The 55,183-nt window shown below is 69.4% G+C and carries 50 protein-coding genes (1 of these 50 running past the window's edge); 23 read left to right on the top strand and 27 right to left on the bottom strand.

Annotation, left to right across the window (positions count from 1 at the left end; genetic code table 11):
* Positions 1-57: 57 nt before the first annotated feature.
* The 4 genes from ACWDTI_RS22485 to ACWDTI_RS22470 all read right to left on the bottom strand — a co-directional run bounded on the left by ACWDTI_RS22485 (position 58) and on the right by ACWDTI_RS22470 (position 4,271).
* Complete coding sequence (locus tag ACWDTI_RS22485; RefSeq protein ID WP_449740341.1) at positions 58-318, bottom strand: HPr family phosphocarrier protein; 261 nt, start codon at positions 316-318, stop codon at positions 58-60.
* Positions 319-374: 56 nt separating this feature from the next.
* Positions 375-2,447: a PTS fructose transporter subunit IIABC gene (locus ACWDTI_RS22480; RefSeq protein WP_449740340.1), complete on the bottom strand. Its 2,073-nt coding sequence runs from the start codon at positions 2,445-2,447 to the stop codon at positions 375-377.
* Between the two features lie 64 nt (positions 2,448-2,511).
* Complete coding sequence (locus tag ACWDTI_RS22475; RefSeq protein ID WP_449740339.1) at positions 2,512-3,504, bottom strand: 1-phosphofructokinase family hexose kinase; 993 nt, start codon at positions 3,502-3,504, stop codon at positions 2,512-2,514.
* Entirely contained in the window at positions 3,501-4,271 is a 771-nt protein-coding gene (locus ACWDTI_RS22470; RefSeq protein ID WP_449740338.1) for a DeoR/GlpR family DNA-binding transcription regulator, read from the bottom strand. The genes ACWDTI_RS22475 and ACWDTI_RS22470 overlap by 4 nt, the downstream gene beginning before the upstream one ends.
* 264 nt (positions 4,272-4,535) lie before the next feature.
* Between ACWDTI_RS22470 and ACWDTI_RS22465 the strand changes: the two genes are divergently transcribed.
* Positions 4,536-6,209, top strand: coding sequence for a phosphoenolpyruvate--protein phosphotransferase (locus ACWDTI_RS22465; protein ID WP_449740337.1), 1,674 nt, complete (start codon positions 4,536-4,538; stop codon positions 6,207-6,209).
* Between the two features lie 10 nt (positions 6,210-6,219).
* Here ACWDTI_RS22465 and lexA read toward each other — a convergent pair whose 3' ends face one another.
* On the bottom strand, positions 6,220-6,933 hold the full coding sequence (gene lexA / locus ACWDTI_RS22460; protein ID WP_449740336.1) for a transcriptional repressor LexA: 714 nt from the start codon (positions 6,931-6,933) through the stop codon (positions 6,220-6,222).
* A 235-nt stretch (positions 6,934-7,168) separates the two neighbouring features.
* Between lexA and ACWDTI_RS22455 the strand changes: the two genes are divergently transcribed.
* Entirely contained in the window at positions 7,169-7,726 is a 558-nt protein-coding gene (locus ACWDTI_RS22455; protein WP_449740335.1) for a LysM peptidoglycan-binding domain-containing protein, read from the top strand.
* Positions 7,727-7,751: 25 nt separating this feature from the next.
* The gene (gene nrdR, locus ACWDTI_RS22450; protein ID WP_449740348.1) at positions 7,752-8,237 is read left to right on the top strand and encodes a transcriptional regulator NrdR; all 486 of its coding nucleotides are present in this window, start codon (positions 7,752-7,754) and stop codon (positions 8,235-8,237) included.
* Here nrdR and hrpA read toward each other — a convergent pair.
* On the bottom strand, positions 8,211-12,242 hold the full coding sequence (hrpA, locus tag ACWDTI_RS22445) for an ATP-dependent RNA helicase HrpA (protein WP_449740334.1): 4,032 nt from the start codon (positions 12,240-12,242) through the stop codon (positions 8,211-8,213). The two genes, nrdR and hrpA, sit on opposite strands and share 27 nt — an antisense overlap.
* A gap of 61 nt (positions 12,243-12,303) precedes the next feature.
* Here hrpA and ACWDTI_RS22440 point away from each other — a divergent pair, with 61 nt between their 5' ends.
* Positions 12,304-13,533, top strand: coding sequence for an aminotransferase family protein (locus tag ACWDTI_RS22440; RefSeq protein ID WP_449740333.1), 1,230 nt, complete (start codon positions 12,304-12,306; stop codon positions 13,531-13,533).
* Positions 13,534-13,641: 108 nt separating this feature from the next.
* Here ACWDTI_RS22440 and ACWDTI_RS22435 read toward each other — a convergent pair whose 3' ends face one another.
* The 3 genes from ACWDTI_RS22435 to ACWDTI_RS22425 are packed head-to-tail and all read right to left on the bottom strand — an operon-like array spanning position 13,642 to position 17,193.
* The gene (locus ACWDTI_RS22435) at positions 13,642-14,079 is read right to left on the bottom strand and encodes a nitroreductase family deazaflavin-dependent oxidoreductase (RefSeq protein ID WP_449740332.1); all 438 of its coding nucleotides are present in this window, start codon (positions 14,077-14,079) and stop codon (positions 13,642-13,644) included.
* A 28-nt stretch (positions 14,080-14,107) separates the two neighbouring features.
* Complete coding sequence (locus ACWDTI_RS22430; protein ID WP_449740331.1) at positions 14,108-16,213, bottom strand: DEAD/DEAH box helicase; 2,106 nt, start codon at positions 16,211-16,213, stop codon at positions 14,108-14,110.
* Positions 16,210-17,193, bottom strand: coding sequence for a PAC2 family protein (locus tag ACWDTI_RS22425; RefSeq protein WP_449740330.1), 984 nt, complete (start codon positions 17,191-17,193; stop codon positions 16,210-16,212). Before ACWDTI_RS22425 ends, ACWDTI_RS22430 begins: the two co-directional genes overlap by 4 nt.
* A gap of 204 nt (positions 17,194-17,397) precedes the next feature.
* On the opposite strand from ACWDTI_RS22425, the gene ACWDTI_RS22420 reads away from it, so the two are divergent.
* Positions 17,398-18,093 carry a hypothetical protein gene (locus tag ACWDTI_RS22420; protein WP_449740329.1) on the top strand — a complete coding sequence of 232 codons (696 nt, stop codon included), beginning with the start codon at positions 17,398-17,400 and terminating at the stop codon, positions 18,091-18,093.
* Positions 18,094-18,201: 108 nt separating this feature from the next.
* The gene (locus tag ACWDTI_RS22415) at positions 18,202-19,308 is read left to right on the top strand and encodes a DUF4192 domain-containing protein (RefSeq protein WP_449740328.1); all 1,107 of its coding nucleotides are present in this window, start codon (positions 18,202-18,204) and stop codon (positions 19,306-19,308) included.
* 9 nt (positions 19,309-19,317) lie between these two features.
* Here ACWDTI_RS22415 and ACWDTI_RS22410 read toward each other — a convergent pair whose 3' ends face one another.
* Positions 19,318-20,001 (bottom strand): iron dependent repressor, metal binding and dimerization domain protein, encoded by a 684-nt coding sequence (locus ACWDTI_RS22410; RefSeq protein WP_449740327.1) that lies wholly within the window; start codon positions 19,999-20,001, stop codon positions 19,318-19,320.
* A gap of 112 nt (positions 20,002-20,113) precedes the next feature.
* Here ACWDTI_RS22410 and ACWDTI_RS22405 point away from each other — a divergent pair, with 112 nt between their 5' ends.
* Both ACWDTI_RS22405 and ACWDTI_RS22400 read left to right on the top strand, forming a co-directional pair.
* Entirely contained in the window at positions 20,114-21,379 is a 1,266-nt protein-coding gene (locus ACWDTI_RS22405; protein ID WP_449740326.1) for an acetoin utilization protein AcuC, read from the top strand.
* 211 nt (positions 21,380-21,590) lie between these two features.
* Positions 21,591-24,416, top strand: coding sequence for a bifunctional acetate--CoA ligase family protein/GNAT family N-acetyltransferase (locus ACWDTI_RS22400; RefSeq protein ID WP_449740347.1), 2,826 nt, complete (start codon positions 21,591-21,593; stop codon positions 24,414-24,416).
* Between the two features lie 17 nt (positions 24,417-24,433).
* On the opposite strand, the gene ACWDTI_RS22395 is transcribed toward ACWDTI_RS22400, so the two are convergent.
* On the bottom strand, positions 24,434-25,453 hold the full coding sequence (locus tag ACWDTI_RS22395; RefSeq protein WP_449740325.1) for a sigma-70 family RNA polymerase sigma factor: 1,020 nt from the start codon (positions 25,451-25,453) through the stop codon (positions 24,434-24,436).
* A 119-nt stretch (positions 25,454-25,572) separates the two neighbouring features.
* Positions 25,573-25,995: a DUF3099 domain-containing protein gene (locus tag ACWDTI_RS22390; protein WP_449740324.1), complete on the bottom strand. Its 423-nt coding sequence runs from the start codon at positions 25,993-25,995 to the stop codon at positions 25,573-25,575.
* A gap of 78 nt (positions 25,996-26,073) precedes the next feature.
* Between ACWDTI_RS22390 and ACWDTI_RS22385 the strand changes: the two genes are divergently transcribed.
* On the top strand, positions 26,074-26,343 hold the full coding sequence (locus ACWDTI_RS22385) for a DUF3039 domain-containing protein (RefSeq protein WP_449740323.1): 270 nt from the start codon (positions 26,074-26,076) through the stop codon (positions 26,341-26,343).
* 18 nt (positions 26,344-26,361) lie between these two features.
* Here ACWDTI_RS22385 and ACWDTI_RS22380 read toward each other — a convergent pair whose 3' ends face one another.
* Positions 26,362-27,540 carry a YihY/virulence factor BrkB family protein gene (locus ACWDTI_RS22380; protein ID WP_449740322.1) on the bottom strand — a complete coding sequence of 393 codons (1,179 nt, stop codon included), beginning with the start codon at positions 27,538-27,540 and terminating at the stop codon, positions 26,362-26,364.
* A 230-nt stretch (positions 27,541-27,770) separates the two neighbouring features.
* On the opposite strand from ACWDTI_RS22380, the gene ACWDTI_RS22375 reads away from it, so the two are divergent.
* Complete coding sequence (locus ACWDTI_RS22375) at positions 27,771-29,510, top strand: DEAD/DEAH box helicase (protein WP_449740321.1); 1,740 nt, start codon at positions 27,771-27,773, stop codon at positions 29,508-29,510.
* Between the two features lie 65 nt (positions 29,511-29,575).
* Here the strand turns inward: ACWDTI_RS22375 and ACWDTI_RS22370 are convergent, their stop codons facing one another.
* The 3 genes from ACWDTI_RS22370 to ppgK all read right to left on the bottom strand — a co-directional run bounded on the left by ACWDTI_RS22370 (position 29,576) and on the right by ppgK (position 32,455).
* Positions 29,576-29,782 (bottom strand): DUF7455 domain-containing protein, encoded by a 207-nt coding sequence (locus ACWDTI_RS22370; RefSeq protein WP_449740320.1) that lies wholly within the window; start codon positions 29,780-29,782, stop codon positions 29,576-29,578.
* Between the two features lie 267 nt (positions 29,783-30,049).
* Complete coding sequence (locus ACWDTI_RS22365) at positions 30,050-31,495, bottom strand: RNA polymerase sigma factor (RefSeq protein WP_449740319.1); 1,446 nt, start codon at positions 31,493-31,495, stop codon at positions 30,050-30,052.
* 165 nt (positions 31,496-31,660) lie between these two features.
* Positions 31,661-32,455: a polyphosphate--glucose phosphotransferase gene (ppgK, locus tag ACWDTI_RS22360; protein WP_449740318.1), complete on the bottom strand. Its 795-nt coding sequence runs from the start codon at positions 32,453-32,455 to the stop codon at positions 31,661-31,663.
* A gap of 266 nt (positions 32,456-32,721) precedes the next feature.
* On the opposite strand from ppgK, the gene ACWDTI_RS22355 reads away from it, so the two are divergent.
* A complete protein-coding gene (locus tag ACWDTI_RS22355) occupies positions 32,722-33,585 on the top strand; it encodes an inositol monophosphatase family protein (RefSeq protein WP_449740317.1) in 864 nt (287 codons plus the stop codon).
* A 22-nt stretch (positions 33,586-33,607) separates the two neighbouring features.
* On the opposite strand, the gene cei is transcribed toward ACWDTI_RS22355, so the two are convergent.
* Positions 33,608-34,321: an envelope integrity protein Cei gene (cei, locus tag ACWDTI_RS22350; RefSeq protein WP_449740316.1), complete on the bottom strand. Its 714-nt coding sequence runs from the start codon at positions 34,319-34,321 to the stop codon at positions 33,608-33,610.
* 365 nt (positions 34,322-34,686) lie between these two features.
* On the opposite strand from cei, the gene ACWDTI_RS22345 reads away from it, so the two are divergent.
* Positions 34,687-34,986, top strand: coding sequence for a DUF4193 domain-containing protein (locus ACWDTI_RS22345; protein WP_419233046.1), 300 nt, complete (start codon positions 34,687-34,689; stop codon positions 34,984-34,986).
* Between the two features lie 11 nt (positions 34,987-34,997).
* On the opposite strand, the gene ACWDTI_RS22340 is transcribed toward ACWDTI_RS22345, so the two are convergent.
* On the bottom strand, positions 34,998-35,570 hold the full coding sequence (locus ACWDTI_RS22340) for a DUF3093 domain-containing protein (protein ID WP_449740315.1): 573 nt from the start codon (positions 35,568-35,570) through the stop codon (positions 34,998-35,000).
* On the opposite strand from ACWDTI_RS22340, the gene dut reads away from it, so the two are divergent.
* Together dut and ACWDTI_RS22330 are read left to right on the top strand one after the other, a co-directional pair.
* Positions 35,551-36,039, top strand: coding sequence for a dUTP diphosphatase (gene dut / locus ACWDTI_RS22335; RefSeq protein WP_449740314.1), 489 nt, complete (start codon positions 35,551-35,553; stop codon positions 36,037-36,039). The two genes, ACWDTI_RS22340 and dut, sit on opposite strands and share 20 nt — an antisense overlap.
* Before the next feature lie 20 nt (positions 36,040-36,059).
* Positions 36,060-36,854, top strand: coding sequence for a DUF3710 domain-containing protein (locus tag ACWDTI_RS22330; RefSeq protein ID WP_449740313.1), 795 nt, complete (start codon positions 36,060-36,062; stop codon positions 36,852-36,854).
* Positions 36,855-36,870: 16 nt separating this feature from the next.
* Here ACWDTI_RS22330 and ACWDTI_RS22325 read toward each other — a convergent pair whose 3' ends face one another.
* Positions 36,871-37,560, bottom strand: a complete 690-nt coding sequence (locus ACWDTI_RS22325; RefSeq protein WP_449740312.1) for an alpha/beta fold hydrolase — start codon at positions 37,558-37,560, stop codon at positions 36,871-36,873.
* Positions 37,561-37,700: 140 nt separating this feature from the next.
* On the opposite strand from ACWDTI_RS22325, the gene ACWDTI_RS22320 reads away from it, so the two are divergent.
* Positions 37,701-38,075, top strand: coding sequence for an OB-fold nucleic acid binding domain-containing protein (locus tag ACWDTI_RS22320; protein ID WP_449740311.1), 375 nt, complete (start codon positions 37,701-37,703; stop codon positions 38,073-38,075).
* 241 nt (positions 38,076-38,316) lie between these two features.
* Complete coding sequence (locus ACWDTI_RS22315) at positions 38,317-38,958, top strand: DUF3159 domain-containing protein (RefSeq protein WP_449740346.1); 642 nt, start codon at positions 38,317-38,319, stop codon at positions 38,956-38,958.
* On the opposite strand, the gene ACWDTI_RS22310 is transcribed toward ACWDTI_RS22315, so the two are convergent.
* Positions 38,951-39,610: a potassium channel family protein gene (locus ACWDTI_RS22310; protein WP_449740310.1), complete on the bottom strand. Its 660-nt coding sequence runs from the start codon at positions 39,608-39,610 to the stop codon at positions 38,951-38,953. The genes ACWDTI_RS22315 and ACWDTI_RS22310 overlap by 8 nt on opposite strands.
* Positions 39,611-39,639: 29 nt before the next feature.
* Complete coding sequence (locus ACWDTI_RS22305) at positions 39,640-40,305, bottom strand: potassium channel family protein (RefSeq protein ID WP_449740309.1); 666 nt, start codon at positions 40,303-40,305, stop codon at positions 39,640-39,642.
* Between the two features lie 116 nt (positions 40,306-40,421).
* On the opposite strand from ACWDTI_RS22305, the gene ACWDTI_RS22300 reads away from it, so the two are divergent.
* The 3 genes from ACWDTI_RS22300 (at position 40,422) to dxs (ending at position 45,741) form a co-directional block, all read left to right on the top strand.
* Positions 40,422-42,431 carry an APC family permease gene (locus tag ACWDTI_RS22300; RefSeq protein WP_449740308.1) on the top strand — a complete coding sequence of 670 codons (2,010 nt, stop codon included), beginning with the start codon at positions 40,422-40,424 and terminating at the stop codon, positions 42,429-42,431.
* A complete protein-coding gene (locus ACWDTI_RS22295) occupies positions 42,428-43,711 on the top strand; it encodes a class I SAM-dependent RNA methyltransferase (protein ID WP_449740307.1) in 1,284 nt (427 codons plus the stop codon). The genes ACWDTI_RS22300 and ACWDTI_RS22295 overlap by 4 nt, the downstream gene beginning before the upstream one ends.
* Positions 43,712-43,806: 95 nt before the next feature.
* Positions 43,807-45,741 carry a 1-deoxy-D-xylulose-5-phosphate synthase gene (gene dxs, locus ACWDTI_RS22290; RefSeq protein ID WP_449740345.1) on the top strand — a complete coding sequence of 645 codons (1,935 nt, stop codon included), beginning with the start codon at positions 43,807-43,809 and terminating at the stop codon, positions 45,739-45,741.
* Here dxs and ACWDTI_RS22285 read toward each other — a convergent pair.
* A complete protein-coding gene (locus ACWDTI_RS22285; RefSeq protein ID WP_449740306.1) occupies positions 45,671-46,942 on the bottom strand; it encodes an HRDC domain-containing protein in 1,272 nt (423 codons plus the stop codon). The genes dxs and ACWDTI_RS22285 overlap by 71 nt on opposite strands.
* Positions 46,943-46,958: 16 nt before the next feature.
* On the bottom strand, positions 46,959-47,594 hold the full coding sequence (locus ACWDTI_RS22280) for a DUF3000 domain-containing protein (RefSeq protein ID WP_449740305.1): 636 nt from the start codon (positions 47,592-47,594) through the stop codon (positions 46,959-46,961).
* A gap of 83 nt (positions 47,595-47,677) precedes the next feature.
* Between ACWDTI_RS22280 and hemE the strand changes: the two genes are divergently transcribed.
* The 3 genes from hemE to hemQ are packed head-to-tail and all read left to right on the top strand — an operon-like array spanning position 47,678 to position 50,875.
* On the top strand, positions 47,678-48,742 hold the full coding sequence (hemE, locus tag ACWDTI_RS22275; protein ID WP_449740304.1) for a uroporphyrinogen decarboxylase: 1,065 nt from the start codon (positions 47,678-47,680) through the stop codon (positions 48,740-48,742).
* A gap of 13 nt (positions 48,743-48,755) precedes the next feature.
* Positions 48,756-50,174: an FAD-dependent oxidoreductase gene (locus ACWDTI_RS22270; RefSeq protein ID WP_449740303.1), complete on the top strand. Its 1,419-nt coding sequence runs from the start codon at positions 48,756-48,758 to the stop codon at positions 50,172-50,174.
* Positions 50,175-50,179: 5 nt separating this feature from the next.
* Complete coding sequence (hemQ, locus tag ACWDTI_RS22265; protein ID WP_449740302.1) at positions 50,180-50,875, top strand: hydrogen peroxide-dependent heme synthase; 696 nt, start codon at positions 50,180-50,182, stop codon at positions 50,873-50,875.
* 128 nt (positions 50,876-51,003) lie between these two features.
* Here hemQ and msrB read toward each other — a convergent pair whose 3' ends face one another.
* From msrB to ACWDTI_RS22245, 4 genes are read right to left on the bottom strand one after another with little or no spacing between them, the layout of a single operon-like run.
* Positions 51,004-51,432: a peptide-methionine (R)-S-oxide reductase MsrB gene (msrB, locus tag ACWDTI_RS22260; RefSeq protein WP_449740301.1), complete on the bottom strand. Its 429-nt coding sequence runs from the start codon at positions 51,430-51,432 to the stop codon at positions 51,004-51,006.
* On the bottom strand, positions 51,429-52,679 hold the full coding sequence (locus ACWDTI_RS22255) for a glycosyltransferase family 87 protein (protein ID WP_449740300.1): 1,251 nt from the start codon (positions 52,677-52,679) through the stop codon (positions 51,429-51,431). The genes msrB and ACWDTI_RS22255 overlap by 4 nt, the downstream gene beginning before the upstream one ends.
* Before the next feature lie 12 nt (positions 52,680-52,691).
* Positions 52,692-54,266, bottom strand: coding sequence for an alpha/beta hydrolase (locus ACWDTI_RS22250; RefSeq protein ID WP_449740299.1), 1,575 nt, complete (start codon positions 54,264-54,266; stop codon positions 52,692-52,694).
* Positions 54,267-54,318: 52 nt separating this feature from the next.
* Positions 54,319-55,071, bottom strand: coding sequence for a pyrimidine reductase family protein (locus tag ACWDTI_RS22245; protein ID WP_449740298.1), 753 nt, complete (start codon positions 55,069-55,071; stop codon positions 54,319-54,321).
* 35 nt (positions 55,072-55,106) lie between these two features.
* Between ACWDTI_RS22245 and zapE the strand changes: the two genes are divergently transcribed.
* Positions 55,107-55,183, top strand: the beginning of a protein-coding gene (gene zapE, locus ACWDTI_RS22240; RefSeq protein ID WP_449740297.1) for a cell division protein ZapE. Its footprint extends 937 nt past the window's final position; only the first 77 of its 1,014 coding nucleotides appear in the window; the start codon lies at positions 55,107-55,109; its stop codon lies off the right edge, out of view.

Genomic DNA, 55,183 nt, shown 5'->3' with positions numbered 1-55,183 from the left:
CGCGGACCCACCAGCAGCAGGGCTGGTGGGTCCGCGGTGTCTGTGGAGATCCGGTGCCTAGTCGGCGTCGAGATCCTTTTCGACGAGTCCGGCGATCTTGTCGAGCGTCGCCTGGTCCTCGGCGGTGACGACGACCTTGGAGCCCTTCTCGGCACCGAGGGTCATGATCATGAGCGCCGACCCGGCGTCCACCGGATCTCCGCCTTCGAGGCCGATGGTCACCTCGGTGCCGGCCTCGGCGGCCGCCTCGGCGATGATCGTCGCGGGACGGGCGTGCAGTCCGACGGCGGATCCGACGGTCACGGTGGTACTGGGCATGGTCACTCCTCTTCGTTGTGGATTGCGGCGGTGGTAGCCAACTTATCGAATCCGGCTCAGGCGGGCACGGTTTCGAGTTCCTCCGCGAGGGCTGCCTCCGGGCTGGTGCCCACCCCCTTGGCGGCGATCACCAGGACGGCGGACAGAACGACGCCGGCGGCGAGCGCGACCAGGAACAGCAGCCAGTGGTTCATCGTGAAGAACACGAAGATGCCGCCGTGGGGAGCGCGCTGGGTGACACCGAAGGTCATGATGAGCGCGCCGGACAGTGCGCCACCGGCCATCATCGACGGGATCACGCGGAACGGATCGGTCGCGGCGAACGGGATGGCGCCCTCCGAGATGAAGGATGCACCGAGCAGCCATGCGGCCTTGCCGTTCTCGCGTTCCGGTTCGGTGAACATCCCCGGCCGCAGCACGGTGGCCAGGGCCATCGCCAGCGGCGGGACCATACCGGCACACATGACCGCGGCCATGATCTCCAGCTGTGCCGTGCCGCCGATCGCGAGGCCCGCGGTGGCGAACAGGTAGGCCGCCTTGTTGACGGGGCCACCCAGGTCGAAGCACATCATCAGGCCGAGCACGACGCCCAGGACGATCTTCGAACCGCCGGACATGCTGTTGAGTCCGTTGGTCATCTCGGTGGTGACCCACGCCAGCGGCTTGCCGAGCAGCATGTACAGCAGCGCACCGACCACCAGGCTGCCCAGCAGCGGGATGATCACCACCGGCATCAGACCTCGAGCCCACTGGGGCAGTTGCAGTCGCGAGATCCACAGGCAGACGAAACCGGCGATCAGACCGCCGACCAGGCCGCCGATGAAGCTGGCGCCGACGGCCACCGAGACGAGACCGGCGACGAAACCGGGTGCGATACCGGGTCGATCGGCGATGGCGAACGATATGTAGCCGGCCAGGACGGGCACGAGCATGCCCATCGCGAGTCCGCCGATCGCGAACAGTACGGCGCCTATGTACTGACCGAGACCGCCCGGCGGCAGATCCCAGAGGCTGAAGTGCAGGGCGATGAACTGGCCGTCGCTCAACGACTTCGTCGTGTCGAGGGTCTTGTTGGCGATCTCGTACCCGCCGAGGAACGGCAGGAACGCGAGTGCGATGAGCAGGCCGCCGGCCGCGACGAACGGGATCATGTAGCTGACACCGGTCATCAGCGCCTGCTGGAGCTGTTTGCCGGCACCCACGCCGCCGGAATCCGCCGACGCATCGGCCGCTCCGTCGCCGTCGCCGGCGATGACCACCGCGGCGTTCGGATTATTCGCCGCCGCAACGGCTTCGGCGATCATCTTGTCGGGCTCGTTGATCGCGCGCTTGACCCCGGAAGCGATGACCGGCTTGCCGTGGAAGCGTTCCTTGCCCTTCACGCCCACGTCGGTCGCGAAGATCACCGCGTCCGCGTTGGCGATCACGTCGGACGCGAACGGCGTGGTGGCCGAGGAACCCTGTGTCTCGACGTGGAAGTCGACGTCGGCACGCTCGGCGGCGTACTTGAGCGCGTCGGCGGCCATGTAGGTGTGGGCGATGCCGGTCGGGCAGGCGGTGATGGCGACGACCGAGGGCCGCTTGGCCCCGGAGTCCGACGTCGCCGCGGCGGCACCCGCCGCACCGGCACCCGCCGCGATGGCGCCCGCAGCCGCCGCCGGTGCGGTCTCGGCCGGTGGGTTGATCGCCTCGTCGACCAGTTCGACGACGCGTTCGTCGCTGTCGGCGGCCCGCAGTGCCGCCACGAAGTCGGGGCGGACGAGCGCACGGGCCAGGGCGCTGAGCAGCTTCATGTGTTCGGTTGCACCGCCGGCCGGGGCCGCGATGAGGAACACGATGTCCGCCGGGCCGTCGGGTGCGCCGAAGTCGACCTTGTTCGACAGCCGCGCCATCGCGAGGCTCGCGTCGCCGACCGATTCGGCGCGCGCGTGCGGGATGGCGATGCCGCCGGGCAGTCCGGTGGCGGACTTGGCCTCACGATCGAGGGCGGCACGGGTGAGTTCGGCGGGGTCGCTGGTGCGGCCGGCCGCCGCGAGGGTGTCGGCGAGATGGCCGATCACCGCGGCGGGGTCATTGCCGGCGTCGACGTCCAGACTCACCGTCTGCGTCGTGATGATCTGTGGTGTCATCGGTTTTCCGTTTCCTTTGGGGGAGAGGGATTCTGCTGTGTGAGTGTCATGTGCTGGCGGTGCGTCATCGGACCGGGGCGGCTCCTGAAAGGTCGGTGATCCGGACTCCGTCGAGATCGAGCTGATCGGGGGAAGGAGGTTGGGTGCCGGCCAGCGCGGTCGCCGCCGACCCGTAGGCGACGGCGTTTCGCAGCCGGTCGGGTTCGGCGTCACCGCGGCACTCGGCGATCAGATACCCGGCAAGCGACGAGTCCCCGGCACCGACGGTGCTGCGCGGCACGATCGGGGGCGGCGTCGCGAACCACGACCCGGTGTCGGTGATGAGCATGGCGCCGGTCGCGCCGAGGGTGGCCAGGACCGCCGCGCCGGTCCGGTCGACGAGGGTGCGTGCGGCGTCGACGAGTGGTCCGTAGTCGCCCCGGCGGGTCGCGGCGACCAGCGTCGCCGGATCGGCGCCGGTGGCCGCGGCGAGTTCCTCGTCGTTGGGCTTGATCAGGTCGACACGGCCGGTGACGGTGGCCGACAGCGGGCCGCCCGAGGTGTCGACGGCGATCCGGCAGCCGAGTCCGGTGAGGTGGTCGATGACCGTGCGGTACCAGCTGTCCGGCAGGCCGGGCGGCAGCGACCCGCACAGCGCCACCCAGCGGGTTCCCCGGGCGTTCTCGACGACGAGGTCGGCGAGGCGTCGCGCCGAGAGCTCGTCGAGGGGGATTCCGGGGGCGTTGATCTTGGTCGTCGTGCCGTCCGGATCGGCGATGGTGAGGTTGGACCGCACCTCGCCGTCGACCGGCATCGCCAGGTAGGGGAGCCCGACGTCGTCGAGCGCCGCCAGCAGCGGGTCGCCGCCTCGGGCCGGCAGGATCGCCAGGGTGTCCAGGCCGGCCTCGGCGATCACCCGAGCGACGTTCACGCCCTTGCCGCCCGGTTCGGCTCGTGCCGCCCTGGCCCGTTGCACCTCGCCGTGAACCAGCGGCGCGGCGAGCTCGAGGGCGCGGTCCAGACTCGGGTTGGCGGTGACGGTGAGGATCGTGGGTGTCATTGGTGGTCTCTCGGTCATGCGATCACCATTTCGATGCCGCGGGCGGACAGGGCTGCAGACATCGCCGGGTCGATCCCGGAGTCGGTGATGAGTACGTCGACGTCGGCGAGGGTGGCGAACGAGGACAGGTCCTCGCGGTCGAGCTTGGATGAATCAGCCAGCACCACAACGCGATTCGCCACCCGAACGATGGCCGCCTTGATCGCCGCCTCGTCCGGGTCGGGAGTGGACAGGCCGTGCGACTCGCTGATGCCGTTGGCGCCGACGAAGGCGGTCGACACGCGGAGTCGTTCGAGTGCGCTCACCGTCTCGGACCCGACGGTCGCCTGGGTCAGGCCGCGGACGCGGCCGCCGAGGATGTGCAGATCGTTCGCACCCTGGCCGGCGAGGACTGCGGCGATCGGGATGCTGTGGGTGATCAGGGTCAGTCGTCGGTCCCGGGGAAGGTCCAGCGCGGCCTGCAAGGTGGTGGTGCCGGCATCGAAGAACACCGACCCGCCGTCGGGCGGCAGGAACCGGACCGCCGCCCGGCCGATGGCCGCCTTCTCCTCGGTGTGGCTGCTCTGCCGTTCGTCGATGCCCTGCTCGCCGAGGATCGCGGTGGCGCCGGGCCGCACCGCCCCGCCGTGCACCCGCTGCAGATGACCCGCGCGCTCGAGGGTGGCCAGGTCGCGGCGCACGGTCTCGCTGGTGACGTCGAATCGGGTGGCCAGCGCGGCGACCGAGGCGCGACCGTGAGCGCGTACCTGGTCGGCGATCGCCTGCTGGCGTTCTTCGGCGTACATAGGTGTTCCTGTCGAAGGTTTCACGGTGTTCGAACTGCGTGTGTGTTGATTTATGTGGGTTCTCGTGTTGATGTCTATTTGTTTACGCCTGTTTGTGTGGGTAAGTCAAGGGTTTCTTGTAACTTGGTTCACACAGGTTCCGTTATGGCAACTCGAGGCACATCGACGTGCGACGGGGGTTCACCGGCGCGAACCGATCGAGATGTGGTCGTATAAACAGGTGGCCGTTACTCGGGCCGATCAACCGACGAGAAAGGTGCTGCGGTGGGCCAGCAACAGGTACTGAACGGAACCCCGGTCGTCAGCGGTAAGGCCTATGGCCCCGTCGTATGGCCGGGCGAGCGCCCCGTCTACGACCCGGGCGCGATGGGTGCGACGGTCGCCGAAGACGAGCGTGAGGTCGAGAAGAAACGCTTCACCGACGCGGCCGCCACGGTCGCCGGACGGTTGCGCGCACGCGCGTCGCATTCCTCGGGAGCCGCTGCCGAGGTCCTCACCGCCACTGCGGGACTCGCCGAGGATCGTGGCTGGGTCGGCGCCGCGTCCGGCCTGATCAAGAAGGGCAGTCCCGCACCCGCCGCGGCCATCGCCGCGACCGAGCAGTTCGTCGAGATGTTCACCAAGGTCGGCGGACTGATGGCCGAGCGGGTGACCGACCTCAAGGATGTCCGTGACCGCGTGGTGGCCGAGCTCATCGGTGTGCCGGAACCCGGTGTGCCCGAACCGCATGAGGCGTCGGTGCTCCTCGCCGACGACCTTGCACCGGCCGACACCGCAGGGCTCGATCCGGCGAAGATCACCGCACTGGTGACCCGTCTGGGCGGTCCGACGAGCCACACCGCCATCATCGCGCGCCAGCTCGGCATCCCGTGCGTCGTCGCGGTGTCCGGGCTGGAGGTCGTCGCGGCGGGCAGCACGGTTCTCGTCGACGGCACCGCCGGCACCATCGAGGTCGAGCCCGACGAGGCCACCGCGGTCGCGGCGGTGGAGGAGAGCCGGCGCGAGGCCGAGGCGGTCAAGTCGTGGAAGGGACCCGGCCGCACCGCCGACGGTTTCGAGGTTCTCGTACTCGCGAATGTCGCCGACGGCGCGTCGGCGCGGAGCGCGACGTCGTTCCCGGTCGAGGGCGTCGGACTGTTCCGCACCGAGTTGGCGTTCCTCGATCGGCCCGACGAACCCACGGTCGAGGAGCAGACCACGCTTTATCGGGAGGTGCTCGACGCCTTCCCGGGCCAGAAGGTGGTGATCCGGACCCTGGACGCCGGGTCGGACAAGCCGCTGAAGTTCGTCACGAACCTCGACGAGGCGAACCCGTCACTCGGCGTGCGCGGCAACCGGATTGCCATCGAACATCCCGAGATCCGTGCCCATCAGCTCGACGCCATCGCCGCCGCCGCCGAAGCGAGCGGGAACGCGGCGTGGGTCATGGCCCCGATGATCGCATCGGCCGCCGAGGCCGCCGAGTTCGCCGGTGAGGTACGCCGACGCGGACTGGTCGCGGGCGTGATGGTGGAGGTTCCCGCCGCGGCCGTCCTGGCGTCGGCGATCCTGGCCGAGGTGGATTTCGTGTCGATCGGCACCAACGACCTCACGCAGTACACGATGGCCGCCGACCGGATGTCCCCGGAACTGGCCGGTTTGACCGACCCCTGGCAACCGGCCGCACTGCACCTGATCCACAGCGTCGGGCAAGCCGGGGAGGCGACCGGCAAGACGGTCGGTGTGTGTGGTGAGGCGGCCGCGGACCCACTGCTCGCGTGCGTGTTGGTGGGCCTGGGCGTCACCTCGCTCTCGTCGGCGCCGGCGGCCGCGGCAGCGGTCGGTGCGCGGTTGGCCGGCGTGACCCTGGCGCAGTGTCGCGCCGCCGCCGAAGCGGTGCTGGCGACCGCGGACCCGGTGGCCGCACGAGCCGCGGCCACTGCCGCGCTCGACGGCTGAGCGGTGCCGGTCAGACGCGCCGCATGACGGTGACGACCTTGCCGAGGATGGCGGCGTCGTCACCGGGGATCGGTTCGAACAGCGCGTTGTGCGGCATCAGCCAGATGTGACCATTGCGCCGCTTGAACGTCTTCACGGTGGCCTCGCCGTCGATCATCGCCGCGACGATGTCGCCGTTGTCGGCGACGTTCTGCTGACGCACCACGACCCAGTCGCCGTCGCAGATCGCGGCGTCGATCATGGATTCACCCACGACCTTCAGCAGGAAGAGGGACCCCTCACCGACGAGTTCGCGGGGTAGCGGGAACACGTCCTCGACGGCCTCTTCGGCGAGGATCGGTCCGCCTGCCGCGATCCGGCCGAGCACCGGCACGAACGCGGGGGTCGGTAGCGAGGTGTCGTCGCCGGCCGCGGAGCCGCCGGGCGGATTGGTGGGATCGCCGTCGGAGATGTTCACCGCCCGGGGCCGGTTGTGGTCGCGCTTGAGGAGGCCCTTGCGCTCCAGCGTGCGCAACTGATGGGCCACCGACGACGTCGAGGTCAGCCCGACGGCGTCCCCGATCTCCCGGATGCTCGGTGGGTATCCGCGTTCGCGGACCGACTGGCGGATGTATTCGAGCACGCCGCGCTGGCGCGCGGTCAGGGATGCCTCGGCGGCGTGCGGGTCGGTGGCGGTGTCGGTGGCGGTGTCGGGGGTGTCCGGCCCGCCGGCCTTCTCGCTCATCGGTGGGTCCTCCTGTCGGTTGGGTGACTCGAGCACCGAAAAATGCTGGTCGTCTGGGTCCTTCAGCGCCGACAGTAGCCCAATCCTCGGACATGTTCAAACATGTGTTCGAGGTGTTTTGCAACTTCGCGCGACTTTGTCGGTGGCCCGTGCTAGAAATCGAACATACGTTTCATCGAACACGTGATCGATGGCAGCGCGACCCGCAAGCACCGACCGCAGAAGGACAGACACCATGGCCACCGCGACTCTCACCCGCACACCCCTCACCCACACACCCCGCTCGGACGTCCCCGAACCCGACACCTCCGTCCGGCCGGGTACGCGGTCCGCGCGCGCCGACCGTGCCGTCACCGACCTCACCCGCCCCGCCGACCGGCGGCAGGCCGATCGCCGACCGCCGGTGGCCCGGCCGTCGGTGGCCCGGCCGTCGCGCGCGCGGGTGCGGGGGACGCGCTGCGCGACACCAGCCGGCGGCCGCACCACCGGCACGAGCAGCGTCTACCTGCGCCGACGGCTGGCCGCCGCGGCGCTCCTGGTGGGCGTGGGTCTCGCCGTCCTCGTCTGGGTCATCGCGATCATCGGCTCCGACTACGCGGCGTCGGTCACACCCGAGCCGATCGGCACCGAGGTCGTGCACGTGCGTCAGGGCGACTCGCTGACCTCCATCGCCGAGCGCGTCGCGCCCGACGTACCGGCGCAGGCGGTGATCGACGCCATCGTCGAGCGCAACGATCTGTCCGGCGCCGGGCTGCATGTGGGTCAGGCGCTGGTCGCACCCGCCTATCGCTGAGGACATGACCGGTATCCTCGGTGGCATGCGCTGCCCGTTTTGCAAGAACGAAGACACCAAGGTCATCGACTCGCGTGTCGCCGACGAGGGGCAGGCCATCCGTCGCCGCCGGGCGTGTGCCCGATGCGGACGCCGATTCTCCACCGTCGAGAGCGCGGTGCTGGCGGTGGTCAAGCGCAACGGTGTCACCGAACCCTTCAGCCGCGAGAAGGTGATGCGCGGCGTGCGTCGCGCATGCCAGGGCCGCCACGTCGACGAGGATGCACTCGCCAAGCTCGCCCAGCAGGTCGAAGACGCGGTCCGCTCGTCCGGTTCCGCCGAAATCCCCAGTAACGAGGTGGGGCTGGCGATTCTCGGTCCGCTGCGCGACCTCGACGAGGTGGCCTATCTGCGCTTCGCATCGGTGTACCGGTCGTTCGAGTCGCTCGAGGACTTCCAGCGCGAGATCGACGATCTGCGCGGGGTGTCGCCGGACCCGAACGCCTCAGCGGAACCCGTCCAGAGCACGTAGCGCCCGCTTCTCCGAGATCGGATACGCGGTGCCGAGCCGCTGGGCGAACAGGCTCACCCGAAGCTCTTCGGTGGTCCAGTGCGCGAACTCGTTGAACGCCTCCCGGCGAGCGGTCGGCAGTTGATTCAGTCGCTGATTCCAGTGCGCGACAACCCGATCCACGGCGTTGACGCCGTCGCGATCGCGGCCGGCCGCGGCCGGCAGATCGCCCAGACGCTGGGTTGCCGCCCGGAGATAGCGGGGTAGATGCTGCAGATGCCGGCGCGGCGTGGCCGCCACGAATCCGTCGAACACCAGGTTCCCCAGCTGATCGGCGACATCGTCGGCCGCGAGGTGCCCGGTGAGCCGCTCGACCTCGCGGCGCACCGCGGGCAGTTCGCGCAATACAGCGGTGGCCATCGCGAAGTACTCCGGCGCCGCGGCACTCACCGTCGGCCGCACCGACTCACGCAACCGGTCGAACTGCGCTGCCGTGCGGATGCCGGTGAGGTCGCGGTCGGCGACCATATCCCGGATGGCCCGGCGGGTGCAGTCGGCGACGAGATCGTCTATCCGCGAATACGGACTCTGGCTCAACGCGAGTCGTGCGGCCGGGTCGAGGCCCGTTGCGACCTTCTTGGACAGGGCGGGGATGGCCCGGTCGAGGAGGACGACGACGGCCTCGGACATCCGCCGGTCGCGGTCGGCCTCGGTGTTGACCTCGGTCACCGACACGCCTGCCGTCCCGCCGTCCGCGCCGGTGACCACCTCGAGCGCCGGATAGCGGGTCAGTGTCTGCCCGGCCACCGTAGAGGTGACCGTCTGGGCGAGGTCACCGATGCCGTCGGCCGTCCACGTCGTGTACACCGGACGCGCAGGTGTGTCGTCGTCCTCGTCGGAGAAGCGCTTCTTCAACTCGGCGAGCGACTTGCCGCCGGCCACGACGATGCCGCGCCGGTTGGCCACGGCGAAGTTCATGGTGAGATGACCCGGCAGTCTCTCGGCGTCGAAGTCGTTGGGGCTCAGGCTCATCCCGGTGATCGTCGACAGTTCCCGGGCCAGCCCGGTGATCAGCGGTTCGGCGCGCGGGGTGAGGCGGGTCAGCGCGAGGTCGGCGAAGGACTGCGCCGGTGCCATCGACTTGCGCAGTGCCTTCGGCAGCGTCTTGATCAGTTCGGTGGCGAGCTCCGACCGCAAACCGGGGACGAGCCAGTCGAATCCGGCGGGCCGCACGTGATCGAGGAGCGGGCGCGGGATGACGACGGTGACGCCGTCCTCCGGGTCACCGGGCTCGAACCGGTATCGCAGTTCGAACCGGGTCTCGCCCTGCTGCCAGGCGCCCGGGAAGTCGGTGTCGGCGACCGCGACGTCGGCGGCCACGTCCTCCGGCCGCAGATCGAGTAGGTCGGGGGTGGCGCGCCGCGCCTTCTTCCACCAGGTGTCGAAATGCCGCGCCGACACCACCTCGGCGGGGATGCGCGCATCGTAGAAGTCGAACAGTTGCTGTTCGCTGATCACCACGTCGCGGCGACGGGCACGGTGCTCGACGTCCGCGGCCGCCTCGAGCAGATCCCGATTGTGTTCGAAGAACGCATGATTCGTGCGCCAGTCACCCTCCACCAGGGCGTGGCGGAGGAACATCTCGCGCGCCGTGACGGGGTCGATCGAACCGAACGGAACCCGGCGCTGCGCGACGAGGGTGACGCCGTAGAGCGTGACCCGTTCGTAGGCCATCGCCGATCCGCGCTTGGACGACCAGTGGGGTTCGCTGTAGTTGCGGCGGGCGAGGTCGCCGGCCAGCTTCTCGGCCCACAGTGGGTCGACCCCGGCGACCGTGTGTGCGAAAAGGCGCGAGGTCTCGACGATCTCGGCCGCCATGATGAATTGCGGAGGTTTGCGGGCCAGTGTCGACCCCGGGAAGATGGCCAGGGTGGTGTTGCGAGCGCCGGTGTACTCGCGCGAATCGCCGTTGCGGATGGCGATGTTGCCGAGGAGCCCGGACAGGATCGACCGGTGGATGGCGTCGGCATCGCGGGTGGACGCGGCCGCCGACCAGTCGAGATCCGAGGTGATCCGCGACAGTTGCCGGTGCAGTTCCTGCCATTCCCGGATGCGCAGGAAATGCAGGAACTCGCGTTCACACATGCGGCGGAACTGATTGCCCGACAGTTCTTTCCGGCGTTCGTCCAGGTGATTCCACAGCTGCAGGTAACCGAGGAACTCCGATCCGGGCACCGCGAACCTGCGGTGTGCGGCGTCGGCGGCCTCGCGGTGATCGGCGGGTCGTTCGCGGACGTCGGGGATCGACAGGGCGGCGGCGATCACCAGCACATGGTCCAGGCAGCCGAGTTCGTGTGCTGCGATGAGCATGCGGGCCAGCCGCGGGTCCACCGGGATGCGGGCCATGTCCCGGCCGACGGGCGTGAGCCGGGGTTCGTGGTCGTCGCGGGCGCTCTCGCGGATCGCGCCGAGTTCGGTCAGCACCGCCATGCCGTCCCGGATCGCCCGGGCGTCCGGCGGTTGCACGAACGGGAACGCGGACACATCGCCGAGCCGCAGCGAGGCCATCTGCAGGATCACCGCCGCGAGGTTGGTGCGCAGGATCTCCGGGTCGGTGAAGCCGGGGCGCGCGTCGAAGTCGTCCTCGCGGTAGAGGCGGATGCACACGCCGGGGGCGACGCGGCCGCAGCGGCCGGCCCGCTGCCGCGCACTGGCCTGCGACACCGGTTCGATGGGCAGCCGGTTCACCTTGGTGCGGGTGGAGTAGCGGGAGATGCGCGCGGTGCCGGTGTCGACGACGTAGCGGATGCCCGGGACCGTCAGCGACGTCTCGGCGACGTTGGTGGCCAACACGATTCGCCGGCCCGACGACGGTGCGAACACCTTGTGCTGATCGGCGATGGACAGTCGTGCGTAGAGCGGCACGATCTCCGCACCTGCCGACGCCCGATGGCGCAGCGCGTCCGCGGTGTCGCGGATGTCGCGCTCGGTGGGCAGGAACACGAGGATGTCACCGCGCTCGTGCGCCCAGAGTTCGCCGATGGCGGCGTCGATGGCTTGGATCTGGTCGAGGTCTCGATGATCGGAGTCCGGGTCGTCGGCGCTCAGCGGCCGGTAGCGGATCTCCACCGGGTAGGCGCGCCCGGACACCTCGAGGATCGGCACCTCGTCATCGGGCGCAGCGGTGTCGGGTGGCGCAGGTGTGTCGGACCCAGGTGTGTCGGGCCCAGCGGGGTCGGGCGGCGCAGATGTGTCGGGCTCAGCGCTGTCGGGCGCAGCGGTGTCGGACCCAGCGGGGTCGGTGCCGTCGACGGCGAAATGCCGGGCGAAGCGTTCCGGTTCGATGGTCGCCGAGGTGATGATGACCTTCAGGTCGGGCCGTCGGGGCAGGATGCGTTTGAGGTAGCCGAGGATGAAGTCGATGTTCAGGCTGCGTTCGTGGGCCTCGTCGATGATCAGGGTGTCGTAGGCGCGCAGCAGCGGATCGGTGCTGATCTCGCGGAGCAGGATGCCGTCGGTCATCACCTTGACCAGCGTGTCGGCGCCCGATCGGTCGGTGAATCGCACCGAGAAGCCGACGGCGTCACCGATCTGGGTGCCCGTCTCGTCGGCGATGCGTTTGGCCACCGAACTCGCCGCGATGCGGCGAGGCTGCGTGTGCCCGATGGCGCCACGCACACCCCGGCCGAGTTCCAGGCAGATCTTGGGCAGCTGGGTGGTCTTGCCGGAACCGGTCTCCCCGGCGACCACCACCACCTGGTGCTCACTGATGGCGGCGGCGATCTCCTCGCGGGCGGCCGACACTGGCAGCTCCGGCGGGTAGCTGATGGTCGGCACCGTGGCGCGGCGCCGGTCGAGGCGCAGCTGAGCACGGTCGATGTCAGCGGTCAGTTTCTCCCACTGGGCGTCCGACGCGGTCGATCCGAGTTTGTCGATGCGTCGGCGCAGTCGGTACTCGTCGGCGACGGTGACGTCGGCGAGCCGGTCGATCAGTGTCCGACGATCGGCTGCGGTTCGGGCGGGCATGATCTCTCCAGGATAGTGGGGTGGCGCGCCCCGGCCACGTCGTGCCCGGCATGATTGAGCCATGGCAGGTTCACTGTGGCACGGTTTTGCCGACATGGGCGCGGTCAGCGCCGGCGCTCCCTTCACCGTCGTGCGGGGCCAGGGCGCCCGCATCTGGGACGCCGACGGTCGTGACTATCTCGATGCGACCGCCGGTCTGTGGTTCACCAACATCGGCCACGGCCGCACCGAGGTCGCCGACGCGGTGGCCGAACAGCTCTCGAAGCTGGCGCACTACTCCGGCTTCGGCGACATCACCTCCGATGTGACCGCCGCGCTCGCCGAACGGCTGGCGACGATCGCCCCGGTGCCCGGCAGCAAGGTGTTCTTCACCTCCGGTGGCAGCGACTCGGTGGACACCGCCGCCAAACTCGCCCGCCGCTACTGGCACGAACAGGGAAAACCCGAGAAGAACATCATCGTGGGCCGCACGAAGGCCTATCACGGCATGCACGTGGCGGGCACCGCCCTGGCCGGAATCCCGGTCAACCGTGAGGGATACGGCGAACTGATGCCCGACGCCGAGTCCGTCGAGTGGGACAACGCGAAGAGCCTGCTCGGTCTGATCGAACGGCACGGTGCCGATCGGATCGCCGCGTTCTTCTGTGAGCCGATCATCGGCGCGGGCGGTATATACCTTCCGCCCGAGGGCTACCTGACCGAGGTGCGGCAGATCTGCCGCGACCACGACGTGCTGTTCGTCGCCGACGAGGTGGTCACCGGCTTCGGGCGGATCGGTGGCGACTCCTGGTTCGCGTCAACACGTTTCGACCTGCAGCCGGACATGATGACGACCGCCAAGGGACTCACGTCCGGATATGTGCCGATGGGGGCGGTGTTCATCGCGCCACGAGTGGCCGAGCCGTTCTTCTCCGGCGGCGTCTGGTGGCGGCACGGCTACACCTACGGCGGTCATGCCGGCGCTGCGGCCGCGGCGATGGCCAACCTGGACATCATCGAGCGCGAGGGTCTGCTCGGCGCGGCGACCCGGCTGGAAACCGATCTCGCGCAGGCACTCTCGCCGCTGGCGGAGCTCGACGCCGTGGCCGAGGTACGCACCGGTCTGGGCGCGGTGAGTGCTGTGCAACTGGCCGACCCGGCGCAGGCGCAGGCGATGGTCGGCCGGATGCGGGCGCACGGCGTCAGCGGCCGCGCCGCCGGACAGGGTGCACTGCAGATCTCCCCGGCCTTCGTGATGACCACCGAGGAGGTCGGCGAACTCGCCGACAAGCTGCGCGCGGCGCTGTCCTGACCTCGGTCCTCGCGTCGGTCGTCGCGTCGGCGAGGCGCTCTTGCGTCGATGCGGCGGATGTATGCGCCGCATCGACGCAGATCCGCCGCATCAACCGTGGCAGACCCCTCAGGCCTGCGGTTCGAGCACGAAGACGGGGATGACGCGGTCGGTCTTCGTCTGGTAGTCGGCGTAATCCGGGTAAGCCGCCACGGCGCGCTCCCACCACTGGGCGCGTTCGTCCCCGGTGAGCTCGCGTGCGGTGTAGTCGCCGACCTGCTCGCCGTCACGGACCTCGACATGCGGGTTCGCGACGATGTTGTGGTACCAGACCGGGTTCTTCGGCGCCCCACCCAGCGACGCCACCGCGACGTAGCTGCCGTCGTGCTCCACCCGCATCAGCGGCGTCTTGCGCAGCTTGCCCGACTTGCGGCCGACCGAGGTGACCAGGATGACCGGCATGCCGCGCAGCGTCGTGCCCGCGGTGCCGCTCGAGTTCTCGATCTTCTCCGCCTGATCGGCCGACCAGTCGGACGCACCGCGTGCGTATTCTCCTTGCAGGGGCATGATTCCTCCATCTACTCCCGGCCGCCGCTCATTCGTCGGCGGCGTGTGTCAGTTCTTCCCATTCGTCGAGCAGACTCGAGTCCACCTCGCGCACCATCCTGCCCACGCGATCGGTGATGTCCTCGATCTCGTCGGTCACCGCCGACATCGGAAGGCCTTGGCGCAGAACGCGATAGCAGTCAGACAGGTACCGCAGCACCACGCCCTCGCTGCGGGCCAGCCCGTAGGCCGAGATGAGTTCGGTGAAGGTCATGGCGCGTTCGAGCATTTCCCGCAGAACCGATTTGGGCGACGGCGGATACGACGACACCCACGGATGCCCACGCCGGTACACCCCGAACGCGTACTCGATCTCCTCGGCCAGCGGCCGCGGCCAGGTGATCTCCTCGAGTCGCGCCATGCGCTCCTCGTATTCGACGCCGTCGGCCTTCATCTCGGCGATCGCGGCGTCGCGGGCGACCTTGCGCTGCGCGAACAGCAGCGGTCGCGGGTCGTCGAGGGTGGATTCCAGGATCGACACCACGTCGAGGGCGTAGGTCGGTGACGCCGGGTCGAGCAGTTCGAAGGCCGCGAGCGCGAACGACGACAGGGGATTGGTCAGCGCGAAGTTCTCCGGCATGTCCACCGACAGGGCGACGTTCTTGCCGTCGGCGTCGGGCGTGTCGAGCTGCACGACGATGCCGGACTCGCGCAGGCCGCGGTAGAGCGCGATGGTGTGTTTGATGTGGCGCAACTGCCGATTGCGCGGTTCGTGGTTGGCCTCCAACAGATGTCGCAGCGCGGCGAAGCAGTCGCCGGGGCGGGCGAGTACCTCCATCAACATCGCGGTGGTCATCTGGAAGTGCGAGCGCAACTGCTCGTCGGGGGCGTCCACGAGCTGGGTGAAGGTCTTCTCACCCCATGACACGAAACCCTCGGGCGGCTTCTTGCGCACCAGCTTTCGCAGCTTCTTGGGGTCGTCGCCGGCCTTCGCGACGGCGCGTGCGTTCTCCACGTCGTGATCGGGTGCCTGGGCCACCACATAGCCGATGCTGTCGAATCCGGCGCGGCCGGCGCGACCGGCGATCTGGTGGAACTCGCGCGCCCGCAATCGTCGCACGCGCACCCCGTCGTACTTGGACAGACCCGCGAACAGCACGGTCCGGATCGGCACGTTGATCCCCACGCCGAGGGTGTCAGTGCCGGCCACTACCTTCAGAAGTCCTTGCTGTGCAAGGCGTTCCACGAGACGCCGGTAGCGCGGCAGCATGCCCGCGTGATGCACGCCGATGCCGGCGCGCAGCAGCTTCGACAGCGTCGAACCGAAGCCGGTGGAGAAGCGGAAGTCGCCGATCGCCTCGGCGATCGCGGCCTTCTCGGACTTGTCGGTGATGCGCGCCGACAACAGCGCCTGCGCGCGTTCCACCGCGGACGCCTGGGTGAAGTGCACCACGTAGATCGGTGCCCGGCCCGCGTCGATCAGCTCCTCGATCGTCTCGTGGATCGGGGTGGTGGCATACGAGTACTGCAGCGGCACCGGACGTTCGGTGCCGGTGATCGCCGAGGTGGGGCGGTCGGTGCGGCGGGTGAGGTCGTCGACGAAGAACGAGACGTCGCCCAGCGTCGCCGACATCAGCAGGAACTGGGTGTGCGGCAGCTCGATGAGCGGCACCTGCCAGGCCCACCCGCGATCGGCCTCGCCGTAGTAGTGGAACTCGTCGGCGACGAGTGTGCCGATGTCGCTGTCCTCCCCGTCGCGCAGCGCCAGGTTGGCCACGATCTCGGCGGTCGCGCAGATGATCGGGGCGTCGGCGTTGACCGCCGCATCGCCGGTGAGCAGCCCCACCGACTCCGCGCCGAAGATGCCGCACAACTCGAAGAACTTCTCGCTGACCAGCGCCTTGATCGGGGCGGTGTAGTACGCGCGCTCGCCGCGGCAGCGGGCGAAGTAGATCGCCCCCGCGGCGACCAGCGACTTTCCCGACCCCGTCGGGGTCGCCAGGATGACATTGCTCCCGGCGATCAGTTCCAGCAGCGCCTCATCCTGGTGGGGATACAGCGTCAGGCCGCGGTCGCTCCACCACCCGGTGAAGGTGTCGAACGCGGTGTCCTCGTCATCGGCGGCAACCAGATGGCTGCCGGCCGGCGAAGTCACATCGACGATGGCCAACCACCCGCGTCGCCGTCGGTCTGCTCGTCGTCGCCGCCGGCGCGCATCTGCTCGGCCAGGAAGCGTTCGAGTTCGGCGCCCAGTTCGTCACCGGACGGCAATTCCTCCTCGGCCGCCAGCAGGGAGGCGCGTTCGGCGGCCGCTGCGGTGAACGAGTCGTACTGGTTCTCCAGCGCGGCGACGACGGACTCGATCTCGGCGTTGCCAGACACCTCGTTGTCCACCTGCGCACGCACCTTCTCGGCCGCACTCTCCAACGCCGCCACCGGCAGTTTCAGGCCGGTGATCTCGCCGATGGCGCCGAGCAACCGTGCCGAGGCCGCCGGATAGTCGGTCTGCGAGAGGTAGTGCGGCACATGCACCGACAACCCCGCGGTGCGGTAGTCGTGGTCGGCCAGCCGCAGCTCGAGCAGCATGGACGCGCTGGCGGGAAGCTTCATCGCCGAACCCCAGCGCGGCAGATCCCCGAGCCGATCGACGTCGCTGCCGTGTGCGGTGATCGACGCCGGCCGGGTGTGCGGCACCGCCATCGGGATGGCGTTGAGGCCGATGACGTCGGTGACCCCGAAGTGCTCGGCCAGCCGGCGTACGGCCTCCACGAACTGCTCCCAGCGCAGGTCCGGCTCGGCACCGGCGAGCAGCAGGAACGGGCGCCCGGCGGTGTCGCGGATCGCGTGCATCGTCAGCGACGGCATGGTGACATCGGTGAAGGTGTCCCCGTCGAAGCTGATCGTCGGGCGGCGCGAGCGGTAGTCGATCAACTCGTCCGTGTAGAAGGTGGCGACGAGTTCCGACTCGAGGGCGTCACGCAGATGCGTCGCCGCCAGGGCGACCGCGTGACCGGCGTCGGCGAACCCGTCGAGTGCGTGAATCAGCACCGGTCCGGTGCCTTCGTCGCCCGCCACACGGGGCGCGGGGAACTCCAGCGAGTACAGCGAGCTGTGCTCGGCCGACCGCTCGTCCATGAGATCGATCCTCCTCAACAGTTTCGTCAATTGTCGCGCATCGAAGGCTGATGAGGCCAATTTCGGGCATCGATGCGGACTCGCAATCAAGAACAACCCGATGCGAGCGTCGATTCCCGGGCGGTCGGGCCGGACGTCCTCCTGCCGATCGTTGGTCGTGTCGATCCACACGATCGGCGCACGCCAATGGCACAGTAGGGCGTTGTGACCGACTCCAGACTCCGCTCGAGCGTACGGCGACGCCCCGTACTCGGTCCGATCGTGGTGCTCGTGGCCTGCCTCGCGGCCATGGCCTGCACGGTCGACGGCCAGGCCGTCGCGGGATCGGCGGATCTGACCGCCCGATCGGTTACCGCGGACGACTTCCCGGCGGGAGCCACCCGCGTGCCGACACCGGCGGTCCCCGACGCCCTCGCCGATCTCACCGGTCACCCGTTGCACGGTGGGGTCACACCGGCCGACTGCACACCGCCCGCGGTGTCGGCCACCGGCGCGGTGCTCTACGTCGGCCCCGACCCGGCGACGTCGACCGCGACCTTCTCCACCGCCGTGGTGCACGTCTCCGCCGCCCTGAGCGGGGTGATCGACCAGGCACGACGCTGCCCGCGGTACATCACCGGGTCGGCGCCGACGGCGGCATCCCTCGTCACCACCGACGTGCCGGCCGCGCCCGCGTCCACCGCGCCCGGGGTGCGGACCGGAGCGTTGCATCGTCAGTCCACGACCGGTGCCACGGGTTCGTCGGCGATGGTCACGACGATGGACACGCTGCTGGCCCAGAAGGACGGGGTGCGTGTCCTGGTCGAGTACCGGCATCAGGGGAACACCCCGATGTCGGCCGCGGCGTCCGGGCAGCTGAGGTCGCTGTTCGACAAGGCCGTCCACGCGGCCTTCGGCTGACCTGCATCACCCCAGCGGAATCTGTGGACAACGAAAAGGTTGTGGACAACTCGCCGATCCGGCGCTCGTGCGGGTTGCGCTGACCGGACGCCATCCGACGATGACCGCATGTCCACCTCACGCCGGGCGCGCGGCGCTCGAACCCTGCCCCCGTCCGCCCTGCTCACCGCCATCCCCGGCCTGCTCGGCTTCATCCCGGAGCGATCGCTGGTGCTCCTCGCCTTCGGCGCCGGCGACCCCCGGGAGGTCCGCACCACGATGCGCCAGGACCTGGTTCTCGACGAGGACGGAGCGCTCGTCGCACCGATGATCGACGTGCTGACCGATCTCGGCGAGATCTCGGTGCGCAACGGTGTGCGGGGGGTCGTCGCGGTGCTCGCCGATGACCGGTATCCCACCTACAGCCCGCTCTACCAGCGCATCTGCGAGATCGTCGATGCCGAACTCGACGAGGCCGGCGGCGTCGTCGCGGGATTCGTGGTGCCGCAGTTCACCGCCGGCGCGCGCTGGCGCACGGTCTTCGACGCCCGGCGTGACAAACGGCTGTTCATCGGGGAACAGACGCTCGACCTGTTCGCCCGGCCGATCGCCGGCACCGGCCGGCTCGGCGACCCGCACTCCAGTCCGACGGCGGTCGCGGCCGCGGTGAAACACGGGCGGCGGGTGCTGGACAAGCGCTCCGACATCGCGACGACGCTCACCCCACTCGACCACTGCACCGACGATCACCACGACGACATCGACACCTCCGGTGCCGACGACGCGACGCTGTTGCGGACGATCGTCGCGCACGTCACCGGCGGGGGAGGCGACGCGGATCTCGACTGCGCCACGGTCACCGCGATGGCTGACGGCATCACCCGGCTGCCGGTCCGGGATGCGGCACTCGTGTTGTCCGTCACCGACTTCCGGCATCAGGCCGAGCATCTGTGGCGGCAACTGGCGCGCCGACTGCGTGGCCGGGAGCAGGCCAGCGCCGCGACCATGCTGGCACACCTGTACTACATCGGGGGAGAAGGCGCCTATGCCGGTGTGGCGCTGGACCACGCGCTGGCCGCCGACCCCGACTGGTCGTTCGCGACCCTGCTCGATCGCGCCCTGCGCGGCGGCGTACCGCCGGGGATGCTGTGGGACACCGTCGACGAGTGCTACGACATCGCCGAGCGGCTCGGGGTCGTCATCCCGCGGCCGGCGGTGGCGCGGCGCGCGGTGTGAGGCTGCGGGTCAGATCTTCTCCACGAAGATGGCGTGCGCCATCTCGTCGGTGAGCTCGAGGCCCTCGTGTCCGGGGGTCGTCACCACGACCTTCTGCGCACTCACCGTGACGGTGACGCGGGCGTTGGGCACCACACCGGCGTCCCGCAGCGACGAGATCAGCCGCTGATCGGACTGGACGTGCTCGGCGAGACGGCGCACGATCACCACCACCGGCTCGCCCTGCGGCAGGTCCGACAGCCGGGTCGCGCCGTCGGTCAGTGCCGCCTTCTGGGCGCCGAGCAGTTCGAGACCCGGGATCGGATTGCCATAGGGGGATGTCGTCGGGTTGTCCAGCACGGCGAGCAACCGCCGTTCGACGTTCTCGCTCATCACGTGCTCCCAGCGGCACGCCTCCTCGTGGACCTCGTCCCACGGCATCCCGATGACGTCGACCAGGAGACGCTCGGCGAGGCGGTGCTTGCGCATCACCGCCACGGCGAGATCCCGTCCCTTGTCGGTCAGTTCGAGATGACGATCGCCGGCGACGCGGAGCAGGCCGTCGCGTTCCATCCGTGCCACGGTCTGCGAGACGGTCGGTCCGCTCTGCTCGAGACGTTCGGCGATCCGTGCGCGAAGCGGCACGATGCCTTCCTCTTCGAGGTCGTAGATCGTCCGCAGATACATCTCGGTGGTGTCGACAAGATCGTTCACGGTGCGCAGTCCCTTCGTCCACACAAGGGTACCCTGACCTGGACCGGACACCGGACACACGCGTGTCGCCGTCGCCACCCCAGGCACTGTCCCGATGTCCTAGATTGAGGACGTGACACAGACCACGCGCGACGAGTCGGCTGCCGTCATCTGGAGCGAGGATTTCCTCTCGTACAAATGGGCACATACCCATCCGATGAACCCGGTACGCCTCGCGCTCACCATGACCCTCGCCCAGAGCCTCGGCCTCCTCGAGGGCGTGGACACCAAGGCGCCGCTGCAGATCGACGACGCCCTGCTCACCAGCGTGCACTCCACGGACTACATCGACGCCGTGCGGGCGGTCGGGGCCGGCACCGCGGCGCTGTCCGGGCCGCTGCTCGAACGGCTCTTCGGTCTCGGCGACGCCGACAACCCGATCTTCGAGGGCATGCACGAGGCGGCCCGCCTGCTCGTCGGCGGCACGGTCGCCGCCGCCCAGGCGGTCGCGTCCGGTTCGGTCCGGCGCGCGGTGAACATTGGTGGCGGGATGCATCACGCGATGCGTTCGCGGGCCGCGGGGTTCTGCATCTACAACGACTGCGCGGTCGCCATCCACTGGCTGCTGGAGAACGGCTTCGACCGGGTCGCCTACATCGACATCGACGCGCATCACGGGGACGGCGTGCAGATGGCCTTCAACGCCGACCCCCGGGTGCTGACGGTGTCGATCCACCAGCATCCGGCGACACTGTGGCCGGGCACCGGGTGGCCCACCGAGGTCGGCGACGACGCCGGGCACGGCACGGCGGTCAATCTGGCGCTCATGCCCGGCGCGCCGGATCGATTGTGGCTGAGGGCCTTTCATGCCGTCATACCATCGGTGCTCGAGCAGTTCCGCCCGCAGATCCTGATCAGTCAATGCGGCGCCGACAGTCACCGGGCCGACCCGCTCACCGACCTCGCGCTCACCGTGGACGGCCAGCGGGCGGCGATGCAGGCCATGCGGGGATTCGCCGACAAGTACTGCGACGGCAAGTGGATCGCCGTCGGCGGTGGCGGATACGGCGTGGTGAACGTAGTCCCGCGCAGTTGGGCGCACCTGATCGGCGTGACGCTGGGCCGCGACGTAGACGTCGACACCACCATTGCCGAATCCTGGTGCGCCACGGCCGAAGACGTCGCCGAACATGTCTACTCCGAGTATTCCCGGCCACCGGTCGGTGTCATGGGCGACGGCGGCGACGTCGACTACGTACCGTGGGACGGGGACACCGGGCAGAGCCCGCCTGAAGGGATCAGCGACTCGGCGCAGCGGCAGACCGATCGTGCGATCCTGGCCACCCGCCGTGCGGTCTACCCGCTCCATGGCCTCGACCCGGAGGACCCCCGTGACTGAGCAGCAGGAAAAGCCCGAGACCGGGCAGTCCGAGACCGAGCAGCCCGAGACAGGGCAGCCCGGGACAGGGCAGTCCGAGACGGGGCAGCCGGAGACGGGGCAGCCGGAGACGGGGCAGCCCGAGACGGGGCAGCCCGAGGCAGGGCAGTCCGACACCGGACAGGCAGAGACAGCGCAGGCCGAGACCGGGCAGCCCGAGACCGGGCAGTCGATCGATCGGCCACGAGCGCGGGAACCGTGGGATTACCCGCGCCACTGGATCGCCGACGTGCTGGCGTCCGACGGCGGGGTGGTACACCTGCGGCCGATCGTCCCGGACGACGCCGACCGCGTCGTCCGGTTCCACGGCGGATTGTCCGAACGCACCCGGTACATGCGCTACTTCGGCCCCACCCCGACGCTGCCGCCACGCGAGGTGGCGCGCATGACCACCGTCGACTACCAGACCCGGGTGGCGATCGTGGCGGTCCTCGGCGGCGACATCATCGCGATCGGCCTGTACGAGGGCCTCGGATTCGACGGGCGTCCCGAATCGGCGGAGGTCGCCTTCGTCGTCGCCGACGAACACCAGGGCCGCGGTCTCGGGCCGATCCTGCTCGAGCATCTCGCCGGGGCGGCCGCGGAGAACGGGTTCACCCGGTTCGAGGCGGAGGTACTGAGCGAGAACCCGAACATGGTCGCGGTGTTCCGCGATGCGGGATATCAGCTGTCACGCAGTTTCGACGGCAGCACCGTGCACGTCGAGTTCCTCATCGACCCGACCGAGGCGCTGCTGTCGGTGCGCAACGGCCGGGAACGCGCATCCGAGGCCCGCAGCGTCGCCAATCTGCTGCGCCCGTCCTCGGTGGCGGTGATCGGCGCGTCCACCGATCCGAAGAAGGTCGGCAATGCGTTGCTGGCCAACATCATCGCCGGCGGATTCACCGGGCCGGTCTTCCCGGTCAACGGTCCCGCCCCCAGCGAGGAGGAATCGGACGCCGCCGGGGACACCCCCACCGGTCAGACCGCGCGTGGACGCGGCCCGGCGCGACCGACCCCGGCCCAGCGGCGCGCACATCCGCGTCCGCCGTCGGTGCGTGGCATCCGTGCCTACCGCACCGTGCGCGACATCCCCGACCCCGTGGACCTCGCGGTGGTCGCGGTGCCCGCATCGATCGTCGGCGAGGTCCTCGACGACTGCCTCGTCAAGGGCGTGCGCACGCTGGTGGTCGTGTCGTCGGGCTTCGCCGAGAGTGGTGAGAAGGGTGTCCTGACCGAGCGCCGCCTCCTCGAGCAGGTGCGGGAACACGGGATGCGCCTGGTCGGCCCGAACGCGTTGGGTGTGGCCAACAACGACCCCGCGATCGCACTGAACGCGACGCTGGCCCCGCGCATCCCGGCCGCCGGGCGCGTCGGATTCTTCTGTCAGTCCGGCGCGCTGGGCATCGCGATCCTCGACACCGCGGCGCGCCGCGGGATCGGGCTGTCCACCTTTGTCTCCGCCGGGAACCGCGCCGACGTCTCCGGCAACGACCTGCTGCAGTACTGGGACACCGACACCGCCACCGACGTCGTGCTGCTGTATCTGGAGAGCTTCGGTAATCCGCGCAAGTTCTCCCGCATCGCACGTCGGGTGTCGCGGTCGAAGCCGATCGTCGCGGTCAAATCGGGGAAGGGGGCGATGTCGCCGGTGCGCGCCGCCCGATCGGCCGGCACCAGCCTCGACGACCAGATCGCGGCGATGGTGCTCGAGCAGGCGGGCGTCATCCAGGTGCGTACGATCTCCGAATTATTCGATTGCGCAACCATTTTCGCGTATCAGCCGATACCGCGCGGCCCCCGGACGCGGATCATCGGCAACTCGTCGGTGCTCGGGAGTCTCGCCGCCGACACCGCTCGCAGCGGTGGCCTCGAGGTCACCGACACCGTCGACCTCGGCGCGGGGGCGACCGAGGACGAGTTCGAGTCGGCGGTCACCACCGCGCTCGCCGACGAGTCGGTCGACGCGGTGCTCGTGGTGTTCGTGCCGCCGGTCGCGGTGGACGCCGATTGGCATGCGCGGGCGCTGATGGCAGCGGCCAACACGCAACCGGCCGGCGCGCCCAAGCCGATCGTCACCACCTTTCTGGCGGTCGAGGGCATTCCGCCCGGCTTGATGAAACCGGACGCGAACGGGTTGCCCGGGGCGGGGTCCATCCCGTCCTACGGCAGTCCGGAACGGGCCGCGGTGGCGCTGTCGCGGGCCTGGCAGTACGCGCGGTGGCGGGCGCGACCGGAATCGGAGCTGCATCGGCCGGCCGACACGGACCCGGAGGCGGCGCGGGCCGACGTGCGAGAGGCGCTCGCGGAACTGGCCGGCGACGACGGCACCATCGACGACGGTGCCCGGCGCGTCCTCGGGCATGTCGACTCCGCGGGCATCCTCGCGCGCTACGGCATCTCGGTGGTGCCGTTCCGCGAGGTGCACAACATGCACCGCGCGTCGGCCGCCGCCCGTGAGCTGGGTTTTCCGGTCGCGGTGAAGGCGACCTCGGAGACCTGGCGTGGGCGCTTGGACCGGGAGGGGGCGCGTCTGGACCTGCCCGACGCGACGTCGGTGATCACCGCGTTCAACGAGCTGACGGCGCTGACCGGTGACACGGTGCTGCATGTGCAGAAGATGGCGCCCAAGGGGATCGGCACGGTGATCCGCGTCCGCGACGACCGCTCCTTCGGGTCGTTGATCTCGTTCGGCCTGTCCGGCCGCACCTACGAGCTGCTCGGCGATCACGGCTACCGGGCGGTCCCGCTGACGCCCCTGGACGCCGCCGAACTCATCGACGAGCCACGATCGGCCCCGCTGCTGGCCGGCTACGGCGGGGAAGACCCGGTCGACAAGGAGGCGCTCATCGATCTGCTGATGCGGATCTCGACACTCGTCGACGACATCCCCGAGGTTCGGGAGGTGTCCTGCGACCCGATCCTCGTGTCCGCGGACGGGGTGGCCGTGCTGAATGCGCAGATAGAGATCGGTCCGGTGCCCACACGTGCGGACACCGGACCGAGGAGACTGGCCTGATCGGCCGACGACGTGCGTCAGCTGGCGTAGGCGCGTAGCCGTTCGGCGCGCTCACCCTGGCGCAGCTTGGCCATGACCTCGCGTTCGATCTGCCGGACCCGTTCGCGGGACAGGCCGAACATCCGGCCGATCTGATCGAGGGTGCGCGGCTGGCCGTCGTCGAGGCCGTAACGCATCCGGATCACCTGCTGCTCGCGCTCGTCGAGCGTGGCGAGCACCGAACGGATATCGGAGTGCAGCAGACCCGCGATGACGGCGTTCTCCGCCGACGTCGCCTCGGCATCCTCGATGAAGTCACCGAGCGGTGCCTCCTCGTCGCTGCCGACCGGCATGTCCAGGCTCACCGGGTCGCGGCTGTGGTCGAGCAGATCGGCGATCTTCTCCGCGGGGATGCCCGACTCGGAGGCCAGCTCGTCGTCGGTGGCCTCCCGGCCGAGCTGCTGATGCAGTTCGCGCTTGATCCGGGCGAGCTTGTTGACCTGCTCCACGAGGTGGACGGGGAGCCGGATGGTGCGGCTCTGATCCGCCATGCCGCGGGTGATCGCCTGCCGAATCCACCACGTGGCATACGTGGAGAACTTGAAGCCCTTCGCGTAGTCGAACTTCTCCATGGCGCGGATCAGACCGAGGTTGCCCTCCTGGATCAGGTCCAGCAGCGGCATCCCGCGGCCCGTGTAGCGCTTCGCGAGCGAGACGACGAGGCGGAGGTTGGCCTCCAGCAGGTGGGCCCGCGCGAACTCACCCTCGCGGACGATCACGGCCAGATCGCGCTTGCGGGTGGCCGAGAGACGCTTACGTGTCTCCAGGATGTGCTTGGCGTAGAGGCCGACCTCGATCTGCTTGGCGAGTTCGACCTCCTGTTCGGCGTTGAGCAGGGCGGTGCGGCCGATCCCGTTCAGATAGACGCGGACCAGGTCCGCAGCCGGCGACTGGGCGTCGAGATCCTGTTCGGTCATGGGTGGGCGGGTCCCGGTGGCTTCGGGATCGTCGGTGTACCGGGTAGTCGTGGTAGGGCGTGCAACTGTCGAGCGTGACATTCGGCCTCCTGACTTTGAGTGCGTTCACGGTGTTCAACGCGCTCGCTGGGCCGAAAGTTCCATGCCGATGTGACTTATGACATGAGAAGTTGCTGAGAGTGTGGGGTCGGCGTGGACGGTCAGTCCGCGCGGCGATCGGGCTCGACGGTCGAGTCGATGACCCGGTTGTCGGTCGACAACGACGGCGGACCGATCACCGTGTCGTGCGCTCCGTACAGGTAATGGGGGACCTCGCCGCGTTTGCGGGGCGGCCGGTCGTTGGCGATCAGCACCGCGATCCACGGCAGCGGTATCGACGCCGCGACGATCGCGAGCGCCAGCAGACCCGAACCGGTCGCGCTGTACGCGATCCCCGCGATGAACAGCGCTGGGACGCGAAAGGCCATGAGGGTCAAGTATTTTCGCACGCGCGCGCGTTGCTGCTCGTCGAGCGACTGCTGGGCGTCGGTGATCAGGACGGCATCACGGAGTTCGGCGTGGTCGCGCCGGGTGCCGCCGGCACCGATGTCACCGGCGTGTGCGGAAAAGCCTTCACCACCCATCTCTCCACTGTCCCACTTTCGCTGCGCGAATGCAGCCGTGGGATTGCCTGCCGGGCCCGGTGGCGCACAATGGTGGGCATGGGAACCCAGACGATCGATCGGCCGGACCTCGACGAACGCACCGATGTCGACGAACGGCCCGACGCCGACAGCACGGACCGGGGCGATGACGACCGCCCCAAGTTCTTCCACTACGTGAAGAAGAACAAGATCGCCGAGAGCGCCGTGATGGGCAATCACGTCGTCGCACTGTGCGGTGAGACCTTTCCGGTGACCCGCTCGGCGAAGCCCGGATCACCGGTGTGCCCGAAGTGCAAGAAGATCTACGAGCGGATGCGCAAGGACTGACCCGTCGCCTGCACCCTCTCACTTGCCCGGTGGCCGGTCACTGCGCCGGATCGGCCCGGACGCGAGCCGGTCCGGCAGCGTCTTGAGCTGCCCGGTGATGTCGGAGGTCTGCGACGACACCCACTCGCGAACCTGCACGGACGCCGCGGGCTTGGCCGGCCACAGCGACTGCACGGCCGCGTTGAACTCGGCGCCGATGACGATGGCGAAGCCGAGGAAGAACGTGAACAGCAGGAACGCGATCGGCGTCGCGAGCGCACCGTAGCTGTAGCCGGCCCGGGTGATCGCGGTCAGATAGATGCGCAGGATGTAGCTCGCCACCCAGAAGAAGACGCCGGCGATGATCGCCCCACCGACCAGGCGATGCCACGGCAGCGGGTTGGGCAGGGCGAGGTGGTAGAGCGTGGTCAGCACCAGCAACATGAGGAACGCGACGAACGGGAAGTAGCCGAACGCGATCAGATTGCTGACGACGGGATCCCAGGAATCGGGCGCGATGTCCTGCAGGTAGTTGGGGCCGAGAGCGACCAGCGGCATCAGGAAGACCGCGACGACGAGGAACCCGATGTAGAGGAACAGCGCGAAGAAGCGCTGCCACACCGGATTGCGCACCTCGTGCTGGTCGTGGGCCCGCACGATCGCGGCGATGAAGCACGACACCGCCGACGACCCGGCCCACAGCGACAGGATGAAACCGATCGAGATCACGCCCACCCGGCCGCGGCCCAGCACGTTGTCGACCGTCGGGGTGATCAGGTCGGTCACCACGCTCTCCGCGAAGGTCCGATCCGAGAACGAGATGATGCGTTCGGAGACCACGTCAACCGTGTCGGGGCCGAACCATCCGGCGATGTAACCGACCGAGCCGAGGAGCCCGAGCAGCAGAGGCGGTAGCGACAGGGCCTGCCAGAAGGCCGACTGGGCGGCCCAGCCGACGATGCCGTCGTCCCAGGCCTTCTTGACGGTCCGCCACACCACCACGTGCATCGTGGGCAGGACCGGTGGGCCGGGCTCGGTGGGCTCGCCGCGTGTGGGGTCGTCTTGTCCGTCGCGAGCCGGCGCCGGAGGTCGAACCGGGTGATCGGTGTCCCCGGTGAACGGGGCGTGGGGAGACGAAGCCTGCGTCGGTGGGCGGGCGGCGAGCGGAACCGTCGGCGAATGTGACGGGTCATCCGATGACGGCGACGCCTCGGACATCGGTGCTGGGTTTCGGTGACGACTGACGATGGCTCTAGCATCCCCGATCCGCACCGGAAATGGGTCACCGGCCCGGGCGTGTGCGCAAATCGCTCGGTCGTGGCGGTGTCGCGTTCGGCCCCCGTCGGTGCTCGGCGGTAGCATGGCCCGCGTCCCCTTTCCCGGCGCTGGCGACCGTGTGCGAGGGGTTCTTTCATGCCATTCGAGGAAACTCAGGGAGCAGTGCACAGGTGACTTCAGCAGCCGAGAACAGTGTCGAGGCACCCGGCGGCGCGGTTGTCGCCTCCCCGCCGCTGCGCGCCTGGCAGCGACGTGCGCTGACCAAGTACCTGACCCGGCGGCCGGTCGATTTCCTGGCCGTGGCCACCCCGGGCGCCGGCAAGACGACCTTCGGCCTGCGGGTGGCGCGCGAACTCCTCGACGACCGGACGGTCGACCAGATCGCCGTCGTCACCCCCACCGAACATCTCAAGCACCAGTGGGCCGAGGCCGCCGCCCGCGTCGGGATCGCGCTGGATTCGCGGTTCCGCAATGCCACTGGCCAGACCAGTAGCGACTATCACGGCGTCGCGCTCACCTACGCCCAGGTCGCGGCGCACCCTGCCCGGCACCGTGTGCGGACCGAGAACCGCCGGACGCTGGTCATCCTCGACGAGATCCACCACGGCGGCGACGCCAAGTCGTGGGGTGACGCGATCCGCGAGGCGTTCTCGGACGCCACACGCCGGCTCGCCCTCACCGGGACGCCGTTCCGGTCCGACGACTCGCCCATCCCGTTCGTCACCTACGAGCCCGAGGCCGCCGGGGTGCTGCGGTCCAAGGCCGATCACACCTACGGCTACGCCGACGCGCTCGCCGACGGCGTGGTCCGCCCGGTGGTGTTCCTCGCCTACAGCGGCCAGGCCAGCTGGCGCACGAGCGCCGGTGAGGAGTTCACCGCACGGCTCGGCGAACCCCTGTCGGCCGAGCACACCGCACGTGCGTGGCGGACCGCGCTCGACCCGCACGGCGACTGGATTCCCGCGGTGCTGGAGGCCGCGCACACACGATTGCGGCAGTTGCGGGCCTCGGGCATACCCGACGCCGGAGGGCTGGTCATCGCGACCGATCAGACGACCGCGCGCGACTACGCCGAGCTGCTCACGGCCATCAGCGGCCGCAAGGTCACCGTGGTGTTGTCCGACGACCCGAAGGCGTCGGGCCGGATCGCGGAGTTCGCGGCATCCGACGACGAATGGATGGTCGCCGTCCGGATGGTGTCCGAGGGCGTCGACGTGCCGCGGCTGGCCGTCGGGGTCTACGCGACCAGCGCCTCGACGCCGCTGTTCTTCGCCCAGGCGGTCGGGCGGTTCGTACGGTCACGCCGCCCCGGCGAGACCGCGAGCGTGTTCCTGCCGTCGGTGCCGGTGCTGCTCAACCTGGCCAGCCAGATGGAGGCCGAGCGCGACCACGTGCTGGGCAAACCGCACCGCGAGAGCGACGGTCTCGACGACGCACTGCTGATCGACGCCAACAAGCAGCGCGACGAGCCCGGCGAAGACGAGAAGTCGTTCGAGTCGTTGCACGCCGACGCCGAACTGGACCAGGTGATCTTCGACGGCTCATCGTGGGGCACGGCCACGTTCGCCGGGTCCGACGAGGAGTCGGACTACCTGGGCCTGCCCGGGTTGCTCGACGCCGATCAGGTGCGTGAGCTGCTGCGCAAGCGGCAGGCCGACCAGGTCGCCGACCGGGCCGTGGCGGCCGCCGCACCCGCGGCTGCCGCACCGCAGGCGCGACCGGCGGGGGAGAACTTGCATGCGTTGCGCAAGGAACTCAACACGCTCGTGGCCATGCACCATCACCGCACGGGGAAACCCCACGGCATGGTGCACAACGAACTCCGCACCCGCCTGGGCGGGCCGCCGACCGCGATGGCCAGCGCAGACCAGCTCCGCGAACGGATCGCCGCGCTGCGCGAATGGCGGTAGACGCCCCGATATGCGACGACCCGGCCGGTATTCCCGGCCGGGTCGTGTCACATGTTCTCGCGGATCTAGACCAATTCGCCTGCGGACTCCACGACCGTCGCCGATAGCTCGACGAGCTTGGCCTCGTGCGCGTTGAAGTGATGGCGGCAGAAGAGAAGTTCTCCACCCGCGGGCAGCACGGCCCGTACCTTGGCGGCCGCACCGCAGCGGTCACAGCGGTCGGCGGCAGTGAGCGGCATGTAGATCGGGGATGTGGTGGCGGTGTCTGACATGATTCCTCCGTCCCGGTCCGGCTTCGGCTCCGATGCCGTCGCCATTCCCTTCCTGAGCCGACACATCGGTGGTGATGTGTCGCCCTCACTCTCTCAGACGTTTGGGGCTTTCGTATTGTTCCGCAGGCCCCCCGGGTGTGTCGTCATTCACCGTTAACACGATGGGCGATGCCTGCAACACGGCCTCACCCTGGCGTTACGAACAGTGCGACCCAGATCACATGATCTTGGGCCGCACGATTCTCGCTCACCGAGCGATCGGGGGAGTCAGTCCAGGTAGTCGCGCAGGACCTGCGAGCGGCTGGGGTGCCGCAGCTTCGACATGGTCTTCGACTCGATCTGACGGATGCGCTCACGCGTCACGCCGTAGACCTGGCCGATCTCGTCGAGGGTGCGGGGCTGACCGTCGGTGAGGCCGAAGCGCAGCCGGACCACGCCGGCCTCGCGCTCGGACAACGTCTCGAGGACCGACTGCAGCTGATCCTGCAGCAGGGTGAAGCTGACCGCGTCGACCGCGACGACCGCCTCGGAGTCCTCGATGAAGTCACCGAGCTGGCTGTCGCCCTCGTCGCCGATGGTCTGGTCCAGCGAGATCGGCTCACGCGCATACTGCTGGATCTCCAGCACCTTCTCCGGCGTGATGTCCATTTCCTTGGCGAGCTCCTCGGGGGTCGGCTCGCGGCCGAGGTCCTGGAGCAGTTCGCGCTGGATACGACCGAGCTTGTTGATGACCTCGACCATGTGCACCGGGATGCGGATGGTGCGGGCCTGGTCGGCCATGGCGCGGGTGATCGCCTGCCGAATCCACCACGTCGCGTAGGTGGAGAACTTGTAGCCCTTGGTGTAGTCGAACTTCTCCACCGCGCGGATCAGACCGAGATTGCCCTCCTGGATCAGATCCAGGAACGCCATGCCGCGGCCGGTGTAGCGCTTGGCCAGGGACACCACGAGACGCAGGTTGGCCTCGAGCAGATGGTTCTTGGCCCGGTTGCCGTCTCGGGAGATCCAGTTCAGGTCGCGTTTGGCCGCGGTGCTGATCTTCTCGCCCGACTCCACGATCCGTCGCAGCCGCTCGGTGGCGAACAGGCCGGCCTCGATGCGCTTGGCGAGCTCGACCTCCTCCTCGGCATTCAGCAGCGCGACCTTGCCGATCTGCTTGAGATAGGCGCGGACCGAGTCGGCCGATGCGGTGAGCTCGGCGTCCTTGCGGGCCTGCCGCAGGGCCTCGGACTCCTCCTCGTCCCAGACGAAGTCGCCGGCGGTCTTCTCCTTCTCGGCCGGCGGCGCGGTCTCGGGGCTCTTCGCCTCGGGCTTGGCCTCGGTCACCGCGACGGCCGGGGTCTCCTCGGCGTCTTCGTCCTCGTCGTCCTCGGTGTCGTCTGCCTCGTCGTCCTCGTCGTCGACGGTCAGGTCGTCGTCGTCGGTGTCGAGGTCGCCGTCATCCTCGAGGTCCACATCGGGACCGTCGATGTCGTCGATCGACCCGGCGTCGTCGTCGAGGTTCTCGTCCTCGGCGACCGCGTCGTCGCCGTCGCCGGCCTTCGTGGCCTTCTTGGCACCGGTCTTACGCGTCGCCTTCTTGGCGGTGGACTTACGCGCGGTCGCCTTCTTGGCGACCTTCTTCGCCGTTCGCTTGGCCGGCGCGTCTTCCGTGGTGGTGGTCGCGTCGACCGACTCGTCGGTGTCGGCCTGGTGGGTCTGAGTGGCTGCCACGTACAACCTTTCGAACTGATTCGTGATTTCGCGCGCGGCAGCAAGCGCCGCCGCGGATCAGGGCTTGATTTGTCGGCGACTTGTCACCGCTCGAGAACCATTGTAACGACACCGCAACGCCAGATGTGACAAAGCACTGGTCAGAGTGCGTCGGATCGTGGCGTGTCAGGTGCGAAGCCCGGCGTCGACGGCCATCGCCGCGCCGACGATGCCCGCGGTGTTGCGCAGGGTCGCCGGCACCACCGGCGTGGTGTTGGTCAACAGCGGGATCCACTTGTCGGACTTGCGGCTGATGCCACCGCCGACGATGAACAGTTTGGGCCAGAAGAGTGCTTCGTAGGCCTCGAGGACGTGCGAGAGTTTCTTGGCCCACTTCTCGTACGACCAGCCCTTGTCCTCCTTGACCTTCGACGAGGCCTGATGCTCGGCTTCTTTCCCGTTGATGATCATGTGACCGAGTTCGGTGTTGGGCACCAGCGTCCCGTTGATGAGGATCGCCGAGCCGATCCCGGTACCCAGGGTCAGGAGCATGACCACACCGTCGACGCCGGCCCCGCCGCCGAAACGGTCCTCGGCCATGCCCGCGGCGTCGGCGTCGTTGAGCACCGACACCTGCCGTCCGTCGAGCGCGGTGGAAAACAGCGCGTAGACGTCGGTGCCGATCCACCCCTTGTCGATGTTGGCCGCGGTGCGCATGATCCCGTCGGTCACCACCCCGGGCAGCGTGATGCCGACCGGCCCCGACCACTTGAAGTGATGGACGACCTCGGCGACGCCGGCGGCCACCGCCTCAGGGGTGGACGGTTGCGGGGTCAGCACCTTGAAGCGCTCACCGACGAGCGCGCCGGTGTCGAGGTCGACGATGCCGCCCTTGATGCCGGAGCCGCCGACGTCGACGCCGAAGCTGAGATTCGATGCGGCCCCTGGCAGCGCGGTGTCGGTGGTCTCGGCGTCGGTCATGCGGGCGTCCTCTCCGGTCAAACCAAGCTGGGAATCGGGAATTGCTGGCAGTGCCGGTCTCAGGCTATCCAGCCCGACGCCACTGTGCTGGCCCGTGCGGCAAAGTCGGGTCGGGCGTGCCGAGAAGTGGGGTCGGGCCGTGCGGTGAACCGGGTCGGGCCGTGCGGTGAACCCGGTCGGGCCGTGCGGTGAAGTGGGTCGGGCCGTGCGGTGAAGTGGGCCGGGCGTGCGGCGAACCGGGTCGGGCCGCGTGGCACAGTGGGGGCGTGACCGATGATGCTGCTGCGCTCCTCGAGGGCGTCGCGATCGACGTGGCGCGGCGCGCGGCCGACCACGTCCGTCGCCGGCGACCGGAACTGTTCGGGACCGATGTGCCCGCTGACGACGCCGACGCCGCGGTGAGCACCAAGTCCACGCGCACCGATCCGGTCACGCTCGCCGACACCGAGACGGAGCAGCTGATCCGTGCGGAACTGCACGCGCGCCGCCCCGGTGACGAGGTGCTCGGCGAGGAGGCCGGCGGGTCGGTGGACGTACCGACCGGGGTGCGCTGGGTGGTCGACCCCATCGACGGGACCGTCAACTTCATGTACGGCATACCCGCCTACGCGGTGTCGGTGGCCGCGCAGGTCGGGGGCCGGTCCGTGGCCGGCGCCGTCGTCGACGTGGCACGCGGTGTCACGTACTCCGCGGCACTCGGCCACGGTGCCTACATGGATGCCGGGCAGGGGCGAATCAGGCTGTCCTGCAACCCGATCGACGACGTCGGGCTGGCGTTGGTGGCCACCGGCTTCTCCTACGACGCGCGGCGCCGGGCCGCGCAGGGGGCGTTCATCGCCGATCTGCTGCCGCGCATCCGCGACGTGCGGCGGGTGGGGGCGGCCGCACTCGACCTGTGCATGGTGGCCAGCGGCGCCGTCGACGCGCACTTCGAACACGGTCTGTCGCCATGGGATTGGGCTGCCGGAGGTCTGATCGCCGCCGAGGCCGGCGCACGGGTGGACACCCCGCCGCCGAACTCGCGCTCGGCCGACGGGCATCCGACGGTCGCGGTGGCGCCGGGCATCGCCGACGATTTCCACCGCATGCTCGACGAGCTGGGTGCCCGCACGCCGTTGCCGACCTACTGACGGGTGCGACGGCGCCCGGCGGTCAGCAGCTCTGATGGTGGACGGCCTTCACGACGCTGGGGTCGGGGCCGGTCTTGGGATCGCGCGGATCGGCGGTGCGCAGCGCGTCGAGGGCGGCCTGCGCGTCCTGTGACTGCTCGCGGCTCTCGTAGTACTCGCCGAGCGCCACGTCGACCGTCGTGTCCTTGCGCCCGTCGTCGACGAGCTGGGCGCACGGGATCGCGACCCAGACCGCGGCGGCTCCGGCCTTGCCCGCGGGCCCGAAACGGATCTGCGCGACGCAGTTGAGGTCGCGGTTGGGGTAGAGCGCGTCGTCGGCGTAGGGATCGTTGGGCGTGGGGTTGAACCCCATCGCGGTCAGATCGTCGGACACCGAGCGCGCCGCACCGCGTTGTGACGACGCGTTGAGCACGCGGACCTGGAAGGTGGACAGGGCGGCCGGGGCGACGTCGAGCATCTCCTGCCGGTTGGCCGCGGTCAGCGATGGCGGCTTGGCGGCGGGCGTCGTCGGAGTGGGCGGCGCGGCGCTCGCCGACGGGTCGATGCTGGCCGCGGTCGGCTGGTTGCAGTTGGTGGGGACCGAGGCGGTACCCGATTCGTTGAGTGCGACGGCCCAGGTGACCAGGCCCACCACCAGCAGCAACGCTGCGACGATGATCGCGGGCCGGGCGCGCCGCCGGCGGAACGGACGTCCGTGGTCATCGACCGGCGAACCGGTCGTAATCTGCGACACCACCGTGCTCTGGCTCCTTCTCACACGCCGACCGGGCAGCACCCACTGTAAAGGGTGGGACCCGTACCGAACCCCCTCGGACACGCCGGGAATGATTCGCCGAAGGTTGTCGTTGACCACGCAACGCCGGTGCACTAAGCTTCGGGCGCCCGCTCTCCACAGCGCTGGGGGAGATCCGGATCAGTGTGATCAAGGTCACACCGCTCCGACGGGTTCTGGGTGACGAATTGCACCGGTCAGGACGTTGTGGTGAGGCCGTCGGCAAGACAATCCCGGCGGGTACGCGCACCCTACGTTTGTCCGGCCACAAGCCGGCATCCGAGAGCGCCCTCACACTCTCAACCAGGTAGGTAGGTAAGGCACACACAATGGCTACTGATTACGACGCGCCGCGACGCACCGAGACCGAGGACATGAACGAGGACTCCCTCGAGGAGCTGAAGGCGCGACGCAGCGAAGCGCAATCCTCGGCCGTCGACGTCGACGAGAGCGACACCGCGGAATCCTTCGAATTGCCGGGAGCCGATCTGTCCGGCGAGGAGCTGTCGGTCCGGGTCATCCCAAAGCAGGCCGACGAGTTCACCTGTACCAGCTGTTTCCTCGTGTATCACCGCAGCCGGCTGGCTCGCCAGAACGGCAACTCGATGATCTGCGTGGACTGCGCCTGATCGTCGACCGGTCAGTGATCGAGACCGGTCCCGGCGGCCGCATCGGGAAGGTCCAGCGCCGCGAGCACCGCGCCCGGATTGCGCGTCGACACCAGCCAGTACGGCGTCGGATCGTCCGGGTCGTCGAGCACAAAGAGCACCATCGTCTTCACCCACGCACGATGCACCAGGTAAGCGGCCGGATCGAGCTGCCGGCCCATTGCGGCACTCTTCGCCGTCGCCGGCACGGTGGCGCCCCGCGCGATCACCGACCGCGGTAGTCGCGCCCGATTGGCGACGAGTTGCCCGTCGTCGGTCACCCGGATCGGGACCCGCCCCATCGACCACAGCAGCCACGCGATCAGCACCGCGATGACGGCGTAGCCGACGACACTCCAGGATGCGCGATGTGCCGACAACTGGATCTCGTATCCCAGCACGCCGGTCAGGACGGCGCCGGCCACCCACCACCACCACGGCACGCGTAGGCGTTCGCTGTAGCGGTCAGAACCCGACTTGTGTTCTGACACTGGCTGGTCCGCGTGTGATGCAGGGGGAGTCACGCGACCAGCGTAGTCTGCCCTCGTGAGCGAGATTCCAACCATCGCCGTCCGACGACTCGATCGCGACATCCCGCTGCCCACCCGGGCCCATCCGGGCGACGCAGGCGTGGACCTGCACTCCACGATCGACCTCGAGCTCCCGGCGGGCCGCCGTCAACTGGTCGGCACCGGGATAGCGATCGCCCTGCCGATCGGGACCGTCGGCCTCATCCATCCCCGATCCGGACTCGCCGCCCGCGCCGGGCTGTCGATCGTCAACACGCCGGGCACCATCGACGCCGGCTATCGCGGCGAGATCAAGGTCTGTCTGATCAACCTCGATCCGTCCGAGCCGATCAGCATCGCGCGCGGGGACCGGATCGCGCAGCTCGTCGTGCAGCGCGTCGAACTGCCGGAGTTCGTCGAGGTCGACGAGCTCGACGACACCAGCCGGGGGGCGGGCGGATACGGCTCCAGCGGGGGCCACGCGATCCTGGCGGACACACAGCCGGGCAGCACGAGTAGTTCCTGACATGGCGAGGAGTTTCTGACATGGCAGACGACCCGACGATCGGCTCGGCGCACGGACCCTACGACATCGGCGCCCTCGCCACCTCCGCCGAGGAGCTGGCCAACTCCCATCTGGATCTCGGTTCGGTGCTGGTGCCCGTGGTGGAGGGTGGCCAGGTGACCGTGGAGATGTCCGCCGATCACCAGCCCGAGGCGGTCTATCTCGTCACCCCGCACGGCCGGATCAACGTGACCGCGTTCGCCGCGCCGAAGTCACCCGGGTTGTGGCGCGAGGTGGTCACCGAACTCGCGGCATCGCTGCGCGACGAGGGTGCCCGGGTGTCCATCGAGGACGGCCACTGGGGTCGCGAGGTCGTCGCGGAGGTGCCCGGTGCCTCCCACCGGTTCATCGGCGTCGACGGCCCCCGGTGGATGATCCGTTGTGTCGCAAGCGGACCCGACACCGACGCGGAGGAACTGAGCCGCCTCGCGCGGGCGGTGCTCGCGGAGTCGGTGGTGCGTCGGGGCACCGATCCCTACCCACCCCGCGATCCGCTGCCGGTCGTCCTGCCGGCGGTGCTCGCCGAGCAGGTCGCCGCGGCGCAGCAGCAGATGATCGGCGAGATGCCTGCCGGCGCACCGGAAGTCGCGCAACCGACGCCGGGCGAGACGCCCGCACCGGGCGGCGTCGCCGACCAGATGGCCTCGGCCGTGGTGGTCGGCGAGGAACCCGGTGGTCGGGAACCCGACGGCGACGAGCCCGACGATGACGCCGACCGGTTGCCTCCGTCATCCGGCTCGGCGATGCAGCGCTTCCGGCGCCGCAACCGGCGCTGAGCTCGGCCGCCAGGTCTCAGCGGATCGCGAGCCAGCCTCGCGCACAAGCGAATCCGAGCACCGACGGGTCATGCCCCCACTCGTCGAGGGTGACCTCGGTGACAGTCGAGCGGGGGGCGCAGGCCGCCCAGTCGCGGCCCACCCGCGCCGGATGCACCGGGTCGTCGACGGCCACGGTCACCGCCAGCGGTGCCGCCAGGGACGCGATCTGGTCGAGGCCAGGCGATCGGTAGGAGGATGCGGCGGCCAGCTGATTGAGCAACTGCGGGTAGAGCGCACGCCACGACCGGCTCAGCTCGTCGGCCAGCCACGGCGGGCTCGACGCCACCATCGCCTCGATGGTCGGCTCGAGCCCGTCGGCGGCGAGTGCCCGTGCGGTCAGCGTCGCGCTCCAGGCGGCCGGCGCGGTCGCCGGATCGCCGGTCCACGCGGGCAGCGCCGCCCACACCCCCGCACACCGGTCGGGCGGCTGCCGCAGCGCCCACTCGACGGCGATCGCCGCACCGATCGACACCCCACCGACCACGATGGGTCCCGCCGCGGTCGCCGAGATGTCGTCGAGCCGACGCAGATGGCCGGCGACCAGGTCGGATGTCGGTTCGAGGGCGATCAGATCGAGGGCGAGTTCGTCGGCTGCGGGGCCGAAGGCGCGCCGGACATAGTCGCCGTCGGAGCCGGTGCCGGGCATGGCCACGAGTGCGGGCATGAACCGATCTTGCCCGGCGTTTGATGGAGTGGAGCAATGGGGTTTACGCTGGCGAAGACAGCGGGTCCATCGCCCCCGTCCACACAGCTCAACAGCCCGTCCACTCAGCTCAACAGCCCGATGACACCCAGGAGGGTGTGATGCCTACCAGCGGTTATCTCAAAAGGTTGACCCGTCGGTTGACCGAAGATCTCGGAGATGCCGACGCCGAACAGATCGCCGAGGCCTCTCGCGCGACCGGCGCCCAGCGCGCCGCCGAATGTTGCCGCGGCGACGAGGTCACCATGCACGGCGAACTCCGCTCGGTGGAGACCTGTTCCCGCACCGCCAAGATCGGGGTGAAGGCCGAGTTCTTCGACGGATCGGACACGGTCCTGCTCAAATGGCTCGGGCGCAACCGGATTCCGGGGATCGAGCCGGGACGCAAACTGACCGTACGGGGACGTCTCGCCGAATACGACGGCGGCAAGGTCATCTACAACCCGTACTACGAGCTCTATGGCGAAGACGACTGACCCCACCGACGGCAGCCCGAACCCCACCGACGGTGGCGCCAATTCCGCCGACGGCAGTCCCGACCCCACCGACGGCAACCGGAATCCCGCCGACCGCGACTCCGATTCCGCCGGTAGGGCCCACGCTTCCGCCGGAAACGCCCCCGATTCCGCCGCCACCGGCACCGATCCGGTCGACAGCACCCCCGAATCCGCGGACAGCATCACCGAGAGCCGCCAGACGGCGTCGATTCTCGACCAGATGGGTGGCGTCAGCGGGCTGATCTATTCGACGGTGCCCATCGTCGTGTTCGTTCCGGTGAACTCGGTCTGGGGATTGCGTGCCGCGATGATCGCCGCGCTGGCCGTCGCCGCGGCCGTCTTCATCATCCGGCTCGTCCGGCGGGAACCCCTCAACCCGGCCGTCTCCGGTCTGCTCGGCGTCGCGATCTGTGTGTTCATCGCGAACCGGGTGGGCGATGCGAAGGGCTACTTCCTGTTCGGCATCTGGACGACGTTGGCCTACGCGATCGTCTTCGTCGCGTCGATCGTCGTGCGCTGGCCGCTGGTGGGCGTCGCCTGGAACCTCATCAACGGCGACGGCATGGCCTGGCGCAAACATCGCCGCACGTTGCTGGCCTACGACATCGCCACCGCGTTCTGGGCGCTCGTCTTCGCCGCGCGCTACATCACCCAGTCCCAGCTCTACGAGCACGACCGCACCGGCTGGCTCGCCGTCGCCCGCATCGGGATGGGATGGCCGCTCACGGCGCTCTCGGTGCTGGCCACGGTCCTGCTGGTCCGGTGGGCCACCCGTGAGGAACACGAGGAGGAGCTCGCGGAGTCCGCACCCGAGGGGTCGGGCGGCGAGAGCCGCGAGGAGCCGGGCCGCGAGCTCAGCTGAGGTCCATCGCCTCCCGCAACGCCGGCTCGGCCTCGGCAGGGGCGATGAAGATCAGTTCGTCGCCGCCTTCGATCGGGTCGTCGGATTGCGGCACGATCACCCGCCCGCCCCGCAGGATGGTGACCAGCGCCGCGTCGCGCGGCAACGCCAGCTTGCGGACGGGTTTGCCGGCGAGTGGTGTGTTGGACGGCAGTGTCAGCTCGACGAGGTTGGCCTGACCCTGCCGGAACGTCATCAACCGCACGAGGTCGCCCACCGACACCGCCTCCTCGACGAGCGACGCGAGGATGCGCGGCGTGGACACGGCGACGTCGACTCCCCAGTCCTCGTCGAAGAGCCATTCGTTGCGGGGATCGTTGACCCGCGCGACGACCCGGTTGACCGCGAACTCGGTCTTCGCGAGGAGACTGACCACGAGGTTGGCCTTGTCGTCGCCGGTGGCGGCGACCATCACGTCGAAGGTCTGCAGTGACGCCTGCTCGAGGTTGCTCAGCTCGCAGGCGTCGGCGAGCACCCAGGTTGCCTCGGGAACCGCGTCGCGGTCGAGGTGCCCACTGTTGCGTTCGAACAGCGTGACCGAGTGCGCGTTGGCGATCAGCTCGCGGGCGATCGAGCGTCCGACCGCACCCGCCCCGGCGATGGCGACTTTCATGTCTGTCCTCTCTGGCAGGTCTGGTGAGCTCAGTCGACGGCCGTGTGGGCGGACCGCGCCAAGACGCGCGCATCCGCGAGGTTGTCGATGAGTACCGCGGCGAACACCTGGTCGTCTTGCTGCAGAACGGTTTTCAGCTCGGGGATGATCGGGTGGCCGACCCGGTTGAGGAAGGCCACCCGGGCGCCGGTGGACTCCTGGAACTTCCCGACGGTCACCCCGATCCACGACTCGTGGATCTCGAGCTGGGCGATCGCGATGGTGCCGGACGGATCCCGCCACTCGGTGGTCGTCGACGACTCGCCGAGCGCCGAGACGAACCGCTCGGTCGTCCACGGCACCGTCGCCACCGTCGGGATGCCCAGCCGCTCGTACACTTCGGCACGTTTCGCGTCGTAGATGCGTGCGACGACCCGCTCCACGCCGAAGGTCTCGCGTGCCACGCGCGCGGCGATGATGTTCGAGTTGTCGCCGGAGGAGACCGCGGCGAAGGCGTCGCACTTCTCGATTCCGGCGCGTATCAGGACATCCCGGTCGAAGCCGACACCGATCACCGTGGTCCCGCGGAAATCCGGGGAGAGGCGGACGAACGCGGTGGGATCGCGGTCGATGATGGCGACCGCGTGTCCGCGTTTCTGCATCGCCATGGCCAGCGACGACCCGACGCGCCCGCATCCCATGATGACTACCTGCACGTTCACCCTCTCCCAGACCTGGTACCGCAGTCGATGATTCTGCGGCGAACCCATCGAACGTACCCGTACCGGTGGTCGTTATGGCGTCGAACCACCCCACGCTCTAGTGTTGCCTGGTGTCCACCGTGTCGAAGGTGTCGGTCGCGACGAAGAGGCTTGTGCTCGGCCGCCCGTTTCGCAGTGACAAACTCGGTCATACCCTGCTGCCCAAGCGGATCGCGCTTCCCGTCTTCGCCTCCGACGCGATGTCGTCGGTCGCCTACGCACCCCAGGAGATCTTCCTGGTGCTCTCGGTGGCCGGCCTGAGCGTCATGACGCTGGCGCCGTGGGTCGCGGTCGCGGTCGCGGTGGTCATGGCGGTCGTGGTGGCCAGCTACCGGCAGAACGTGCACGCCTACCCGTCCGGCGGCGGCGACTACGAGGTCGCGACGGTCAACCTGGGGCCCAATGCCGGACTCACGGTCGGCAGCGCCCTGCTGGTGGACTACGTGCTCACCGTCGCGGTCTCGATCTCGTCGGCGGCCGAGAACATCGGCTCGGCGATCCCGTTCGTGGAGCACCACAAGGTCTGGTTCTGCGTGGCCGCGATCCTGCTGCTCGCGTCGGTCAACCTGCGCGGCATCAAGGAATCCGGCTCGGTACTTGCGATCCCCACCTACGCGTTCATCTTCGGCGTCCTGGTGATGCTGGGCTGGGGATTCACCAAGATCTACATCCTCGGCGACGACGTCCAGGCCGAGACCGCCGACTTCGGCATCCAGGCCGAGCACAGCAATCTGATGGGACTCGCGTTCGTCTTCCTGCTCGCCAAGGCGTTCTCGTCGGGCTGTGCCGCCCTGACCGGTGTCGAGGCGATCAGCAACGGTGTCCCGGCCTTCCGGAAACCCAAGTCGCGCAACGCCGCGTCGACGCTGCTGCTGCTCGGCTCGATCTCGGTGGTCCTGCTCCTCGGCATCGTCGTCCTGGCCGAGAAGATCGGCGCGAAGTACGTGATGAATCCCGATCAGGACCTGATCGGGGCGCCCGAGGGCTATCAGCAGAAGGCGATGATCGCGCAGCTCGCGCACGCAGTGTTCGACTCGTTCCCGTTCGGCTTCTACTTCGTCGCGACAGCCACCGCCCTGATCTTGATGCTGGCCGCGAACACCGCCTTCAACGGGTTCCCGGTCCTCGGTTCGGTGCTGTCGCAGGATCGGTATCTGCCGCGGCAGTTGCACACCCGCGGCGACCGCCTCGCCTTCAGCAACGGCATCCTGTTCCTCGCCGCGGCCGCGATGGTCTTCGTGGTCGCCTTCGGCGCCCAGGTCACCTCGCTGATCCAGCTCTACATCGTGGGCGTGTTCGTGTCGTTCACGCTCAGCCAGACCGGGATGGTGCGCCACTGGACCCGGCATCTCAAGACCGAGACCGATCCGCGTGCCCGGCGTCGGATGAAGCAATCGCGGATCATCAACTCGGTCGGCCTGGTGATGACCGCCACCGTGCTGGTGATCGTGCTGATCACCAAGTTCACCGCGGGCGCGTGGATCGCGATCATCGCGATGGTCTGCATCTTCATCCTCATGAAGCTCATCCACCACCACTACGCGTCGGTGCAGCGCGAACTCGAACGCAACGACGAGGAGGCGGTGCTGCCCAGCCGTACCCATTCGATCGTGCTGGTATCCACGCTGCACAAGGCCACCAAACGCGCCGTCCTGTACGCGCGGGCCACCCGTCCCGACGTCCTGGAGGCCATCACCGTCAACGTCGACGACCGGGAGACCCGCCGCCTGGTCTCGCAGTGGGAGGCCAGCGACATCACCGTGCCGCTCAAGGTGATCGCCTCGCCGTACCGGGAGATCACCCGTCCGGTCATCGAGTACGTGCGCCGCGTGCGCCGGGAGTCGCCGCGAGATGTGATCACCGTGTTCATCCCCGAGTACGTGGTCGGACACTGGTGGGAGCAGATCCTGCACAACCAGTCGGCGCTGCGGCTCAAGGGCCGGTTGCTGTTCGAACCGGGCGTGATGGTGACGTCGGTGCCGTGGCAGTTGTCGTCGTCGGATCGCCGGAAGGGCGACCTGGTGTACACCGCTCCCGGCGACACCCGGCGCGCCCTCGGCGGAGACCTCGACAACCGGTGACGACGATCGAACTGACCGTGCAGGCACCCGCGAACGGCGGTGCCGCGGTAGGGCGGATCGACGGCCGGGTGGTGTTCGTCGACGGCGCCATCCCCGGCGAACGGGTGGCCGCGCGGATCACCGACGAGCGACATGAGAGCTTCTCCCGCGCCGAGGTGACCGAGGTCCTCGAGCCGTCGCCGTACCGCATCGAACCGGCCTGCCCGGCCGCGGCGCACGGCGCCGGATGCTGCGACCTCGGCTTCGTCGACGTGGGACATGCCCGAGATCTCAAGGCGCAGGTCCTCGTCGACGCGCTGGCACGCATCGGTCACCTCGACGTCGCCGACTGCGCGGTGTCGGCGTTGCCCGTGCACGGACCCGACGACGGCACCCGGTGGCGGGTGCGCGCCCGCCTCGGCGTCGACGCGGCTGGCTCGGCCGGTATGCGCAGTCGGCACGGATCGGCGATCGTCGCCGGATATCCCTGTGCCGCAACCGAATCCGGAATGCTCGACGAACTCGACGACCTCGGTGCGACCCCCGGCGCCGACCTCGTCGTGGTCGCCGACATGGACGGGCGGCGGCATGTCACCGAACTCGCCCCACCGCGCCGGGTCGGTGGCGGACATCGCGGCCGGCGGGCCCGGACGCAGGCCGCGCGACGACGGCGCGACGCACCCCGTGCCGAACGGATCCTCGCCGGCGACGGCGTCGCCGCGCACCGGGTCGGCGAACGGATCTGGCGGATACCCGTCACCGGGTTCTGGCAGGCGCACCGCGCCGCACCGCACACCTACGCGCAGGCGATCGTCGACCTGCTCGCGGACTGTGACATCCGGCCCGGCCGCGACGGGCTGCGGGCCTGGGATCTCTACGGCGGTGCCGGGGTGTTCGCGGCCGCCCTGCTCGACGACCCGCGGACGTCGGCCGCCGCCGTCGAGGTCGTCGACACCGATGGCGCCGCGCTGGCCGCGGCAACCGAGACCTTCGCCGACGACGACCGGGTCACCATGCACCACGGCGAGGTCGCCGGCGTCGCCGCGCAGCTGTCCGGGCCCGACGTGGTCGTCCTCGACCCGCCGCGCACCGGGGCCGGGGCAACGGTCATCGACGCGGTCGCATCCGCCGACCCGGCGGCGATCGTCCATGTCGGATGTGATGTCGGTCGCTTCGCGCGGGACCTGTCCCTGTTCGCCGAACACGGCTACCGACCACGGGAGATCCGCGGATTCGACGCGTTTCCGGCCACCCACCACGTCGAGGCGATCGCCTGCCTGGTGCCGGCACATCGCCGGTGATCGCTCGGACCTGACGGTCGGTGTCCGTAGACTGTGGAGACATGGTCGTGGTCGGACGCGCGGGTGCGCGTCCCGGGGAAGTGATGGAGGACTCGATGGGCGTGCTGGACTCTGTCGATTCGCCCGATGACCTGCGCGCACTCTCCGACGACGAGATGGTTGCGCTGGCCGCGGAGATCCGGGAGTTCCTCATCGCGAAGGTGTCGGCCACCGGCGGGCACCTCGGCCCCAATCTGGGAGTCGTCGAACTCACCCTGGCGCTGCACCGGGTGTTCCACTCGCCGCACGACCCGATCATCTTCGACACCGGCCATCAGAGCTATGTGCACAAGATCGTCACCGGCCGCAAGCAGGGATTCGACCGGTTGCGGCAGAAGGGCGGCCTGACCGGTTACCAGGACCGCGAGGAGAGCGAACACGACTGGGTGGAGTCCTCCCACGCGTCGGCCGCACTGTCGTACGCCGACGGCCTCGCGAAGTCGTTCGAACTGACCGGGCACGACGATCGGACGGTCGTCGTCGTGGTCGGTGACGGTGCGCTCACCGGCGGCATGTGCTGGGAGGCGCTCAACAACATCGCCGCCTGCGATCGCCCGGTGGTGATCGTCGTCAACGACAACGGTCGCTCCTATGCGCCGACGATCGGCGGCCTCGCGAGCCATCTGACGGGACTGCGTCTGCAGCCCGGGTACGAACGTCTCCTCGACGAGGGCCGCAAGGTGATGCAGCAGGTGCCGGTGGTCGGACCGGCCGCGTACGCGGTGCTGCACGGCGTGAAGAGCGGACTCAAGGATCTACTCGCGCCGCAGGCGATGTTCACCGACCTGGGGCTCAAGTACGTCGGCCCGGTCGACGGCCACGACATCGGTGCGCTGGAATCGGCTCTGCGGCAAGCACATTCGTTCGGTGGTCCGGTGATCGTGCACACCGTCACCCGCAAGGGCATGGGCTATGCGCCGGCCGAGAACCACGAGGCCGACCAGATGCATGCGACCGGGATCATCGACCCGGTAACCGGCCGGGCCACCAGTGTCGCCCCGCAGGACTGGACGTCGGTGTTCTCCGCCGCGCTGGTGGAGGCCGGTACCCGGCGCGACGACGTCGTGGCGATCACCGCCGCGATGCCCGGGCCGACCGGGCTGACCCCCTTCGGCGAGAAATTCCCCGACCGCATGTTCGACGTCGGGATCGCCGAGCAGCACGCGGTGACGTCGGCGGCCGGGCTCGCGCTCGGCGGCCTGCATCCGGTGGTGGCCGTGTACTCGACCTTCCTCAACCGCGCCTTCGACCAGCTGCTGATGGACGTCGCGCTGCTCAAGCTCCCGGTGACCCTGGTGCTCGACCGGTCCGGCATCACCGGACCCGACGGACCCAGCCACCACGGCATGTGGGATCTGTCGCTGATGTCGCTCGTCCCCGGACTGAGGGTGGCCGCGCCGCGAGATGCGGTGCGGTTGCGCGAGGAATTCGGCGAGGCGCTCGCCGTGACCGACGGCCCCACGGCCCTCCGGTTCTCCAAAGGCGCTGTGCCCGAAGATATCCGATCTCTCGAGCGTCTCGACGACGGCGTCGACGTGCTGTACCGGAGCGCACCCGGGGTCGGTGTCGCGACCGGTGACGTGTTGATCGTCGCCGTGGGTGCCTTCTGCGGTCTGGCCCTCGACACCGCCGAGCGTCTCGGCCGGCAGGGGATCGAGGCGACCGTCGTCGATCCGCGGTGGGTGTTGCCGGTGCCCTCGTCGATCGCCGACCTGGCCCGCCGGCACCGCCTCGTGGTCACCCTCGAGGACAACGGGGTGCGCGGCGGCGTCGGGTCCGCGGTGAGCGACGCGCTGTCCGTCGCCGAGGTGTCGGTGCCGGTGCAGCATCGCGGTATCCCTCAGGAGTTCGTCACGCACGCTTCCCGCGGTGAGCTGCTCACCGAATTCGGTCTCACCGCACAGGATCTCGCGCGCTCGATCACCGCGACGGTGGCGGGGATGGCGTCGGTTCCGGCGGTGGAGGAGGGGAGCCCCCACCTGCCGCGTTGAGCGCCTCGGCGATCGGTCCGGCGCACAGTTCGCGCTGCCATCCGCGAGCGCCCTCGGTGCTCAGCCGCGCGTCCACCGATTCGGCGGTTGCCGGTAATTCGACTCCGTCCCAGCACAATTGGCGAACGGTGTCGGGTGCGAGCAGGTTCTCCACCGGCACCTCGTGGGTGTCGGCGACCTCCTTGAGCACCGGCCGCACCCGCGCCGCGCGGGCCGCCGCCTCGGGGTTGCGCTGATCCCAGCGGTTGATGGGCGGAAGCCCGACGGTCGGCGACTTCCGGGGCGGCAGTTGGTCGTCGGGCAATTCCCGGGCGCGTTGCAGCGCGCCGAGCCAGAGGCCGGCCTGCCGGCGTTGCCGCGGCCCGCCGAACACCGGCAGCCGGGTCAACTCCGCGGTCGTCGCCGGATTCGCCGTCGCCGCGGTGACGATCGCCGAATCGGGCAGGATGCGGCCCGGTGCGACATCTCGCCGCTGTGCGAGTTCCTCACGCGCCGACCACAATTCGCGGACCGCGGCGAGCGCGCGCGGACTCGAGACGGTGTGGATGTTCGACGTCTTGCGCCAGCGGTCGACGCGCGGCGGCGGTGCCGGCCGATCGAGCACGTGAGCGAATTCCTCACGCGCCCAACGGTCTTTGCCGGCGGCCGCCAGCGCGGCGTCCATCGCGTCGCGCAACTCCACCAAGACCTCGACGTCGAGGGCGGCGTAATTCAGCCAGTCGTCGGGCAGCGGTCGGCGCGACCAGTCGGCCGCCCCGTGTCCCTTCATCAGGCCCAATCCCAGGAACTGGGCGACCATCGCGGCGAGATTGACCTTGGCCAGCCCCAGCAGGCGGCCGGCCAGTTCGGTGTCGTAGAGGGTGCGGCAGACGAATCCCACCTCGCGCAGGCACGGTAGGTCCTGGTCCGCGGCATGCAGCACCCACTCGGGTCCGTCGAGGACCTCGATCAGGGGTGTCAACGCGTCGGGGTGCTCGATCGGGTCGATGAGGAATGTGCCGGCGCCGCCGAGGCGCCGGATCTGTACGAGGTAGGCGCGTTGGGAGTAGCGATAGCCGGAGGCCCGCTCGGTGTCGACCGCGATCGGGCCGTCGCCCTCGGCGATCTGTTGGGCGGCCTCGGCGAACTGGCGCGGGGTCGACAGGACGGGCGGAACGCCATCGGCCGGGTGCAGCAGGGGGGTGGGCTCCGGCTCGGTCATGGCGCGCGCGGGGCCTTCAGGCCGAGCCGAGTTCGGTGATGCCGGCCGGCGGCAGCCCGGCCGCCGACGACAACACGTCGCAGAACGCCTCGAGATGCCCGCCGAGATCGAGGGTGTCGACGGCCGTCCACGACGCACGCAACTCCAGTTGGTGGGCGCGGGGCGGGCCGGCGATGTCGCCGTAGCGCACCGACGTCGTCGACGTGACGGTGCCGCCGAGCGCCGTCACGTCGAGCACCCGATCCGCCGACGGGTCGGCCACGCTCGAGGTCTCGCCGGGAGGCACTCCGAGCGCATCCGCCAGCCAACTCCAGGCCACCTCCGGCAGCAGCGGATCCATCGCGAGCGCGGCCTCAACCTCTGCCTGCACATAGGCGACCATCCGCATGGTGCCGTTCCACGCCTCCTGACCGTCGGGGTCGTACAGCAGGATCAGGCGTCCGAAGGAACTGCCGGTCGAGTCGACCGGGATGTCGTCGGAATCGTCCCCGCCGGTCCGGACCTCGGCACCGACCGCGTAGCTGTACGGCGCGAGCCGCTGCGGTGGGCGGATGGGTCCGACCTCGATCTCCGGCCGGATCCGCGCGGCGGACAGGGACGCCACCGCGGCGCGGAAGTCAGCAGGCTCCGTCGGAGCTCCAGAAGAGGTCACGGTTCGACGGTAGGTCTGGCCGGCGCGGCATGGGCGGAGGCGCGCCGACACGCGCAAGAGTCGACATGGCAGAGTAAGGACCGATGTCCGAGACAGCCCGACTCCGCACCCATCGCGCGCACCTGCCGCTGGTCGCCGCCGCCACCGGGGCCACCCCGCGCCGCCGTCCCGTGTGGTTCATGCGGCAGGCCGGCCGGTCCCTGCCCGAGTACCGCGCGATCCGCGCCGATCACGGCATGCTCGAGTCCTGTTTCGACCCGGCACTGGTCTGCGAGATCACCATGCAGCCGGTCCGCCGTCACGACGTCGACGCGGCGATCCTGTTCTCCGACATCGTGGTCCCCCTCAAGGCGGCCGGTATCGACCTCGACATCGTCGCGGGCACCGGTCCGGTCATCGCGCACCCGGTGCGCACGGCCGCCGACGTCGCCGCGCTGCCCCGGCTCGACCCCGGTTCGGTCGGCGCGATCAGCCGCGCCATCGAGCTGATCCTCGCCGAACTCGGCGACGACACCGCGCTGATCGGGTTCGCCGGCGCCCCGTTCACCCTGGCGTCCTACCTGATCGAGGGCGGTCCCAGCCGCAATTACGAACGCACCAAGGCACTGATGCACGGTGATCCGGCGCTGTGGCACACGCTGATGGGCCGGCTCGCCGACATCACGATCGCGTTCCTCACCACCCAGCTCGACGCGGGGGTCGACGCCGTGCAGCTGTTCGACTCGTGGGCGGGCGCGTTGTCGGACGCCGACTACCGAACCTACGTCGCGTCGCACAGCGCCCGGGTGTTCGCCGAGATCGCGTCGTACGGCGTGCCGCGCATCCACTTCGGGGTGGGCACCGGCGAGCTGCTCGCCTCGATGGCGGGTGTCGGCGCCGACGTCATCGGCGTCGACTGGCGGGTACCGCTCGACGAGGCCGTCCGCCGCGTCGGCCCGGGTAAGGCGGTGCAGGGCAACCTCGATCCGACGATGCTGTTCGCCGGGCCGGACGTGGTGGACCGTGAGGTGCGGCGCGTGGTCGCCGACGGCGAGCGTGCGCTGCAGGCCGGGGCGCTCGGCCACATCTTCAACCTGGGGCACGGCGTGCTGCCGGGGACCGATCCCGACGTGCTCACGCGGGCGGTCGAGCTCATCCACAGCCTGTGACGGCGATGCGCTGATGGCCGTGCGGATCGCGATCGTCGGGGGCGGGATCTCGGGTCTCACCGCGGCGTTCCGGCTGCGGCAGGCGCTGGGTGCCGACGCGCGGATCGACGTGTACGAGGCCGGCGAACGGCTCGGCGGAATCCTGCGCACCACCACGGTGGGCGGCCGGTCCGTGGACGTCGGCGCCGAGGCCTTCATCGTCCGGCGACCCGAGGCCCGCGACCTGGTCACCGAACTCGGCCTCGCCGACCGGATCGTCTCGCCGACGCCCCGCCGGCCGGCCGTCTGGTCGGGTGGTCGGCTGCACCCGTTGCCCACCCCCGCGCTGATGGGTATCCCGGCGTCGGCGGAAGCCGTTGCCGGGCTTGCCGATCCGGCCGACGTGGCGCGGGTCGCGGACGAACCCGGGCGGCCCTGGCGGTGGACGGCCGGTGCGGACCCGTCGGTGGGCGAGTTGGTAGGTGACCGGTTCGGCGAATCGGTCGTGTCGCGCAGCGTCGACCCGATGCTGGGCGGGGTGTACTCGAGTCTCTCCCGCGATATCGGTGTGCGAGAAGCACTGCCCGCCTTGGCAACCCGTCTCGATGACGGCGCACCCCACCTGACGGCCGCGGTTTCGGGGCTGACCGCGGCGGGTGCGGGCGGTGGACCGGTGTTCGGGACGCTCGTCGGCGGATACGGCCTGCTGGTCGACGCGCTGGTGCGGGCGGCGGCGGTCGAGCCCGAGTTCTGCTCGTATGTGCGACGGATCGAACCGCGGCCAGGCGCAGCAAAGGGTCATGCAGGGTGGGCGTTGCAGATCTCCGGCAGGCGGACCATCGACTACGACGGCGTCGTGTTGGCCGTACCGGCGTGGGTGGCCGGCCGACTCGTGCCGGGGTCGGCACCCGAGTTCGCCGCCCCGTTGAGTGCGGTGCAGGGGGCGTCGTCGGTGGTCGTGTCCATCGCGCTCGCCCCCGGCACAAGACTCCCGGACAATTCCGGGGTGCTGGTGGCAACGGGAGAGACGTTGCGCGCCAAGGCTTTTACATTCAGCTCGCAGAAGTGGGCGCACCTGTCCGACGACGGCCCGGTGTCGGTGCGCGCCTCCTTCGGCCGCTTCGGCGCACCGGTGCCCGACGACTGCATCGAACCCGGCGTCGACGACCGCCTCCGTACCGAGGCGCTCGCCGATCTCGACGAGGTCTGTGTCGCCGCGGGTGTGCCGGCACCGTCGTCGGCGGTGATCGACATGGTCGTGCAGCGGTGGACCGACGGCCTGCCGGTGTATGCGCCGGGTCATCTGGCACGCATGACCCAGGTGCAGCGCGCCCGCCCGCGCGGGCTGGTGCTCGCCGGAGCGGCGTATGCGGGCGTCGGTGTGCCGGCGTGCATCGGCCAGGCGGGTCGGGCGGTGGGTGAACTGCTGGCCGATCTCGACATGGAACAATGACACCCATGAGCCGCTTGGACTACGCCGAACTGAACTCCACCATCCGCTATCTGATGTTCTCGGTGTTCGCCGTCCGCCCCGGAGAGCTCCCGGCCGACCGTGACGAGGCCAAGTCGGACGCGACCGATTTCTTCAAGTCGCTCGAGGACTCCGGCGTCGTGGTGCGCGGTGTCTACGACGTGTCGGGGCTGCGGGCCGACGCCGACTACATGATCTGGTGGCACGCGGAGAAGGTGGAGGAACTGCAGGCCGCCTACGCGCGCTTCCGGCGGGAGACGATCCTCGGCCGCGCCAGCAACGCGGTCTGGAGCAACGTCGCACTGCACCGGCCGGCCGAGTTCAACAAGAGTCACATCCCGGCGTTTCTCGCGGGAGAGGACCCCGGCAACTACATCTGCGTGTACCCGTTCGTCCGGTCCTACGAGTGGTATCTGCTGCCCGACGAGGAGCGTCGCAAGATGCTCGCCGATCACGGCAAGGCCGCCCGCGCCTACAAGGACGTGCGCGCCAATACCGTCTCGTCGTTCGCGTTGGGCGACTACGAATGGCTGCTGGCGTTCGAGGCCCCCGAACTGCACCGGATCGTCGACCTGATGCGCGACCTGCGCGCCACCGAGGCCCGGATGCACGTGCGCGAGGAGACGCCGTTCTTCACCGGGCCGCGCGTGGAGCCGACCGCGCTCATCGACGCGCTGCCGTAGCCGCCTCGGTGGTCTCGATACGCCCTCGCCTAGCGGCTCGGGCTACTCGACCAGCGAAGTGCCACCCACCGCTGGTCGAGTAGCGAGCGAGCGCAGCGAGCCCGCGTATCGAGACCACTTCCGGGCGGTCACTCGTCGGCGGGCTCCAAGGTCAGACTGATCGAGTTGATGCAGTACCGCAGGTCGGTGGGGGTGTCGTAGCCCTCGCCTTCGAACACGTGCCCGAGGTGGCTGCCGCAGTTGGCGCACAGCACCTCGACGCGGCGCATGCCGAGGGAGTTGTCGACCCGTTCGATGATGGCGTCACCGGCCAGCGGGGAGAAGAACGACGGCCAGCCGCAATGGGATTCGAACTTCTGATCGCTGCGGAACAGTTCGGCGTCGCACGCCCGGCAGCGGTAGACACCCTCGGTGGTGGTGTCGGTGTACTCGCCGGTGAACGGCGCCTCGGTACCGGCCTGACGCAGCACCCGGTATTCGGCCGGGGTCAGCCGCTCACGCCACTGTTCGTCGGTGATCTCGGTGGCCGGGGAGTCGGAAGCCTGGGATTCGCTCATTTCTCCACGGTAGCGACCTCGTCGCGCACCGTGCCACCGTCGTCGGCGGGGTCGCCGGCGACGGCGGTGAGACCGTCGGCCCGCATGTCGAGGTAGCGGAACAACAGCGAGCAGAACACCGCGATCATCAGCAGCGACCAGCCCCAGGTGACCTTGTTGTACTCCAGCCACCAGCCGGGCCATTGCCAGCGTTTGGAGTAGAACGAGTCGAAAGTCATGCAGCCGTACACGCCGAGCCATGCGGGCCAGTTGCGCATCGGTGAGCCGGGCAGGAACACCGTCATCAGCAGCGGGAACAGCAGCATGGAGTAGTAGCCCTGGCCGAGCGCGCCGATGAGGAAGGTGGCCAGCAGCAGCACGCCCGACGACGTGGTCAGCCACAGCAGTTCGTCGGTGCGGCGGTAGTACCGGTTCAGGAACCACAGGGAGAAGACGGTCATCGCGGCGAACGCGATCCGCAGCAGGATGATCAGCCAGTCGGCCACACCGAAGTACGCGCCGTTGCCGGCGATCGAGCTGTTGTAGTAGTCGCGCGCCTCGTTCAGGTACGGGAAGGTGCGGGTCACGAACGACGAGGAGTCGACGATCAGCGGCCAGGCCACGATGTTGAGCACGACCGGGATGCCGATCGCGGTGATCAGCACCTTCCACTGGCGGTTGAGCAGCGGTAGCAGAAGCAGGGGAGCGAGCACCGGTTTCACCGCGATCGTCAGTCCCAGCGGCACTCCGGCCCACAGGTCACGCCGTCGCATCATCAGCAACAGGAACGCCAGCATGCCGAGCAGCACGAACGAGTTGAAGTTGGTGAAGATCAGCGTGTGCGCCACGGTTTCGGTGCTGAAGAAGAAGAACAGGATCACCGGGACGACCCACGAGGTGGCCGAGTAGTTGAACAGGCGGGCGAGCAGGTACGCCGACACCACCAGCGCCAGGACGCTGACCGCGATGAACACCCAGCGCGACCGTTCGGGGTCGATCACCGCAAGCGGTGCCATCAACAAGGTGCCCGACGGCGGGTACAGATAGTGCGGATCGACGGTGTTCAGGTTCTCGGCGTACACCGGCCGGTGGTTGAGGAACTGGAGCGCCGCCTGGTACACGGGGGCGAAGTCGTTGGTGCGGTCACCGTTGACGGCGAGGATCACCGAGCGGTGGAAGATCATCATGATGCTGATCGGCCACAGCACCATCGGGACGATGCGCTGCGCGCTCATCTGCGGGTACAGGTACCGGTCTGCGACTGCCACCCGCGAACCGTACTACGTCGTCGGGCATCCCCGGTTGCTCGGCTCGCCGAGGGGCTCGGTACCCAGGTAGTCGACGATGATGTCGGCCGCGCAGCCGCTGTGCGCGGCCACCGAGTAGCCCACACCGTCCCAGGTGACCGAGGTCGGTTGGGTGCCCGCCTTGATGAACATCGGTGCCAGCGCGTCCGCGCCGCCACCGCCGTTGACCGGGTCGTTGGCGCCCGCGAAGACGAGCGGTGCGACCGAGAACGCGTTCGGCGGATTCGGTGCCGTCACCGACGCCCAGGCCGAACATCGCAGCAGCTGCAGGGCGCTGTCGGCTCCGGTGAGCGGATTCTGCTTGGTCCACGCGTCGATCAGCCCGGGGATCTCGTTCTGCCCGACCTGTCCGTTGATGTCGTTGCAGCGGGCGACGAGTTGCCCGTCGGTGGTGCGCAGGTCGGCGGCCCGGTCGGCCAGTGCGCGCAGGGCGCGGGTGTCGCCGGTGTCGGCGGCGGAGATGGCGGCGGCGATCGCGCGGACGTCGTTCGGGCCGGTCTGTGAGACCGCGAGCGCGGTGGTGATCGCCGAGAGCGCCTGGGTGTCCGACAGCCCGTCGAGCTGACCGGTCCGGCCCTTTGCGAGGACCGAACCGATGGTGGTCAGACCGTCGGAGCCGAGCGGACAGGACCCGGCCGACGTGCAGCGCTGGACGAAGGTCGCCAACGCGGCCTGCACCCCGGTGGCCCGGGCGGCGGCACGGTCCTTGCTGCTCGCGCCGAACGCGGTGGGGGTGTCCAGGATGATGCGGCCCGCGCGTCCCGCGTAGTCGGCGGCGTAGGTCAGCACGACGTCGGAGCCCTCGCCGACGCCGAGCAGGGCCAGGTGATCGACACCCCACCTGACGCGCAGCGCCTCGAGGTCGGCCGCGGCGAAGGAGGTCGCGAAGTCCAGCTGATGCGGCGACAGCGTCTCGGTGCAGCCATCCGAGGCCGACGACGCGTTGCGGGACAGCACCGCGATCCGGTCGGCCTGCGACGCCGACACCCGGCCGGACAGCCCGTTGGTCAGCATCGCGGTCCGCTCGACGCGCGTCATACAGTCCAGTGGGCTGCTGGTCGGGGTGCCGCGACGATCGACGGCGACCACCGGATGCTTGTCGAGCAGGCCGCGGCCCGGCCCCTCGGCGAGCACCAGCAGCGTGCGCGTCGACGACAGGTCGGTACCCGAGGTCAGCACCAGCGGCGCGGCATCCGTCGGTGTCGCCGGTGTCCGTGCGCGGGTGAGGTTCACGGTGAGGGTGTCGTCGGTCGGGCGGTCGGGATTGACCGGGACCACCAGTTGCGCGCAGTCGAGGGTGATGCCAGCCGGCGGGGCCTCGCCGACACGGGACGCGGTGTCGCGGCCGCACTCGGTCCAGGCGAGCTCGTTGCGCGGTGCCGCGATCACCGGGGGCGCGGGCACCTCCGCGCTGCTCGACGCCGGTGTGGCGTTGCCGCCGCCACCGCGCACCACGGCCGGACCGGTGTCGGGGCCGATGGCGCACCCGGACACCGCCGGCAGGCTGAGTGCCAGGGTCACCATCGCCAGGATCGCCGCTCGTCGCATGTCCGCGACTGTAGTCAACGCCGCCGCGATGCCCGTCGGCTCACGCGTCGCGTCACGCGCGCGTCCACCGGGTGAACACGAATCCGTCGTCGTCGGAGACGATGGTGGCGGGACGCATCGGATGCAGCGCGGCGTCGCTGCGCCCGTGGGCGATCCGGCCGGCGTCCCCGGCCACCAGGTTCGGGCTGGTGGTCACGCACAGGTCGTCGACGGCGTCGGCCTCGATGAACGAACCCAGGAGCGACGGGCCGCCCTCGCTCAGCAGCCGCAGCCACCCGCGGCGGGCGCATTCGTCGAGCATCGCGTCGACCTCGACGGTGTCCTCGCCACAGTCGACGAGGGTGGCGCCGGCGGCGGTCAGTGCGTCGCGGCGCGCGGCGTCGGCGGACCGGCAGGTGAACACCACGGTCGCCGGATCGGCCGATGGGGCGTAGTCGTCCGGGATCGACAGCGACCGGGACACCAGGGCCAGCGCCGGCGCGGGCGTCTGCCCGGCCTCGGCGCGGTCGGCGGCGAACACCTCGTCCGGCTTCGGCTGGCGGTATCCCTCGGTGGTGGCGGTACGCGCCCCGACGACGATCACGTCGGCGAGGCCGCGCAGGACCCGGAAGATCGCCTTGTCGCCGGGACCGGCCAGATCCCCCGACTTGCCGTTGTGGGTGACCGCGCCGTCGATCGAACTGACCATGTTCACCCTCAGGTACGGGCGGTCGGTCGGCGGGTACGCGTAGTGTTGTGCCAGCCGGCGCAGGGTGGCCGACTCGTCACCCGATGTGAGCTGGATCGCTTTCTGCAGGCCGAACATTCCTCCATCATGTCCGAGGCCGATACGCTCCCTCTATGACGGCACGACTTTGCGATCGGAACCCCGCGGTGGCACCGGATGCCCTCATCGACGAGATGGTTCCGCCGTCGAC

It is taken from the genome of Gordonia sp. NPDC003424 (assembly GCF_053588655.1).
This window is presented reverse-complemented; position numbering and strand designations above follow the sequence as displayed.

Bases quoted from the DNA above. Each gene is read 5' to 3' on its own strand.
- hrpA (WP_449740334.1), bottom strand. From the start codon at position 12,242: ATGCCCGCCCGAACCGCAGCCGATCGTCGGACACTGATCGACCGGCTC.
- nrdR (WP_449740348.1), top strand. From the start codon at position 7,752: ATGCGCTGCCCGTTTTGCAAGAACGAAGACACCAAGGTCATCGACTCG.
- ACWDTI_RS22250 (WP_449740299.1), bottom strand. From the start codon at position 54,266: ATGCGACGAGCGGCGATCCTGGCGATGGTGACCCTGGCACTCAGCCTG.
- dxs (WP_449740345.1), top strand. From the start codon at position 43,807: ATGGGCGTGCTGGACTCTGTCGATTCGCCCGATGACCTGCGCGCACTC.
- ppgK (WP_449740318.1), bottom strand. From the start codon at position 32,455: ATGACCGACGCCGAGACCACCGACACCGCGCTGCCAGGGGCCGCATCG.
- ACWDTI_RS22395 (WP_449740325.1), bottom strand. From the start codon at position 25,453: ATGTCACGCTCGACAGTTGCACGCCCTACCACGACTACCCGGTACACC.
- ACWDTI_RS22245 (WP_449740298.1), bottom strand. From the start codon at position 55,071: ATGTTCGGCCTGCAGAAAGCGATCCAGCTCACATCGGGTGACGAGTCG.
- ACWDTI_RS22455 (WP_449740335.1), top strand. From the start codon at position 7,169: ATGGCCACCGCGACTCTCACCCGCACACCCCTCACCCACACACCCCGC.
- ACWDTI_RS22320 (WP_449740311.1), top strand. From the start codon at position 37,701: ATGCCTACCAGCGGTTATCTCAAAAGGTTGACCCGTCGGTTGACCGAA.
- lexA (WP_449740336.1), bottom strand. From the start codon at position 6,933: ATGAGCGAGAAGGCCGGCGGGCCGGACACCCCCGACACCGCCACCGAC.
- hemQ (WP_449740302.1), top strand. From the start codon at position 50,180: ATGAGCCGCTTGGACTACGCCGAACTGAACTCCACCATCCGCTATCTG.
- ACWDTI_RS22415 (WP_449740328.1), top strand. From the start codon at position 18,202: ATGTCCACCTCACGCCGGGCGCGCGGCGCTCGAACCCTGCCCCCGTCC.
- ACWDTI_RS22475 (WP_449740339.1), bottom strand. From the start codon at position 3,504: ATGACCGAGAGACCACCAATGACACCCACGATCCTCACCGTCACCGCC.
- ACWDTI_RS22480 (WP_449740340.1), bottom strand. From the start codon at position 2,447: ATGACACCACAGATCATCACGACGCAGACGGTGAGTCTGGACGTCGAC.
- ACWDTI_RS22435 (WP_449740332.1), bottom strand. From the start codon at position 14,079: ATGCCCCTGCAAGGAGAATACGCACGCGGTGCGTCCGACTGGTCGGCC.
- ACWDTI_RS22470 (WP_449740338.1), bottom strand. From the start codon at position 4,271: ATGTACGCCGAAGAACGCCAGCAGGCGATCGCCGACCAGGTACGCGCT.
- ACWDTI_RS22485 (WP_449740341.1), bottom strand. From the start codon at position 318: ATGCCCAGTACCACCGTGACCGTCGGATCCGCCGTCGGACTGCACGCC.
- ACWDTI_RS22345 (WP_419233046.1), top strand. From the start codon at position 34,687: ATGGCTACTGATTACGACGCGCCGCGACGCACCGAGACCGAGGACATG.
- ACWDTI_RS22325 (WP_449740312.1), bottom strand. From the start codon at position 37,560: ATGCCCGCACTCGTGGCCATGCCCGGCACCGGCTCCGACGGCGACTAT.
- ACWDTI_RS22340 (WP_449740315.1), bottom strand. From the start codon at position 35,570: ATGGTTGGAATCTCGCTCACGAGGGCAGACTACGCTGGTCGCGTGACT.
- ACWDTI_RS22270 (WP_449740303.1), top strand. From the start codon at position 48,756: ATGGCCGTGCGGATCGCGATCGTCGGGGGCGGGATCTCGGGTCTCACC.
- ACWDTI_RS22285 (WP_449740306.1), bottom strand. From the start codon at position 46,942: ATGACCGAGCCGGAGCCCACCCCCCTGCTGCACCCGGCCGATGGCGTT.
- ACWDTI_RS22385 (WP_449740323.1), top strand. From the start codon at position 26,074: ATGGGAACCCAGACGATCGATCGGCCGGACCTCGACGAACGCACCGAT.
- hemE (WP_449740304.1), top strand. From the start codon at position 47,678: ATGTCCGAGACAGCCCGACTCCGCACCCATCGCGCGCACCTGCCGCTG.
- ACWDTI_RS22440 (WP_449740333.1), top strand. From the start codon at position 12,304: ATGGCAGGTTCACTGTGGCACGGTTTTGCCGACATGGGCGCGGTCAGC.
- ACWDTI_RS22425 (WP_449740330.1), bottom strand. From the start codon at position 17,193: ATGGACGAGCGGTCGGCCGAGCACAGCTCGCTGTACTCGCTGGAGTTC.
- ACWDTI_RS22390 (WP_449740324.1), bottom strand. From the start codon at position 25,995: ATGGGTGGTGAAGGCTTTTCCGCACACGCCGGTGACATCGGTGCCGGC.
- ACWDTI_RS22330 (WP_449740313.1), top strand. From the start codon at position 36,060: ATGGCAGACGACCCGACGATCGGCTCGGCGCACGGACCCTACGACATC.
- ACWDTI_RS22310 (WP_449740310.1), bottom strand. From the start codon at position 39,610: ATGAAAGTCGCCATCGCCGGGGCGGGTGCGGTCGGACGCTCGATCGCC.
- ACWDTI_RS22370 (WP_449740320.1), bottom strand. From the start codon at position 29,782: ATGTCAGACACCGCCACCACATCCCCGATCTACATGCCGCTCACTGCC.
- ACWDTI_RS22380 (WP_449740322.1), bottom strand. From the start codon at position 27,540: ATGTCCGAGGCGTCGCCGTCATCGGATGACCCGTCACATTCGCCGACG.
- msrB (WP_449740301.1), bottom strand. From the start codon at position 51,432: ATGAGCGAATCCCAGGCTTCCGACTCCCCGGCCACCGAGATCACCGAC.
- ACWDTI_RS22315 (WP_449740346.1), top strand. From the start codon at position 38,317: ATGGGTGGCGTCAGCGGGCTGATCTATTCGACGGTGCCCATCGTCGTG.